The following is a 56,260-nucleotide window of genomic DNA, read 5'->3' on the forward strand; positions in this document are numbered from 1 at the left end:
TACGGCATTGCGAACGGCGCTCCCGCCGGTGCGCACAACCGCCTGAGCAACTACTACACCGCGCGCGCTCGTGAAGATCTCAACATCGACACGCGCACCGCCACCGAATACGGCGTCGTCCGCACCTTCTTCGATGCGACGTTCTCCTGGACCACCGCCGGCTACGTCGGCACCGGCTCGGCCACGGGCACGACCGCCGCTACCTTCACGACGGCTGGTAACACCACCATCAATCCGACGGACGGCGGCACCTCGGGCGGTTCGCTCGGCGTGTACTACGCCTTCATCCAGTTCGCTGGCTTCACGATGGGTAAGGCCGTGTCGCAGTTCGACGCGCCCTGGACCAACTATCCCGGCAACAACATCGACAGCCTCGTCGGCGGCAGCGGCACGGTCACTGGCGTCAACCAGTTCACCTACACCGCTGACTTCGGTCAGGGCGTGACGGCGGCGTTCTCGGCGGAAGACGCGACGGCCTACTATCAGGCCGGCAACCTCAACCTGTTTGGCATCACTGCTGCCGGCGTCGTTGGGGGTTCCTACGGCTCGAACGCCATCGGCGGTTCGCGTTCGCCGAACCTCGTCGGTATGGTCCGTGTCGACCAGGCCTGGGGTCTGTTCCAGGCATCGGTTGCTGCGCATGACAACCACGTTGCCTACTACGGCGCGACCGAGACCACTGGCCACCCCGACGACAAGTGGGGCTGGGCGGTTCAGCTCGCTCTGTCGATCAAGAACATCCCGACCGGTGCGGGTGACACGATCAACATCCAGGGCGTCTACACGGATGGCGCGACCCGCTACAACTTCCAGAACCTCGCGGGTAGCTCGTACGCGATGTACGGCGGTTCGGGCATTGCGTATCAGAGCATCGGCTTCGCCAATGCGCCTGATACGGTGTTCGTCCCCGGTTCCAACCAGGAATCTGTGAAGACCTGGGGCTTCCGTGGTGCGTACACCCATAACTGGGATCCGTACTGGAACACCGCTATCTATGGTGCCTATGCGCATGCATCGTTCGGATCGCTTGCCAAGAACTTCCTTTGCGGTGGCGGCGGCTTCGCCGGCTTCCTCGCAGTGCCAGGCGTTACCTCGTGTAACCCTGATTTCAACATCGGCCAGGTGGGTGTGATCACTCGCTGGACCCCGGTGAAGAACCTGACGTTCTCGGCCGACTTCAACTGGACGCGTCTGGATCAGAAGTATGCCGGCGTAATCGGTGTTACACCGGCTGCTACCGTTGCCAAGCCGACGGCGGTCTATGAGCTGAAGGACCAGGACAGCTTCACGCTGCTGCTCCGCGCTCAGCGCAACTGGTAAGTTCGGTCTAACGACCTGACAGAGAGCCCCGGCGGGAAACCGCCGGGGCTTTTCTTTTGCCGGCTTGTTCTCGCCTCGTCATGACGGCCGAGTGGACGCCTCGCGCTCCGTTGATCGATCGTTCGCCGAGACCTGATTGAAGCCGCTGCGAGAGAGGGATTTGCGCGCAGCTCGCATCTCCGTCCGAAGCGCGCATGGGCAGACTGTCGCTGACCGATCCGCCTTGCAAAGCGACCCGCCGATCTGGGCCTTGCAGCTGGGCGCGACCGCTGCGTTCAGTCTTCAGACAGCGGACAACGGTGAGCTTGTCGATGTGGCAAGCGATCTTGCAGACCTCGATCGAGGCTCGTCTTGGGAAGGGCGCCCGAAGGTCGCGTGACTGCGCAGTCCGTCGGAGACTTAATGCCTGACGGCATCGCTTGCCACCGATGCTCCCGGCAGCAAATCGGGCGAGGGTGTTGCTATTCCACGCTGCCAGTGCCGCGGCGCAAATCGGCTTCGATCTGCAACCGCGTGCCTCCGCCGAAGCGGGCGCGGTAGACCTGAAGGTTCTCCATGATCCGCTGCACGTAGTTGCGCGTCTCGGAGAAGGGGATCAGCTCGACCCAATCGACTGCGTCGACCTTCGGGTCGCGCGGATCGCCGTAGCGCTCGACCCACTTCCTCACGCTGCCGCGGCCGGCATTGTAGGCGGCAAACGTCATGATGTAGGAGCCGCGATAATCCTCTAGCAGTCCGCCGAGCTCGGCCGAGCCGAGCGTGGCGTTGTAGACCGAATCGTTCTTCAGCCGGGACAGGTCGTAGGTCGCGCCGTGGCGTTTGCAGACGTAACGCGCGGCGTCCGGCGTCACCTGCATCAGCCCATAGGCCTGCGCCGGCGAGACCACCGACGGATTGAATGCGCTCTCCTGCCGCGCGATCGCATAGACGATGCTGCGCTCGACCTGGGGGCCGATCGGCGTGAACTGCGGAATGCCGTTGACGGGGTAGGCGTAGAAGTCGAACGGCAGGCCGCGATTGAGCGCGGCCTTGCCCAGCAGCAGCATGCCGCGCGCGTCGGTGTAGCGCTGGGTGAGCTCGCCGAGGCCGGCAAGCGCTTCGGGATCGCCGTTTTCGCCCATGTCGGCGAGCATGGGCACCGCGAGCTCGCGCTCGTCGAGCTCGTAGAGCAGTTGCGCGGCGCGCACGATCTCCAGCCGTTCGGCGCCGCGTCCGCGCGGCGGGTTGTTGAGCTCGATCTGCGGCAGGCCGAGTTTCGCGCGCGCGAGCTGGCCGTAATAGCTGGTCGACTGCTCGGCGGCGCGGGCATAGGCGTTGCGCGCTTCCTGCTGGCGCCCCATCGCTTCCGCAGCGCGGCCCTGCCAATAGCCGGCGCGCGCCAGCGTGGTCGGGTTGACGCTGCCCACGCCGATACGGGCGAAGTGCTGGGCGGCGGTCGCGGGATCGTTGAGGAAGCGCAGCGCGATCCAGCCCGCGGTGAACTCCTGCTCGGTCTTGTAGATGTCGCGCGAGGGCAGGGCGGCATCGCGCGCGATCAGATAGGCGCTGCGGAATTCCTCGGTGTCGATCATCTTGCGTGCCAGGAGGCGCCGCTCGATCCACCATTCGTCGAGATTGTGGAGCCGGTTCGGATCCTTCGGCGCCGAGAGCATGAGCTGCGCTGCTTCGGCAAACTTCTCCTCACGGCGCAGGAGCTGGATCTTGCTGAAGATGAAGCCGGGATCGCTGTGCAGCTCGCGCGGCACGGCATCGAGCAGCGCGCGCGCATTCGGCGCCTTCTTGACGGCAGCGATGCGAGCCTTGGCGAGCGCGACATAGCCGCCGCCGAGGCGTTTGGCGGCGCGCAACGCGGCTTCGCTCTCGCTGCCGTAGAGCAGGGTGTCCATCCGCGCTTTCTGATCGCCCGCCGTCAGCAGGGCGCCAAACTGGTCGAGCGCGTTGTTCTCGGTGTCCTCCGACATCGGATCGCTGCGCCAGGCCTCGCGCACCAGCCGCTCGGCGTTGGCGCGGTCGCCGCGCGCCAGCATCGCCTTGGCAAGCGTGAAGCGACCCTTGGCGGAGATCGGGGACTCATTCTCGAACCACGACCACGCAACTGAATCGTCACGCCTGTCGTCCCACATCGCAGCCTCGAGCCGGCGGCGCAGGAAGGTCTGCGACGGCCAGCTCGGATTGGCGGACAGGAAGGCGCGGTAGCGCTCCACGGTCGCGCCATTGTCCTCGCTGCGCAGGATGATCCATTCCGCCAGCTTTCGCGCAACGGGATCCGAGATCGAAGCAGCATAATTGGTGGCGTCGCCCGCCTTGCGCTTGCGCACGAGCTCGATGACGTTTTCCAGCGTGTCCTTGTCGGCCTGCGACGTCGACGACGTTGCGGCGACCGCGGCCGGTATGAGCGGCTTGCGCGGCGCTGCATGCTGGCGGGTCGCAGGAGCCAGCACGGGAGCTGCGGACGGTCTGGCGGCGGCCGGGGCGGTGGGTCTGACGGTGGCCGTCGAAGCCGGGGCGGGTGCGGGCTTGGACGGCGCGCCGTTGGCGGTCGGTTTTGAAGTTGGCGCGGCGGCCGCTGCCGCAGGCTTGGATGCTGCCGCGGGCTTGGATGCTGCCGCCGGCTTGGGCTTGTCCTTGGTGGGTTCCTTGCCGGCGTTCTTCCCAGCGTCCTTGGCCGATTTGTTCGCGGCATCCTTGGTCGGGGCGCTGGCCGCGCTCTTGCTGGCGCCCTTGTTGGCGCCCTTGGCCGTATCCTTTGAAGTTTCCTTGCCGGTTCCCTTGGACGAGTCCTTGGCGGCTGGCTTCGCGGAGTTCTTGGCCTCGTCCGCGGTCGTCTCGTTGGACTTGTCGGACCTGTCACTGGACTTGGCCAAGGCGGCACAACCGACGGACAACCCTGCCATCAGGCATACGACCAGACCGGTGGATCGCCATGCGGCACGAGGAAAGGAGGTCACGGCGTTTCGTCGCCCCGAATCAGTCAAGTGGCCCAAAATCTAGCTGTATTGATTGAATATGCGGACAAAATACCAACAGCCGCTTACCTCGGGCCGATTTGCACCATCACCGCGGCAAAATCGCGGCCTAAACGGTGCGTCACACGGCGGCGGGCCTTTTACCGGCGGGATAGACCCGATATGTATGGGGCTTGCTCAAGAGATCGCCGCGTACGGAGGAAGTCCATGGCAGCCAAGACGAAATTCCGGGGGTCGTTCACCGCCTTGGTCACGCCGTTCAAGAACGGCTCGCTGGACGAGGCGGCGTTCCGCTCGCTGGTCAATTGGCAGATCTCAGAAGGCACCAACGGCCTGGTGCCGGTCGGCACCACCGGCGAGAGCCCGACGCTGAGCCATGACGAACACAAGAAGGTCGTCGAATGGTGCATCGCTGAAGCCAAGGGCCGCGTGCCTGTCATCGCGGGTGCCGGCTCCAACTCGACCAAGGAGGCGATCGAGCTCTCTCAGCACGCCGAGAAGGCGGGCGCGGACGCCGTGCTGATCGTGACGCCTTACTACAACAAGCCGACCCAGGAAGGCATGTATCAGCACTTCAAGGCGATCAACGATGCGATCGGCATCCCGATCATCATCTACAACATCCCGCCGCGCTCGGTGATCGACATGTCGGTCGACACCATGAAGCGGCTGTGGGAGCTGAAGAACATCGCCGGCGTCAAGGACGCCACCGCCAGCATGGTCCGCGTGTCGCAACAGCGCGCGGCGATGGGTGAGGACTTCAACCAGCTCTCCGGCGAGGACGCGACCATCCTCGGCTACATGGCCCATGGCGGCCATGGCTGCATCTCGGTGACCTCGAACGTCGCGCCGCGCCTATGCGCGGAGTTCCACGTGGCCTGGCAGAAGGGCGACCATGCTACTGCCCTGAAGCTTCACGACAAGCTGATGCCGCTGCACAACAACCTCTTCATCGAGAGCAATCCGGCGCCGATCAAGTACGCGATGTCGCTGCTCGGCAAGCTGGACGAGACGCTGCGGCTGCCGATGGTGCCGGTCTCCGAGCCGACCCGCGTCGCCGTGCGCAGCGCAATGGTGCACGCCGGCCTCATCAACTGACGCATTGGCGTTTGGGGAGCGTTTCATGAGCGTCGAGGAGAAGGGCATGCAAATGCTCAAGGAGTTCCGCGAATTCGCCATGAAGGGCAACGTCGTCGACCTCGCGGTCGCCGTCATCATCGGTGCGGCCTTCGGTGCCATCGTCAATTCGCTGGTCGGCGACGTGATCATGCCGATCATCGGCGCCGCTACCGGCGGGCTCGACTTCTCAAACTACTTCACCCCCTTGTCGAAGGCGGTCACCGCCACCAATTTGGTTGAAGCGAAAAAGCAAGGCGCCGTACTTGCTTGGGGCAACTTCCTCACGCTGACGATCAACTTCATCATCATCGCCTTTGTGCTGTTCCTGGCGATCCGGGTGATGAGCCGACTGAAGAAGGAGCAGGCCGCGCCTGCGGCGCCGCCTAAGCCGTCGGCCGAGGTCGAGCTGCTGACTGAGATCCGTGATCTCCTCAAGAAGTCTTGACGCGCGCGCTTCATCCGAACTGTTAGAATCCGTGCGCATCTTGATCAGGTTTGTCTGCGATGGCCGATAAGAACGAACGTCCGATCAAGGTGATGGCGGAGAATCGCAAGGCCCGCTTCAACTACGCCATCGAGGATACGATCGAGGCGGGCATTGCGCTGACCGGCACCGAGGTCAAGTCGATCCGCAACGGCAAGAGCACGATCGCGGAATCCTACGCCGACTCGAAGAACGGTGAGATCTGGCTGATCAACGCCACCATTCCTGAATATCTCCAGGGCAATCGCTTCAATCACGAGCCCAAACGGCCGCGAAAACTGCTGCTTCACCGCCGGCAGATCAACAAGCTGATGGGCGCGGTCGACCGCGAGGGCATGACGCTGATCCCGCTCAAGCTCTACTTCAACGAACGCGGTCGCGCCAAATTGCAGCTGGCGGTTGCCAAAGGCAAGAAGCTGCACGACAAGCGCGAATCCGAGAAGAAGCGCGACTGGAGCCGCGAGAAGGGCCGCCTGATGCGGGCGAGGGGATAGCAGGATGACCCAGAGGAACCTGCTCGAGGTCGATTGGAGCCGGATTCCCGCGCCTGCCGACGACGGTGGCGCCGCCCATCTGAGGGGCATGACGTTGCCGCCGATCGGCCTGCTCGCGACGGACGATAGGTCAATCACGCTGTCGGCGCTGCGCGGCCGTACCGTCGTGTTTGCCTATCCCCGCACCGGCGAACCCGGCAAGATCGCGCTGGTCGACGATTGGGACATGATCCCGGGCGCGCGCGGCTGCACCCCACAGACTTGCGCGTTCCGAGATCTGTTTGCCGATTTGAAGGCGGCTGGCGCCTCGCACGTGTTCGGTCTCTCGACCCAGAGCAACGACTACCAGATCGAGATGGCCTCGCGGCTACATCTGCCGTTCCCAGTGCTCTCGGACGAGAAGCTGGCGCTGACGCGCGCCCTGAATTTGCCGACGATGGAGGTGGCAGGCCTGACGCTGATCAAGCGGCTCGCGCTGATCATCGACGACGCCAGGATCACGCACGTGTTCTATCCGGTGTTTCCGCCCGACCGGAATGCCGGCGATGTGCTCGACTGGCTGAAGGCCAATCCCGCCAAGGGCTAGATCGCTAGCTAAGGTGGGATGAGTTTTGGTTGAATCGATGCGAGCCGAGGGTTCACCTCTCCCCGTCGGGGAGAGGTGAACCCGGACAACCGACCGGCCCAACTGCACCAAGCTCTAATCGAGATCGGCCTTCACCTTCGCGAACACGGACCGGAACATGTCGGGCGTCAGCACGCCGGTATTCGTGTTGTAGCGCGAGCAATGGTAGCTGTCGTAGAGCTTGAACGCGCCGGCCTGGTGGACGACGCCATGGCCGAAGGGGGCTTGCGAGCCCTTCAGATTCAGCGGCTTGAGCACGCTGTCGTGCGCAATCCGCCCGAGCGCGACGATCACGCGCAGGTTCGGCATGGTCGCGAGATTCGCCGCAAGGAATTGGCGGCAGGTGGTGATCTCGATCGGGAGCGGCTTGTTCTGCGGCGGCAGGCAATGCACTGCGTTGGCGATCCGGCAATCGATCAGCTTCAGGCCGTCATCGGGGCGCGCCTGATAGGTGCCCTTGGCAAATCCATATTCGACCAGCGTCGCGTAGAGGAGATCACCGGCATAGTCGCCGGTAAAGGGACGGCCGGTGCGGTTGGCTCCCTGCATCCCCGGCGCAAGGCCGACGATCAAGAGGCGCGCCTTGATGTCACCGAAGGGCGCAACCGGCGCATTGTGCCACGATGGCTCGCGCGCGCGGTTGGCCTCGCGAAAGGCGACCAGGCGCGGACAGAGCGGGCAGTCACGGTCGGGAACGACGGTGGAAGGCTGGCGGCTTGACCGGGCCGCCTCACTCCTCGAAGTCGTCATCGCCCCTCGGCGCCATCGTGGTTGCGCGCTGGAGGAATTGCGGAGCGTGGTGGCGTCCCTCGCGCTCGCCGCGGTCGCGCGGGGCGGGGCGTTCGGACGGGTCGCGGCCGAGCTTGGATTGCAGCTCGACGAGGTCAGTGAAGACGTCGGCCTGGCGGCGCAGCTCGTCGGCGATCATCGGCGGCTGGCTGGCGATGGTGGAGACCACGGTGACCCGCACGCCGCGGCGCTGGACGGCCTCGACCAGGGAGCGGAAGTCGCCGTCACCCGAGAACAGCACCATCTGGTCGATATGCTCGGCGAGCTCCATGGCGTCGACGGCAAGCTCGATGTCCATGTTGCCCTTGACCTTGCGGCGGCCGGAGGCGTCGATGAATTCCTTGGTCGCCTTGGTGACGACGGTGTAGCCGTTGTAGTCCAGCCAGTCGATCAGCGGGCGAATCGAGGAGTATTCCTGATCCTCGATGATGGCGGTGTAGTAGAACGCCCGAAGCAGCGTCCCGCGGCTCTGAAACTCCTTCAGCAGGCGCTTGTAATCGATGTCGAAGCCCAGAGTTTTCGCCGTCGCGTAGAGATTGGCCCCGTCGATGAAGAGCGCGATCTTGTTGGTAGGAGAAAGTGACATTCAGTTTGCTCGCGTAGTGCTCGTGATTGATCGTTTATTGTTGGCGCGGCGGCAGCGAGCCGCGCAGGTCTTAAGGCGCCGTCGAAACCCGTCGAAACCGCAAATCCGGAGAAGTCGGGGCAATCAAGGTATAGTTATGGCGGTCCACACGCCCGGCGCTAACTTCGATGGCAGCCCGGCAAATCACCCATTCCGACCCCAATGTGGGGGTACCAGAGCCGTTTGGCGAGGCCAAATCACAAATTGGCCTTGCGAAATCGGCCCGCTCCCTATAACTAGCCCCGATCATCCACATATTTCGTCCCACCCACAACGGAGCGACAGGCCATGGCTCGCGTCACCGTAGAAGATTGTATCGACAAGGTCGACAACCGCTTTGACCTGGTCCTGCTGGCCGCCCACCGTGCCCGCATGATTTCGTCCGGTTCACAACTAACGGTTGACCGCGATAACGACAAGAACCCCGTTGTGTCTTTGCGCGAAATTGCCGAGACGACCATTTCGCCGGAGGACCTCCGCGAGGAGCTGGTGCACTCGCTCCAGAAGTTCGTCGAGGTCGACGAGCCCGAGCCCGATACGGTGCCGCTGATCGGTTCCGCGGGTGCGAGCGTCGATGCGGATGATACTGAGGTCGCCGTCGAACGCATGACCGAAGAGGAGCTCCTGAAGGGCCTCGAAGGCCTCGCGCCGCCCGAGGAGCAGCCGGAGGAGGACGAGTAGATCGTCCCGTCGCAATCATCGACCTCTTGTGATCTTATCAAGGCCCGAACCGTTGTTCGGGCCTTTGCTTTTGTTGGTGTTTTCGTGGTTACCATAGCGTTGTCGGTCCGCGCCGCGCCCTGTCACCGAATTGATCGGACGCGCCCGGGATCAGCGTTAAGATGTATACAACGGGCCGCCTCCGGGTCCGTTTGAAGGCAGGACGGCATGGTGTATCGGCGCTGGAAACCAATGCAGATGCAGGCCGCAACCGAATCGGTTGCCGTGGCCCCGACTGCGCCGGTGCCGCGCCCGGCGAAGCCACGCGCACGCATGATGCGTCAATATGACCTCGTCGAGCGCGTCAGGTCCTACAACCCCAACACCAACGAAGATCTACTCAACCGCGCCTATGTCTATGCGATGAAGGCGCACGGCTCGCAGACCCGCGCCTCGGGCGACCCCTATTTCTCGCACCCACTCGAAGTGGCAGCGATTCTCACCGATCTCAAGCTCGACGACGCCACCATCGTGGCTGCGCTGCTGCACGACACGATCGAGGACACCGAAGCGACGCGGGCCGAGATCGACCAGATCTTCGGGCCCGAGATCGGCGCGCTGGTCGAGGGCCTGACCAAGCTGAAGCGGCTGGAGCTGGTGTCGCGGGAGGCCAAGCAGGCCGAGAACCTGCGCAAATTGTTGCTGGCCATTGCCGACGATGTCCGTGTGCTTCTGGTCAAGCTCGCCGACCGCCTGCACAACATGCGCACGCTGGACTTCGTGCCGACGGAATCGCGCAGGCGCATTGCCGAGGAGACGCTCGACATCTATGCGCCGCTGGCCGGCCGCATGGGCATGCAGGAAATGCGCGAAGAACTGGAGGATTTGTCCTTCCGCACCCTCGATCCTGAGGCCCATTCGGTGGTGATGCAGCGGCTCGACGCGCTCGCCGAGCGCAACCGCAATCTGATCGGCGAGATCGAGGACCAGCTCTCCAACAATCTGCGCCACCGCGGGCTGGGCGCGCGGGTCTATGGCCGCCGCAAGAAACCGTTCTCGATCTGGACCAAGATGGAGCGCAAGTCGGTCGGCTTCGAGCAATTGTCCGACATCTTCGGCTTTCGCCTCGTCGTGAGTGACATCGAAGCCTGCTATCGCGCGCTCGGCATCGTCCACACCACCTGGCCGGTCGTGCCGGGGCGTTTCAAGGACTACATCTCGACGCCGAAGCAGAACGACTACCGCTCGATCCACACCACCGTGATCGGCCCCGGGAACCAGCGCGTCGAGCTCCAGATCCGTACCGAGGCGATGGACCAGATCGCCGAGCGCGGCATCGCCGCGCACGTCTTCTACAAGGAAGGCGTCGGCTCGCCGACTGAGTTCCTCAAGCGCGAGTCCAACGCGTTCGCCTGGCTGCGCCACACCATCGGCATCCTCTCGGAGAGTGCCAATCCCGAGGAATTCCTCGAGCACACCAAGCTCGAGCTGTTCCACGACCAGGTGTTCTGCTTCACCCCGAAGGGCAAGCTGATCGCGCTGCCGCGCCATGCCAACGTGATCGACTTCGCCTATGCGGTGCATACCGACGTCGGCAACAGCGCGGTCGGCTGCAAGATCAACGGCAAGTTTGCGCCGCTGTCTTCGGAGCTCCAGAACGGCGACGAGGTCGAGGTGCTGACCTCGGAGGCGCAGTCGGCGCCGCCATCGGCCTGGGAGACGCTCGCGGTCACCGGCAAGGCGCGCGCCGCGATCCGCCGCGCCACGCGCACCGCCGTGCGTGATCAATATGTCGGCCTCGGCCGGCGCATCGTCGAGCGCCTGTTCGAGCGGGCCAAGATCGAATACGCCGACGACAAGCTCAAGGGCGCGCTGCCGCGGCTGGCGCGGACCTCGATCGAGGACGTCATGGCGGCGGTCGGCCGCGGCGAGATCAAGGCCTCCCACGTCGCGCGCGCGATGTATCCCGACTACAAGGAGGAGCGCATCGCGCGCTATGGCGCCAAGAAGGGGCTCGCTGCCAAGCTCAAGGAGAAGTCGTCGGAGTCGCCGCGCAGCCCGGTCGCGATCCCGATCCGCGGCATCAATTCCGACCTGCCGGTGAAGTTCGCGCCGAATGGCGGCGCCGTGCCCGGCGACCGCATCGTCGGTATCGTCACGCCGGGCGAGGGCATCACGATCTACCCGATCCAGGCGCCGGCCCTGAAGGATTTCGAGGAGGAGCCGGAGCGCTGGCTCGACGTGCGCTGGGACATCGAGGATTCCGCGCCGCAGCGCTTCCCGGCCCGCATCAAGGTCGAGAACGTCAATGAGCCCGGCGCGCTGGCACAGATCGCGACGGTGATCGCCGAGCACGACGGCAATATCGACAACATCAGCATGCAGCGCCGCTCACCTGATTTCACGGAGACGACGATCGACCTCGAAGTCTACGATCTGAAGCATTTGAGCGCGATCCTCGCCCAGTTGCGCGCGAAGGCGGTCGTCGCCCGCGTCGAACGTGTTAATGGATAGACGCTTAGCGTCTGCGTCTATCGCCCTGATTTCGTGAGTCCTGCAAATGCCCGCACTTCCGCTCCGCCTCGGCGTCAATGTCGACCATGTCGCAACCCTGCGCAACGCGCGCGGCGGGCGTAATCCCGATCCGGTGCGCGCCGCGCTGCTCGCGATCGAGGCCGGCGCCGATGGCATCACGGCGCATTTGCGCGAGGATCGCCGGCACATCCGCGACGAGGACATGGCGCGGCTGAAGGCCGAGATCTCCAAGCCGCTCAATTTCGAGATGGCGGCGACCGACGACATGATGCGCATCTCGCTCGCCACCAAGCCGCATGCGGTGTGCCTCGTGCCGGAGCGCCGGCAAGAGGTGACGACCGAGGGCGGGTTAGATGTCGTCGGCCAGCACAATGCGCTCGCGCCCTATATCGCGCGGCTCAACGATGCCGGCATCCGGGTGTCGCTGTTCATCGCCGCCGACCCCGCGCAGATCGAGATGGCGGCACAGCTGCGCGCGCCTGTCATTGAGATCCACACCGGCGCCTGGTGCGACGCCGTCGCCGATGGCCACACCGACAAGGCCGAAGCCGAATGGCAGCGGATCGTGGCGGGGGCGAAGCTGGCCAAGGCTGCCGGGCTGGAGGTCCATGCCGGACACGGGCTCGACTATGCGACGGCGGAGACGATCGCGGCCTTGCCGGAGGTCATGGAGCTCAATATCGGCTACTACATGATCGGAGAGGCGCTGTTCGTGGGTCTGGCCGAGACCGTGCGCAGCATGCGCGCGGCGATGGACCGGGGCCGGAGCCGGGCATGATCATCGGCATCGGTTCGGACCTGATCGACATCACCCGCGTCGCCAAGGTGATCGAGCGCCACGGCGAGCGCTTCCTCGACCGCATCTTCACCGTGGCCGAGCGGGCCAAGGCGGAGCGGCGCGCCAAGAACGAGAAGATGGTGGTGGCGACCTACGCCAAGCGCTTTGCCGCCAAAGAGGCCTGCTCCAAGGCGCTCGGCACCGGCATCAGGCGCGGCGTCTGGTGGCGCGACATGGGGGTGGTCAACCTGCCGGGGGGACGGCCGACCATGCAACTGACCGGCGGCGCCTTGGCCCGGCTTCAGGCCCTGACGCCGGAGGGTTTCGAGGCGCGGATCGATGTGTCGATCACCGACGACTGGCCGCTCGCACAGGCCTTCGTCATCATTTCCGCCGTTCCGCCGGCCAAGCCCTGACAGGGATCCAGGAAATCTCATAATTCGTTTGAAATACCAAGGTCTTATGCAGTTTTGATGCGATCCTTGATTGCGTGGTCTTCGACAACGGTCTAAAAGTCCGCCGACGCAAATCAGGCTGGGTGAATTCGGCTTTACGCCGGAATTGGCCCTCACTATCAGAATCAGGACAATCTCCTTGGGCCGCGAACCGATGGGCTGTTCGCGGGAGGAGGGCGCTCTGTGACCGCCGGCCGGAATTGAGAGAGCAATGAGCGTGACTTCGGGAACGAAAACTGAGAGCGGCGTCGGCGAAACGATCCGGGTCGTGATTCACGCTCTGCTGATCGCGCTGGTGATCCGCACGTTCCTGTTCCAGCCGTTCAACATCCCGTCTGGCTCGATGAAGGCGACGCTGCTGGTCGGCGACTATCTGTTCGTCTCGAAATATTCCTACGGCTATAGCCACTATTCGATCCCGTTCTCCCCGCCGCTGTTCTCCGGGCGGATCTGGAGCTCGGACCCGAACCGCGGCGACATCGTCGTGTTTCGCTTGCCCAAGGACGATTCCACCGACTACATCAAGCGCGTGATCGGTCTTCCCGGCGACCGCATCCAGATGCGGGACGGTCTGCTCTACATCAACGACACCCCGGTCGAGCGGCAGCGCATGAGCGAGTTTGTTGGGGAGGATCCGTGCGGCTCCGAAGGCGGCGGCATCTCCCGGGTGAAGCGCTGGAAGGAGACGCTGCCGAACGGCGTGTCCTACGAGACGCTGGACTGCGCCGACAACGGCTACATGGACAACACCAACGTCTACACGGTGCCGCAGGGCCACTTCTTCATGATGGGCGACAACCGCGACAACTCGACCGACAGCCGCTTCCTCGGCCAAGTCGGTTATGTGCCGCAGGAGAATTTGATCGGCCGCGCCCAGATGATCTTCTTCTCCATCGCCGAAGGCGAGCATGCCTGGATGTTCTGGCGCTGGCCGTGGGCGGTGCGCTGGAATCGTTTCTTCAAAATCGTTCGATGAAAGACGAAGCCAAGGACATCGCGACCCCACCGACGGAGGCGCAAGGCGCCCCTGATGGCGAAGCTGCGACCAAAACGCCGGCGAAGAAGAAGCGGACGCGAAGCAGCAAGGCCAAAGGCACTGATGCGAACGCGGCGCTCGAGGCGCGCATCGGCCACAGCTTCACTGATCCGAACCTCCTGATGCAGGCGATCACGCATGTCTCGGCGCTGAAGTCCGGGCGCAAGCGCGGCGACAGCTATCAGCGACTGGAATTCCTCGGCGACCACGTGCTCGGGCTGGTCGTCTCCGACATGCTCTACCACGCCTTCCCGAACGCCGACGAAGGCGAGCTGTCGAAGCGGCTTGCCGAGCTCGTGCGCAAGGAGAGCTGCGCCGACGTCGCAAAATCGCTCGACCTCGTCGACGACATCAAGCTCGGCTCGGTCGGCCCCAGCGCCGACGCCCGTCTGCGCAAGAGCGTGCTCGGGGACATCTGCGAGGCCGTGATCGGCGCGATCTTCCTCGACGGCGGCCATGCGGCGGCAGCCGAGTTCGTCAGGCGCAACTGGACCGAGCGCATGCACAAGCCGCGCCGTCCCTTGCGCGACCCCAAGACCGTGCTCCAGGAATGGGCGCAGGGGAAGGGGCTGCCGACCCCGGTCTACCGCGAGGTCGAGCGCACCGGCCCGCACCACGATCCGCAGTTCCGCGTCGCGGTGGACCTGCCGGGATTGGCCCCGGCCGAAGGCATCGGCGGCAGCAAGCGCGCGGCAGAGAAGGTGGCAGCTTCAGTGATGATCGAACGCGAAGGCGTTGGCGGCGGCAATGACGGCTGAAGCAAGCGGCGAGGCGCCCACCGCGACGCGCTGCGGCTTCGTTGCGCTGATCGGTGCGCCGAATGTCGGCAAGTCCACCCTGGTCAACGCGCTGGTCGGGGCCAAGGTCACGATCGTCTCGCGCAAGGTGCAGACCACGCGCGCGCTGATCCGCGGCATCGTGATCGAGAACAACGCGCAAATCATCCTGGTCGACACGCCCGGCATCTTCCTGCCCAAGCGCCGGCTCGACCGCGCCATGGTCTCGACCGCCTGGAGTGGGGCGCACGACGCCGATCTCGTCTGCGTGCTGCTCGATGCCAAGACGGGTATTGACGAGGAGGCCGAGGCGATCCTCGCCAAGGCGGCCAGCGTCAACCACGAGAAGATTTTGGTGATCAACAAGGTCGATCTGGTCCAGCGAGAGAAGCTACTGGCGCTGGCGCAGGCCGCCAACGAGCGCATGAAGTTCGCGAAGACCTTCATGATTGCGGCAATCTCAGGCGACGGCGTCGACGACATCCGCACGACGTTGGCCGAGATGGTGCCGCCAGGCCCGTTCCTCTATCCCGAGGACCAGATGTCGGACGCGCCGATGCGGCAGCTGGCTGCCGAAATCACGCGCGAAAAAATCTATCAGAAGCTGCACCAGGAATTGCCCTACCAGTCCACGGTCGAGACCGACAAGTGGGAGGAGCGCAAGGACAAGTCGGTGCGCATCGAGCAGACGATCTTCGTCGAGCGTGAAAGCCAGCGCAAGATCGTGCTCGGCAAGGGCGGCGCCACCATCAAGTCGATCGGCGCGGACTCGCGCAAAGAGCTGATGCAGATCTTGGACGTGCCGGTGCATCTGTTCCTGTTCGTCAAGGTGCGCGAGAACTGGGGCGATGATCCCGATCGCTATCGCGAGATGGGGCTGGACTTCCCCAAGGAATAGCCAAGCAAAGATCGGTATCCGATGAGCGTGCCCAGCAACGTCCGGCGCTTCGAAGCGCTGCTCTATGCATCGTTGATGTTGGATGCCCTGTCAGTCGCGGTGCAGGATCGCACGCCCAATGCCGAGATGACCGAGCAGATGATCACGACGGCGACGCTGATCGCCGGCGGCATGATCCTGCTACTGTTCTATTTCGTTTGGCTCGCTGCGCATTGGCGCAAGAACTGGCCGCGCTGGGTGCTCGCGGCAGCCCTCGTGCTGTCGGTGATCTCGCTCGGCCAGATCATCGGCGAGAAGGGCATGCAGCTCGACAGCGCCATCGAGGTCGTCTCCTGCGTGCTGACCACGATGGGACTGTATTTCTCCTTCACCGGGGATGCGCAGGGCTGGTTCAACGCGTGAAGTTTCACGCGGTGCCGTAGAATGGGCGCACGCACCCTTGCGCGCCGTGCCCACCAAGTTTGGCCATGGATCAAAATCGGTGGGCACGCTTCGCTTTGCCCACCCTACGGCCCCTCGAATGGGCTACACTTCCTCCCATGGAATGGACCGACGAAGGCATCGTGCTGGGTGTGCGGCGGCATGGCGAGTCGAGCGCCATCGTCGAGCTGCTGACGCGCGCGCATGGCCGCCATCTCGGTCTCGTCCGCGGCGGCGCCGGCTCGCGGATGCGGCCGCTTTTGCAGCCGGGGAACAGCGTCAGTGCGGTGTGGCGGGCGCGGCTCGACGAGCATCTCGGTACCTATGCGATCGAGGGATTGAAGCTGCGCGCAGCGACGCTGCTGGCATCGTCCTACGGGGTCTACGGCGTCACCCATCTGGCCTCGATTGCGCGGCTGCTGCCCGAGCGCGATCCGCATGAGGCGATCTTTGCGCTGCTCGAACATTCGCTCGACGATTTCGACGATATCGGCGGCGCCGCCGTGCACGTCATTCATTTCGAGCTGGCGATGCTCGCCGAGCTCGGCTTTGGGCTCGCGCTGGAAAATTGTGCGGTGACCGGGGAGACCACGGACCTGATCTATGTCTCGCCCAAATCCGGCGGCGCGGTGTCGCGCGGCGCGGGCGAGCCGTGGCGCGACCGGTTGCTACGCCTGCCGCCATTCCTGCGCCAGGGCGAGGTGCAGACCGATCTCACGGAGCAGGATCTCCTGGACGGTTTTCGGCTCACCGGTCTGTTCCTGCTGCGCCACGTGCTGGAGCCGCGCGGTCAGGGCCATTCCGACGCGCGCGCCGGCTTCATCAACGCCTTGATGCGGCAGCAGGCGAGGGCGGCAATCCCGGCGCCATGATGAAATCGCGTTTCTGCCTTGCCAGCCAGCATAGATTTTCCGGGAACCAAATCAGGCCGGCCGGAATTGGCTCGCGGGTTCCACAATGGGGGACAGCCTAAATGTTGATCAGGGGATTCGCCTTATCCGCGGCGCTGCTCGCGTTTGCGCCTGATGCAATGGCCGGCGAGCCGCAACCTGGCGTATTTCGCCGGGCGTCCTGCACGGTTGTCCGGTACTATGTGGCCAAATATTCTGCTGCGGCCGCAGAGGCATGGGCGCGGTCCCACGGCGCGACCGAGGCCGAAATCGACGCCGCCCGCCGCTGTGTGACCAATGCGCCGCCGGCTCAATCCCCTGGCCAATCCAAGACCCAGCCTGTGACAGCCGGCTGGGCCGGCCAGTAGGCCGCCCCCAGGGAACCAATCGATCCTTGCCCGATTCGCTTCCACGGTTTAACCGGGCGGCATGGGAAAACGAATCGTTCCGCCGGAAGAACCGGCCGAAATTCACGAGGTGCCGCTGCGTGACGCGCTGGAAGAGCGCTATCTCGCCTATGCGCTCTCCACCATCATGCACCGTGCGCTGCCGGACGCACGCGACGGCCTGAAGCCGGTGCACCGGCGCATCCTCTACGGCATGCGCCTGCTCCGCCTCGACCCCGGCACGGCCTTCAAGAAATCCGCAAAAATCGTCGGCGACGTGATGGGCTCGTTCCATCCGCATGGCGACCAGGCGATCTACGACGCCATGGTGCGCCTTGCGCAGGATTTCTCCTCGCGCTACCCGCTGGTCGACGGCCAGGGCAACTTTGGCAATATCGACGGCGATAATCCCGCCGCCTACCGCTACACCGAAGCGCGCATGACCGACGTCGCGCGGCTTCTGCTCGAGGGCATCGACGAGGACGGCGTCGAATTCCGCGCCAATTACGACGGCCAGTCGAAAGAGCCGATCGTGCTGCCGGGCGGCTTCCCGAATCTGCTCGCCAATGGCGCGCAAGGAATCGCGGTCGGCATGGCGACCTCGATCCCGCCGCACAACGCCGCCGAGCTGTGCGATGCCGCGCTGCATCTGATCGAGAAGCCCGACGCGAAATCCAAGGCGCTGCTGAAATGGGTCAAGGGCCCGGATTTCCCGACTGGCGGCATCTGCGTCGATTCCAAGCAGGCGATTGCGGAAGCTTACACCACGGGCCGCGGCTCGTTTCGCGTCCGCGCCAAGTGGCAGCAGGAGGAGGGTGCGCGCGGTACCTGGGTGGTTGTCGTCACCGAGATTCCGTATCTGGTGCAGAAGTCGCGGATGGTCGAGAAGATCGCTGAGCTGCTCGACCAGAAGAAGCTGCCGCTGGTCGGCGACATCAGGGACGAGTCGGCCGAAGACGTCCGCCTCGTCATCGAGCCGAAGTCGAAGAACGTCGATCCCGCCCTGATGATGGAATCGCTGTTCCGGCTGACCGAGCTCGAAAGCAAGATTCCGCTGAACCTCAACGTGCTGATCAAGGGCCGCATTCCCAAGGTCGTGGGGCTCGCGGAGTGCTTGCGCGAATGGCTCGATCATCTGCGCGACGTGCTGATCCGCCGCAGCAACTACCGCAAGGCGCAGATCGAGCACCGCCTGGAAGTGCTTGGCGGTCATCTCGTCGCCTATCTGAACCTCGACAAGGTGATCAAGATCATCCGCACCGAGGACGAGCCGAAGCCGGCCCTGATCAAGGCGTTCAAGCTCACCGAGATCCAGGCGGAGGCCATCCTCAATATGCGTTTGCGCAATCTGCGCAGGCTCGAGGAAATGGAGATCCGCAACGAGGACAGGGATCTCCGCAAGGAGCTAAAGGGCATTGAAGGCGTGCTTGCTTCCGAAGCCGAGCAGTGGAAGAAGGTCGGCGAGCAGGTCGGCAAGGTCCGCGACATGTTCGGACCCAAGACGCCGCTCGGCAAGCGCCGCACCACCTTTGCGGATGCACCCGAGCACGATCTCGCCGCGATCGAGGAAGCCTTCGTCGAGCGCGAGCCGGTGACGGTCGTGGTCTCCGACAAGGGCTGGATCCGCACCATGAAGGGGCATGTCGAGGATCTCTCGGGCCTTGCCTTCAAGCAGGACGACAAGCTCGGCTTCGCCTTCTTCGCCGAGACGACGTCGAAGCTGCTGCTGTTCGCCACCAACGGAAAATTCTACTCGCTCGACGTGGCCAAACTTCCGGGCGGCCGCGGCCATGGCGAGCCGATCCGCCTGTTCATCGACCTCGAGCAGGAGGCGGCGCCAGTTGCGCTGTTCGTCAACAAGGGCGGACGCAAATTCCTGGTCGCGAGCCAAGAGGGCCAAGGTTTTGTCGTCAACGAGGACGATTGCGTCGGCACCACCAAGAAGGGCAAGCAGGTCCTCAACGTCGACATGCCGAACGAGGCGCGTGCGATCACCGAGGTGCTTGGCGACACCGTCGCGGTCATCGGCGACAACCGCAAGATGCTGATCTTCCCGCTCGACCAGGTGCCGGAGATGGCCCGCGGCCGCGGCGTGCGCCTGCAGAAATACAAGGACGGCGGCCTCTCCGACGTTGCGGTGTTCGACGCCAAGGCGGGCCTGACCTGGAAGGACTCCGCGGGTCGCGAATTCTCGGCGACCATGAAGGAGCTCGCCGAGTGGCAAGGCACCCGCGCCGATGCCGGCCGCCTGCCGCCAAAGGGTTTTCCGAAGTCGAACAAGTTCGGCCGGGTGATCGGGTAGGGCGGTCCCGTGTCCCGGACGCGCTGCAACGCTTTTCGCGTTGCTGCGCAGAGCCGGGACCCACGCTGCACGGATTGCTCGGAGACATGGGCCCCGGCTCTGCAGCGCACCGCTGAAGTAGCGCTGCACTGCGTCCGGGGCACGAGAGAGCGTGAAGCGAGCACCTGTCTTTCCACCGTCATTGCGAGCGCAGCGAAGCAATCCAGAATCCCGCCGCGGAAAGACTCTGGATTGCTTCGCTGCGCTCGCAATGACGGAGCAAGCCGGGCGGCCATCGCTCTGCAATTCACATTTCAAATAGCGCGCGAGCGTTCGCATTCCCGCGGCGCATTCGCCCGAGTTTTGCTCCAGGTGCACCCTCGAAAAAGACAAGGGCGCAGGGAAGGCCGGGCGCCGGCTGGCACCCGCAGGTCCGTGCGCTGTAGAAATGCACACGGGGGTGGACCACAGGTGATGCCGGTCGCCCGGCCTTCCCTGCGCGAATGGTTTTAACGGTGTCCTTCGTGCTCTCCCCGGGGAGCGATGCACTATTGCCCCCATCGCCCTGCAGATGGCTGATGTGCGGACCCGGTTGGGTCGCAGGCATCACCGCAGGACTTGACGCGCAGACCCCGGGCGTCAGGACCACACGACTTCTCCGTCCGCGCACGTCTCCGTTGGGACTTCGAGGGCTGGCGTGTGCTCGCCCCCGAAACCATGCGAAGACGCTGTCCGCGTCGTGTCGTGCACTTAGTTCGTCAATATTTCTTACAGTAATTCCCCGGAGTTGCTGTTTCGTCAAACACGGTCTGGGGTGCGGCATTGCATGCTCTGTGGAGCAACAGCCGCGCTGCATTCGAATCGTACATTGAGTTGGAGACGATCATGCGCAACATCGTATTGGTGATGGCATTCGTGAACTCGCTGTCGACTCCGGCTTTGGCTCAGAAGCCCGAGATTGAAGCGATCAACAACAAATTTGTCGAATTTTTCAACAAGGGTGATTTCCCTGGCATTGCGTCGCTCTATAGCGCTGATGCGATCGCTTTGCCGCCCGGTTCTTCGATGGCGCGGGGCCGAGCAGCCATCGAAGTCATGTGGAAAAGCATGGCGGAACAAGTCGGCGACCCGAAGCTCACGACTGTTGATGTGAAGGCGCTCGGCCCTTTGGCGGCACGCGAGATCGGCACGTTTGCTCTGAAGACCAAAGGGCCGACACCGCAGGAAGTGACTGGGAAGTACGTCGTTGTTTGGGAAAAGGTCGGAAATGACTGGAAGCTCGCCACCGACATATGGAACGAGGGCAAGTAGGCCAGTCGGCGTACGTGTCTGTTGTTGACCCATCAGCGAAGTGGCGGCGGTTCTCATTGAGGTCCGTTTGGTGGGGCATAACAGACGTGATTTGCTCACGCTGACATCACCGATCAATGGGCTCACCTGTGACATCCGGCTCCGAAGGCAGGCTGAGAGCTTTGAACCTCCCGTTCGCCACGTCGACCTATATCTTGAAGAACCATGCGCGCATGAGGATCGTCGTCGTTTCGCCGGGAGGAGATGATGACGATTCCGCGCGACTTCCGCGGTCGGCCGAACTCTAGGGGGAGAACGGATGAGCAAAATCCTAATTTGCGGCGGAGGCGTGATTGGATTGTGCACAGCGACGATGCTTGGTCGCGATGGCCACCGAGTCACAGTCCTAGAGGCTGACCCGGCCGATCAACCTGCCGCGCCGGCCGAGGGATGGAATTCGTGGGAACGTCCGGGAGTTGCCCAATTCAGGCAACCTCATAACCTCAGTTCGCGATTTCGGATGATCAGCGATCAGGAATTGCCGGGGTTGACTGATGGTCTGCTTCGAGCCGGTTGCGTTTGGGTGGACTATCTGGACAGTCGATCTCTTCCCCCAACCATAACGGATCGGACGCCGCGTCCGGGCGACGAGGCCATACGCTTCGTCACCGGTCGGAGGCCCATTATTGAATGCGCCGTAGCTGCAATGGCGCAAGTGGCACCTAACGTGACCATTCGTCGGGGCACCAAGGTTCGCGAACTGATCACGGGCGCTTCGGCGATCCGAGGTGTGCCGCACGTTGCAGGGGTACGCACGACATCTGGCGAAGAGATTCGCGCTGATCTGGTAATCGACGCCATGGGACGACGAAGCGCGGCCTGCGATTGGATCGTCAGCGCGGGTGCCCGTAGCCCGATCGAGGAATGCGAGGATAGCAACTTCGCTTATTTTACGCGGTATTTCTCAGGGCAACGGCGGCCTCGCAGGACGGGACGTGCACTCACGCCGATGGGCTTGTTTTCGATCCTTACGCTGGACGGGGACAATGACACCTGGTCGATCACTTTGTATACCTCGTCGAAGAACAAGGCGATGCGAGCCTTGCGCGATACGGCGACATTCCATCGCGTCGTCTCCGCATGTCCGCGGCAAGCCCATTGGCTCGACGGCGAGCCAGTAACGCCCGTCCTTCTGATGACGGGAGTTGTCGACCGATACCGGCGGTTTGTCGTCGATGGTCGGCCGGTCGTCACGGGATTCGCCGCTGTAGGTGATGCATGGGCGTGCACCAATCCGTCCGCCGGACGCGGCTTGAGCGTCGGCCTTCTGCACGCGCAGGTGCTCCGTAATGTTGCCCGCCGACACATCGACGATCCCGGAGCTTTCTCCCGGGAATACGACGCTGACACCGAAAGCCAAGTCGGTCCGTTTTATCGAAATCAGATCGCCGCGGACCGCGTTCGGATCGCCGAAATGACAGCTCTGGAAGAGGGCATGCCGATGCCCGCGCCCAACCCAGTCATGGCCAAGCTTCTGGTGGCATCATCCCAAGACGCAGACGTGCTCCGTGGCCTGATCGAAATCGCAATGTGCCTTGCGCTGCCTCAGGACGTCATCGCTAGACCGCATGTAGCCGCAAAACTGGCCGAGTTGGACGGCTGTCAATTGCCGCAAGACCCCAGCATCGTCGATCGACAACGGATGGCAGCGCTACTGGATGGCTGATCCTAGCGAAGCCAGCCACACTTCCGCGCGTGGTTATGGGGAGCATCGCTCGGCGCGAAACATTCGTTTCTCTTGCTAACCACGCCCTAGATCACCCCCGCCAGCCGTAGCGCCACGCCGGCGGCGCTGCTGCCCGCAAGCACCGTGAGCATGCCGAGCTTGAAGCGGAAGATCGCGGTGGCGGCCGCGATCGACAGCACCAGCGCCGGAACATCGACGCTCGTCAGCACCGGCCTGTCGAAGTCGAATGGAAACGCGTGCACCGGCACGGTCTCGCGGAACAGCGTGTGTAGCGCGAACCAGATCGAGAGGTTCAGGATCACGCCGACCACCGCGGCGGTGATCGCGCTGAGTGCGCCGGCCAATCCCGTATTGCCGCGCAGGCGCTCGATATAGGGCGCGCCGACGAAGATCCAGAGGAAGCAGGGCGTGAAGGTGACCCAGGTCGCGAGCAGTCCGCCGAACGTTGCCGCGAGCATCGGCGACAGGCCGCTTGCGTCGCGATAGGCCGCCATGAAGCCGACGAACTGGAGCACCATGATCAGCGGGCCGGGCGTGGTCTCGGCCATGCCGAGGCCGTCCAGCATCTCGTGCGGCTTCAGCCAATGATAATGCTCGACCGCCTGCTGCGCGACATAGGCCAGCACGGCATACGCGCCGCCGAAGGTGACCAGCGACATTTTTGAGAAGAACAGCGCGATCTGGCTGAAGACGTTGTCCTGACCGAAGGCCGCGAGCAGCGCCACGACTGGCACGAGCCAAAGCGCAAGCCACAACGCACCGACACGGATCGCGCGCCCGGTGTTGGCACGCACATGCTCGGGCACGGCTTCGCCGAGCATGCTGTCGATTGCAGCATTGTTGCCGCCATGGCCGTGACCGGCCGGCGCGAATTCCGGACGGCCACTTCTGGCGCCGGCATAGCCGATGATGCCGGCAGCGATGATGATGATCGGGAAGGGCACCGCGAGGAAGAAGATCGCGACGAAGGCCGCGGCCGCGAGCGCGATCATGATGCGGTTCTTGAGCGCGCGCTTGCCGACGCGCACCACAGCCTCGACGACGATGGCGAGCACAGCGGCTTTCAGCCCGAAGAACAGCGCCTCGACGAAGCTGACATTGCCGTAGGCGGCGTAGACGTAGCTGAGGCCCATGATGGCGATGATGCCGGGCAGGATGAACAGCCCGCCCGCCATCAGCCCGCCGGCGGTGCGATGCATCAGCCAGCCCACATAGGTCGCCAGCTGCTGCGCCTCCGGTCCCGGCAGCAGCATGCAGTAGTTCAGCGCATGCAGGAAACGGCCTTCGGAGATCCACTTCTTCTCCTCGACCAGGATGCGATGCATCACGGCGATCTGGCCGGCGGGCCCACCGAAGCTCAAGGACGCGACGCGCAGCCAGACGCGAAATGCCTCATTGAAGCTGACGCCGTGACCGGCGTCAGCTCCTGCTTGAAGGTTACGGGTATCCATTACGCCTTCACCTTGTTGGTCGGCCAGTTGTGGGTCTCGGCCGTGGCATCGCGGCACCAGCGGTAGAAGGCGTCGTAGAGCAGCATGCCGGCCTCGAGCTGTTCGAGGTCATCGTCATACATGCGCGACAGTCCGAGCGAGGCCGCGAGCAGGCCCGGCGCCTCTGGCGCGAGATCGGGCCGCGCGGTGTCGGCGCCGCGCACCAGCGTCGCGAGCCGGAGCAGGGCAGGCGAGGCGATCCCGAATTCCTCGATCATGACGTCGAAGGTACAGAGCTCGCCGCGGTGGCTCCAGAACACGTTCTCGATGTCGAAGGGAGCTGCATTGAACCGCTCACCGACGCCGACCACCTCGGACGGTGTCACATACAGGAACACCGCGTTGGGGTCGACAAAGCGACGGATCAGCCAGGGGCAGGCAATGCGGTCGATCTTCGGCCGCGCCCGCGTGACCCAGACGGTGCGCCCCCTCGCATCGCGCGGCGGCAGCTTGCGCGTGTCGAGCAGCGGCAGCTTGGCTGTCTTCCAGCCCTCGAAGCCGCCTTCCAGCGTCTCGGCCTGGACGCCGAGCTGGCGCAGCCAGGCCGCCGTGCCCTGTGCGAGCTTTTCGCCGCGCAGGCACGCGACGATCGCCCGGCGGCCGGCGAAGTCGCGGCCCCAGTCCTGGACCTTGTCGTGGCTGAGCTTGATCGAGCCGGGGATCAGCCGCTGATCAGCGGCAAAATCCTCCTCGGTCCGAACATCGATAAGTGCAGGGGCATTGGCCGTGCCGATCAGGCGCGCCAATTTGTCGGATGATATGGTCGTGAAAGTAGACATGATGCGTCCTCGCAAAAACCGAACGGGACGCGATACTTGGGCATGTCGCCTCGTGGGGAGATCGCTCAAATCCCCATGGCGCAGATTACAGCGAAACTAAGCTGGACTGTCAATCCACTGGACGATTGGGCCTTAGAAAATCGGCCCCCGGCGGTCTATACTGCGCGCCGACAGACCTGAATTTTCTGGAGAATTCGATGCACTCGCACTCCATCGAGCAATGGACCCACGACCACGCCTTCCTCGGCGACAAGCACGAGGAGAACGAGCGGCGCACCTGGCTCGTGGTCGTCCTGACGCTGGTCATGATGGTCGGTGAGATCGTCGCCGGCTCGCTGTTCGGTTCCATGGCGCTGCTCGCCGACGGCTGGCACATGGGAACGCATGCGGCCGCGCTCGGCATTGCGGCGTTCGCGTATCGTTTCGCGCGCCGGCACCTCGGAAATGCGCATTTCACCTTCGGCACCGGCAAGTTCGGCGATCTCGCCGCCTTCTCCAGCGCGATCATCCTGGGCCTGATCGCGGTCGAGATCGCCTATGAGAGCGTGCTACGGCTGATCGCCCCGGTGCCGATCGTCTATGGCGAGGCGATCGCGGTTGCCGCGCTCGGCCTGTGCGTCAACCTCGCCAGCGCGTGGCTTTTGCGCGGCAGCCACGATCACCACCATCACGGCCATGATCACGGCCATAGCCACGCGCATGATCATCGCGATGATCATGACAACGACCATGATCATCATGGCCATCACTACCATCATCATCACGACAACAATCTTCGCGCTGCCTATGTGCACGTCATGGCTGATGCGGCGACCTCGGTGCTGGCGATCGCGGCACTCGTCGTCGCGATGTATTCAGGCTGGATCTGGGCCGATCCAGCCGTCGGCCTGATCGGCAGCGTCGTGATCGCGAGCTGGGCGTTCGGCCTGATCAAGTCATCAGGTGCGGTGCTGCTCGACGTGCGCGCCGACGAGAAGCTGGAGCGGGTGATCCGGGCGCGCATGGAGATCGGTGACGACCGCGTCACCGATTTGCACCTGTGGCAGGTTGGCCCCGGCCATTGTGCCGTGCTGCTCTCGGTGGTGTCGGACCAGCCGAAGCAGCCGGCCGTCTACAAACGGCGACTTGCCGGGCTGAAGGGCCTCAGCCACGTCACGGTCGAGGTCGAGACCTGCCCGCATTGACGGGCTTTACGGGAATTCCGCGAACGGGCCGGGGTTGATCCTCGGTCGTGGCCTGCATGGCTGTACGGGAGGAACAACAATGATGCCCAGGATGAAGTTCGCGCTCGCCATTGCTGCACTCGCTCTGTCCAGCCCTTCAGCGCTGGCACAATCGGAAAAGACCGGCGTCGAAAGGCTCTACGTGCTCAATTGTGGCGAGGGCACCGCGGGCGACATCTCGCGCTGGACGCCCGGCCTGAACGAAGGCAAGACGATGGACTTCGTCGACACCTGCTATCTCATCAAGCACAGCAAGGGCTGGTTCCTGTGGGACACCGGCATTGCCGATTCCGTCGCCGCGATGCCGAATGGGCTCGTGCCCGCCGATCCCAAAGCCGTCACCTGGCGCCGGCCGAAGACGCTTGCTGCCCAGCTCGAGCAGCTCGGCGTCAAGCCCGCCGACATCAAGGCGATGGCGGTTTCGCACACGCATCCCGATCACACCGGCAATGTCGAACTGTTCCCGCAGGCCACGCTCTATGTGCAGAAGGCCGAATATGATTGGCCCGCCGCCAACAACGAGCCGCGCTTCAAGCCGTCACATCCGGTCGAACTGCTGGCGGGCGATAAGGACGTGTTCGGCGACGGCAGCATGACGATCCTGTCGACGCCCGGCCACACGCCGGGGCACCAGTCGCTGCTGGTGAAATTGCCGAAGACCGGCGCGGTGATCCTGTCGGGCGATGCCGTGCACTTCAAAGACAATTGGGACAATCGCCGCGTGCCCAGCATGAACGTGAGCAAGGACCAGACCGCGGCCTCGATGCAGAAGATCGCCGACACGCTCGCCAAGGAAAAAGCCCAGCTCTGGATCAACCACGACAAGGCCCAGCGCGACAGCCAGAAGATGGCGCCGGAGTTTTACGAGTAGAGCGTTTTCCAGCGAAGTGGACACCGGTTCGCGCCAAGAAAACGCGTCAAAATAAGAACTGGGTGCGTGACGACGTTGCTGCCATGATGCTGGCAGCAGCTGCGTGCTAGGGCCCGCGAAAGCTCCGCAACAGGAGATGATCGTGGGCGAATGGGCCGGGGTTGCGATCGCGCTGGCGTCGAGCAGCCTCGGTGGCACGGCGGCGGCCATTACTCGCTATCTCGTCGGCGGCGCCGATCCCATCCTGCTCGCGATCCTGCGCTGGGGGATCGGCTTTTTCTGCCTCCTGCCATGCGCGCTGATGCTCGGCGTGCGCTGGCCGCAGCGGCCCGATTGGCCGGCCGTGGCGCTGCTTGGCGTCTGCTTCTTCGGCCTGTTCTTCATCCTCTACAACATCGCGGTGTCCTACACGACCGCCGCGCGCGCCAGTCTTGCGCTCGCGACGTTGCCGCTCCACACCATGGTGGTCGGAGCGCTGCTTGGCGTCGAGCGGCTGACGGCGCGCAAGATCACCGGCGTCGGCATCGCCGTGCTCGGCGTGGCCGCGGCGCTGGCCGCGGGCCTGGCGCAGAGTCCGCCAGGAGCCTGGCGTGGCGAATTGATCATGACAGCGGCCGTATTCTGCATGGCTTTCTACAACGTATTGTCGCGTCCGCTCATGCAGCGATCGAGCGCGCTCGGCTTTCTCACCGTCGGCATGGGTGCGGGCGCCGTCGTGCTGGTGCTGGCGGGTCTGGTGAAGGGCAGCTTCGCGGCGCTCGATCACTTCGCGACGGCGCAGTGGATCGCCGGCATTTATCTGGGCATTGGCGGCGGTGCGCTCGCCTTCATCCTCTGGGTCATGGCGCTGCGGCGGGCAACGCCGACCCGCGTCGCCAACACCATGACGGTCAATCCGATCGCTGCCGCTCTGCTGGCGGCGCTGCTCATCGGCGAGCCGATTACGCCCAATCTGCTTGTCGGCCTGCTTGCGGTGTTCGCCGGGATCTGGATCGCGACCAGCGAGACGAAGCCGGCCTAAAGCGCGCGATGAGCCTAGGATGAATCGTCACCGCGCTTTAGGTTTTTGTTTTGAGCATGATCTTTTCGGAAAACCGCTGCACACTTTTCCGGATCATGCTCTAGCTCCGCGGGACGGTTGCCGCGGGCGGACTCGTTTCGGGCGTCTTCTTCGGCTTCAGCGTGCCGGCATAGAACGAGAGCAGCCATACCAGCAGGATGGCGAGGAGATAGACGCCCCAGGCCTGCGGCGGCGTGGTCGCCCAGCGCAGGAGGCCTTTGAATGTGCGGGGCGGGCCGGCGTCTTCGCTCATGGCCCGCTTGTGCGTGAAAGTGGCTGGGCGGTCAATCCGGGCGTCGCTCCGGGCGGATCAGGAACAGGGCCGCCAACGCCGAGAGGCTGAGCGCGGAGGAGACGATCAGCACCTTGGCGCCCATGACGTCGATCAGCAGGCCGAAGGCGAGCGGCGCCACCGCCTGCGCCATCCGCGCCGGCGCGCCGATGATGCCGAGACGATAGCCGAAGTCCTTCGGCCCGAAGATCGCGAGCGGAAGCGTGCCGCGCGCGATCGTCAGGATGCCATTGCCGGAGCCGTGGAACAGCGCAAACGCGCTCGCCGCAGCGCCGCCGAAGATCGCCACGACCACCGCGCCGATCGGATGGGTGAGGCAGGCGAGCCGCGTCGACCACAGCGGATGGAAACGGCTGAGGACGCCGGCTTCGAGGATGCGTGCGCCGACCTGGGCCGGCCCGATCAGCGCGCCGGCTGCGATGGCCTCGACCGGCGTTGCGCCCGTCGTCTCCAGGATGCGCGGGAAATGCGCGGCCATCGCCCCGGTGACGGTCCAGACCGCGGCGAAGATGAAGGCGAGCAGGATCATGGTGCGGTCGAGCGGCAGGTGCGGCTTCTCGGCGGTCGCTGCGGCCTGCCTGGCGCCCTTGATCGCCGGGAGCATGAAGAAGTTGAGAGGCAGGCCGACCAGGATGTTGGCGGCGGCCCAGGCAAAGCACGTCTCGCGCCAGCCGATATGCGACAGCCCCCAGGCGGTGAGCGGCCAGCCGACCGTGGAGGCGAAGCCCGCCATCAGCGTGATGCCGGTGATGGGCCTGCGCGCCTCGGTGCCATAGATGCGGCCGAGCGCGGCGAAGGCGGCGTCATAGAGGCCCATCGCCATGCCGATGCCGAGCACGAGCCAGGCGATCGCCATCACCGCCACCGACTGCGAGAGCCCGAGCAGGACGAGGCCGGCGGCGATGGTCAGGTTTGAGGCCGACAGCACCTGCCGTCCGCCGACAAGATCGATCTGTCGCCCGATGCGCGGGCCGAGCATCGCCGCGATCACGAGCGAAGCCGAGAACGCGCCGAAAATCCAGTTGGAGGAGACGCCGAGGTCGTGCGCCATGGGATCGGCAAGCAGCGCCGGCAGATAATAGCTGGAAGCCCAGGCCAGGGTCTGCGTGGTGCCGAGCGCCAGGATGATCGGAAGCTGGCGCTGGGTCATTTGCGCGTGCTTCCGATTCTGGCCGACAAAGTCATCATCGCCGGCATTTGCAGCCCGCGCGGCGGACGCGTCAACCGCGGCGGCGGCATATTCGACCTGCAAGGGACGGGAGCCTGGCGTCACGTCGGCCCTCGCGCCTTTCGCTCGTCACGAATGCGCGTCATAATGGCATATGCAAGTAACTTCGCGCCTTTCACTGATGAACTGGGTCGCCGGCCAGGGGCTTACGGGCCTCGCTGAACCCGAGCTGCTCCGCGGTTTCTGCGAGCGCTGCTGCGCCGAAGGGCTCGACCTGTCGCGCGGGCTCGTGGTCATCGACACGCTGCATCCGATCTACGAGGGCCGCGCGTTTCGCTGGAGCGATACGCCAACCAACGAGAGCGACGTCATCGAATACGGTTCGACCGCGGAGGGCGACGCCGCCAAGAACTGGCGCCGGTCGGTGTTCTATCATCTGCTCGAGCACGGGCACGACGAGATGGTGATCGATCTTGCTGATGCGCCGTCGCTCGATTTCTCGCAGATCGGCGACCTCGCCGAAAAGGGCCATCGGCATTTTCTTGCTTTCGTGCATCGATTCGGCGAGACCGGCGCGCTCGGGCAGATGGACTGTCTCTACTCCTACTGGACGACGCGGCGCGAGGACGGCTTTACGGAATCCGAGCTGGTCGCGCTGCGCGACCTCGTCCCCGTTCTTGGTCTCGCGATCAAGTCGGCGCAGCAGGTCGACATCGTGCGCACGCTCGGCCGCGTCTATCTCGGCCGCGACGCTTCCGAGCAAGTGCTCCGCGGGCGCATCTCGCGCGGCGTTACCGAGCGCATCAACGCCGTGCTTTGGTATTCGGACCTGCGCGGCTCGACCGGTATCAGCGAGAGCATCGGTCCCGACGAGATCATTCCGTTCCTCAACGACTATGCGCAGGCCGTGATCGACGCCATCCACGATGCCGGCGGTGACGTCCTCAAGCTGATCGGCGACGGTGTGCTCGCGATGTTCTGGGGCGAGGATATGGCGGATGCGCGTCGGGCCGCGCTGCGCGCCGAGCATCTGTTTCGCAAGAACATCACTGCATTGAACAAGCGCCGGGCGGCCGACGGCCGTCCCACCACGTCGGCCTATATCGGCCTGCATGTTGGGGAGGTCTTCTACGGCAACATCGGCAGCGAGGACCGACTCGACTTCACCGTGGTCGGGCCGACCGTCAACGAAGTCAGCCGCATCGCCTCGATGAGCCGCTCGGTCGATCGCGAACTGCTGGCGTCGTCGGAGTTTTACAAGGGTCTCGACGCCACTGGGCGCCGCTATCTCGTCTCCACCGGCCGCTACGCACTGCGCGGCATCGGCCGCGCGCAGGATCTCTACACGCTCGATCCCGACGTCGATGCCAGCGAGCCCGTGACGGGAAGCTATGAGCGGTATCTGGCGGGTTAGCGCAGGCTGCTTCCCCAACGTCGTCCTGGCGAAAGCCAGGACCATAACCACCGTCCATAGTTTTGCGAAGATTGGTGATGACCACCGCGCAACACGTCTACTCCCTGGGGTAATGGGTCCTGGCTTTCGCCAGGACGACGCCAGGAAATGGTTCAACACCGCGCCGGCGCCTCATCGCCCACCATGTCCGGCTGCCGGTCCAGTGCCACCGCCGGTGACAGCAGGATCACCAGCGCCTGTACGCCGAACACGGCCGCGGCGAGATAGAGGCAGGCTTCCGCGCTCCAGATGCCGCCGACGATTGCGCCCAGCGCCGAGCCGAGCGGGCGGGCGCCGTAGCTCATGATGTTGATGGCGGAGACGCGCCCCAAGAGGCGCGGCGGTGTCACTGACTGGCGCAGTGTCGTTGTCGAGATCACCCACAGGATTGGCCCGACGCCGAGCAGGAAGAAGCTCAAGGCCGCAAGCCAGGGCGAGGGGACCAGCACCGTCAGTGCCATCACGAGCGCGGCGACGAAGCCGGTGACGGGCCCGAGCCCGACCACGGTGCCGAACGCGACGCGCTGCATTACGCGCGTGGCGACCAGCGCGCCGATCACCATGCCGACGCCGTACATCGTCAGCACGGTGCCGACGCCGGCGGCGCTCAGGCCGAGATGGCGCACGGCATAGGGCACGAACACCGCGATCTGCACGAACCATCCGGTGTTGAAGATGAACTGGGTGATGAACACCGGCCGCAGCAGCGGGTGGTGAAACACGAAGGCTGCGCCTTCGCGGATGTCCTGGAACGGGTGGCGCTGCGGCGCCGGCGCGCGAGCAGGCTCGTAGATGCCGCCGAGCAGTACCACTGCGACGGCCGAGAGCGCCGCGGCAAAGCCGAAAGCAGGGCTCGCGCCCCACCATCCCACCAGCGCGCCGCCGAGAGCAGGGCCGCTCGCAAAGGCGATGGTGCGCGCGAGCTCGATCCGCGCATTCGCCGCCGGCAACAGGTCCGAGCTCACCAGCGACGGCACCAGCGCCGGTGCGGCCACGCTGTAGACGACAGTGCCGCACACCGCAGCGAAGCCGAGCAACGCCAGCAGCGGCAAATTGAGCGCGCCCAGCGCCAGCAACAGCACGATGGCTGCGAGTGCGGCGGCCCGCAACGCCTCGGCTCCCGCCATCAGCCAGCGGCGGGAGATGTGGTCGGCGAGCACGCCGGCGGGAATGGCGAACAGGACGAAGGGCAGGGTGAGGGCGGTCTGTAGCAGGCCGGTCCGGCCTTCGGCGACCCCCAACGTCAGCACGGCGACGATGGGCGCTGCGGCCAGTGCGATCTGCTCGGCCGATTGCGCCGCAAGGTTCGACCAGGCGAGGCGGTTGAAGGTGTCAGGGAGGCGAGGAGGCGTTGACATGGCTCATATCCTGCAGAGGCGAATTTGCGCCAATGTTCGCCCGTGAGGACCACCGAACCCACCCGCTTCCCGACAAGAGGCGAGATTGCCACGGCCACGCCAGGAACCGGTGTGGCTAGATGCAGTTGCAAATGAGTTGCAATAAGAACCAAGTCGAGTATTCTGCCAGCATGGATGCCCGATCACCCCACCTGACCCCCGACGCAGCCGGCTGGCGTGCCGACGCGCCGACCACCAAGAGCCTCGCCGAGGTCAATTCCACCGTCGCCATTCCGGCCGCCGGCCGCTGGTGGCGGCGGCTGCTGGCCTTCGTCGGTCCGGGCTACCTCGTCTCGGTCGGCTACATGGATCCTGGCAATTGGGCGACCGACCTCGCCGGCGGATCGAAATTCGGCTACACGCTGCTCTCGGTCATCCTGCTCTCCAACCTGATGGCGATCCTGCTGCAGTCGCTGGCGGCGCGGCTCGGCATCGTCACCGACCGCGACCTCGCGCAGGCCTGCCGCGCCACCTATTCGCCGGCGGTCAACTTCCTGCTCTGGCTCGCCTGCGAGGCGGCGATCATCGCCTGCGATCTCGCCGAGGTCATCGGCACCGCGATCGCGCTGAAGCTTCTGTTCGGCATTCCCCTGATCGGCGGCGCGCTGCTCGCAGCCCTCGATGCCTTCCTGCTGCTGCTCCTGATGAACCGCGGCTTCCGCTTCCTCGAAGCCTTCGTCATCGCGCTGCTGGCGGTGATCGCGGTCTGCTTCGTGGTCCAGATCGCGGCTGCGGCGCCGCCGGTCGCGGAGGTGCTGCACGGCTTCGTGCCGAAGACCGAGATCTTCACCAATTCCGACATGCTCTACATCGCGATCGGCATCATCGGCGCGACCGTGATGCCGCATAATCTCTACCTGCACTCCTCGATCGTGCAGACGCGCGCCTATGAGCGCAACGACACTGGCCGGCGCGAGGCGATCAAATGGGCAACGACGGACTCGACCATCGCCCTGATGCTGGCGCTGTTCATCAACGCCGCGATCCTCGTGGTGGCAGCTGCGACATTCCACAAGAGCGGCCATTCCGACGTCGCCGAGATCGGTCAGGCCTTCGAGCTACTGTCGCCGCTGCTCGGCCTCGGCATCGCCTCGACGCTCTTTGCGGTCGCGCTGCTCGCTTCCGGCCTCAATTCAACGGTCACGGCGACGCTCGCCGGCCAGATCGTGATGGAGGGCTTTCTCGACCTGCATCTGCCGAGCTGGGCGCGCCGCCTGCTCACGCGCGGCATCGCCATCATTCCGGTGATCATCGTCACCGCGATCTATGGCGAGCGCGGCACGGCGGATCTGTTGGTGTTCAGCCAGGTGGTGCTGTCGATGCAGCTGCCCTTCGCCGTGATTCCGCTGGTGCGATTCGTCTCCGACCGCCGCAAGATGGGGCAGTTCGCGATCCCGGTCTCGGTCGCCGCCGTCGCATGGATCGTCGCGGGGGTGATCGTGATTTTGAACGTGAAGCTGCTGGCGGATACGCTGTTCGGGTAATGTCGCCGCAATGCTTTCTGTCATCGCCCGGTTTAATGTTCAGCCCGGGGACATGACCGACGGGTGTTCGGGGACATAGCCGACACTTTCTCCGCTCGCCAAGTCGATGATAGCGATTTGGTGGGCGGCAAAGAAGATCCCGTATTGCGCATCGTTTGCCGAGGGGCGGATGGCGAGGCGCTCGCCACGGAAGGCCTGTGGCACTTTCCACAGACGTCCCTTGAAGCTGACATAGGCCTTGGTCGTGGAGACGCGGCGCACGATCTCATGGCTGTCGTATTCGACCTGTGGCAATCGATCGGGCATTGGTCGCTGGCTGGGCCGATATCGACTGGCCGGGACCTGTTGTCCGAGCGCCTCGTGTGGCCGTTCGAAGTTGTAGACTTCCCGCCAGGCGTCGAAGGCACGCTGCGTCTCTGCGAGATCGCGGAACTGTCGCAGTGCGAACACCTCAGCCGCGAGGGTGCGGTGGAATCGTTCATTCTTGCCGCGGCTTTGCGGGTGATATGGGCGGCTGCGGATGACGGCGACGCCAAGCTTGAGCAGCCACACCGAGAACCGTGTCCATCGCTCGCCGGAAGGATCACCCCAGGGCGAACCATTGTCGACGAAGAAGGCCTCCGGGAGCCCGTAGTGGCGAAAGGTCTTCTCCAGGCGGCTGCGCACGGTATCTGTGCGTTGATCGGCACAGGCCTGCAGACACAGATCATAGCGGGAGTGGTCATCCACCACCGTCAGAGGATGGCACTGGGTATCATTGCCGAGCCGAACCCAGCCTTTGAAGTCCATCTGCCACAACAGATTGGGGGCCGGCATCTCGAAACGCTGGCTTGCCATCGGGCCGCCGATCGGAGGCTTGATGCGGCCAGACCGACGCAAGATCTGATGAACTGTTGAGACTGCTGGCGAACGCAAACCATTGCGCTCCAGGCAGTGAGCTATCTTGCGAGCTCCCCATGCCGGATGGGCATCGCGCACCGCGAGAATACGTGCCTCGAGCTCGCAATCGGTCTGTCCCGGGCTCGCATGCGGTCGGCGCGAGCGGTCGTTGACATTCTGATCCGCTTGCCATCGTGCAAGCCACTTGTAGCCCGTGTCGGGATGGATATTGAACCGCCGGCAGAGCTCCCGCCGGTTCGCTCCCTCCTGCATCGCAAGCCGCACGAACTCCCGCCGCTGATCCATCACCGACACCTCTCGCCAGGGCATGGACTTGGCCTCCTTTACCGCCAAATCCCTGCACTATGATGTGTCGGCTATGTCCCCGAACACCCGTCGGTCATGTCCCCGGGCTGAACATTTAACCGGGCGATCCAGTATTCCAGAGAGCGTTGTGATTGAGTCGAGAAGCCGCGGCGTACTGGATGTCTCGGTCCCGGCTCCGCCAAGGCTCGCTGGGGCCACAAGGGTGCTCGGCCGCCGAAGCTTTAGCGAACGCGGCAAGCCGGGGCATGACAGTGACCTAATCCTGAGGCTCGGACGTCGTGTCCCCCTGCGCGTCGATGCGCAGCCAGCCTGAGGGCGCGAGGCGCTGCTGCGGCAGGAAGCGGGCCTTGTAGTCCATCTTCTTGGAGCCCTCGATCCAGTAGCCGAGATAGACGTAAGGCAGGCCCTGCCGGCGGGCGCGAGCGATGTGGTCGAGGATCATGAAAGTGCCCATCGAGCGGCTGACCTGGCTCGGCTCGAAGAAGGAATAGACCATCGATAGGCCGTCGCTGAGCACGTCGGTCAGCGCCACGGCGATCAGCTCTTCGCCGCGGCCGGTGAGGCCGCTGTCCGGGCCGCGCTTGCGGTACTCGATGATACGGGTCTCGACATGGCTGTCCTCGACCATCATGGCGTAGTCGAGCACGGTCATGTCGGCCATGCCGCCGTGGCGGTGGCGGGCATCGAGATAGGCGCGGAACACCGAATATTGCTCGGAGGTGGGCACCGCGCTGCGCTGCTCGCCGATGATGTCGGCGTTGCGCGCCAGCACTTTTCGGAAGTTGCGGGAGGGCCGAAACTCGTTGGCGATCACCCGGACAGAGACGCAGGCGCGGCACTGGTCGCAGGCGGGGCGGTAGGCGATCGACTGGCTGCGGCGGAAGCCGCCATGGGTCAGGAGGTCGTTGAGGTCACCGGCGCGCTCACCGACGAGGTGCGTAAACACCTTGCGCTCCTGCCGGCCCGGCAGATAGGGGCACGGGGAAGGCGCCGTGAGGTAAAATTGAGGGGTATCGCGCGAGTGCTGGGTCAAGGGACGTCGTAGGCCTCCGAACTGTATCTCAGCATCGCGCTACGGACGCTCCCGGTCAATTGGCCTGCTCGGCAGATCAGTCAGTCTAGAAGGCCCGGGTTGATAGGTCGTTGATCAGTACGTCCTTGCGGCCTGGGGCGCGGGTACGCGAACCGAGTTGTTAATCACGACCGTTCCCAGCACGAAATCATGCAGCAGGCGACGGCGGCCGTTGAACAGGCCGACCAGCACCACGAAGGGCGACAGGAACGAGATCGTCACCCAGAACAACACGGCATGGGTGGCGCCGAGGACGAAGTAACCGGGCGCGCCGTACCAGGTGCGCAGTTCCAGATCCATCACGCGCATGCCCACTGTTGCGGAGGAAGGGCCGCCGATGCTGGCGCCGTAATAGACGATGGCCCAGACCACCGAGGCCGGCCAGGCGATCCAGAACAACGCCCAGCCGATGCCGAGCGTCACCACGCCGAACAGGGCGATGAAGATGTAGCCGAGGATCACCGGCACCGAGATCACGACCATGTCGATCAGGAAGGCGAACACCCGCCGCGTTGCAACCCCGCGGAACAGTTCCGGATGCAGATAGGGGTCGTAGGCGTGCGGCTGCATCCCGCCGTCGTTGCGCCAGGCGCCTGAATTGCCCGAGTCCGACATGTCCGTTTCTCCCAGCGAACCCCCGTGGCAGGACATGGGAACAGGGCGTCCGCATGCCAAGGGCGCGTTGGGATCAACAAGCGAAAATATTCCGGCGATTCGGCGGCTGTCGGAGGCAGCGAGCTATCGATCCCGGTGTCGTCCTGGTCCCATTACCGCAGGCAGGAGGGATTGCGGCGAAATGCCCACTACGAGTCCTCGTCAAACAGAAGCTGGTGAGTATGGGTCCTGGCTTTCGCCAGGACGACGATGAGGAGGCAGGTGCGCCCGGTCTTCGCCGAAACGACGATGGGGAGGCAGCGGTAGGACGGGCAAAGGCGCGTTAGCGCAGTGCCCACCATCGTTCCGCGATCACAAGCCGGAATGGTGGGCACGTCGCTACGCGACTTTGCCCACCCTACAGCACCTTATCCTTGGCTCCGCAGCTTCTCCGCGGCCTTCGGCGCGAAATAGCTCAGCACACCGTCGGCGCCGGCGCGCTTGAAGGCGAGCAGGCTCTCCATCATAGCACGGTCGCCGTCGAGCCAGCCGTTATTGGCGGCGGCTGCGATCATCGCGTATTCGCCGGAGACCTGGTAGGCGAAGGTCGGCATCGCGAAGGTATCCTTCACGCGGCGAACCACGTCGAGATAGGGCATGCCCGGCTTCACCATCACCATGTCGGCGCCTTCGGCGATGTCGAGCTCGACCTCGCGCAGTGCTTCATCGGTATTGGCGCTGTCCATCTGGTAGGTGCGCTTGTCGCCGGTGAGCGTCTTGGCCGAGCCGATGGCGTCGCGGAACGGGCCGTAGAAGGCCGAGGCATATTTGGCCGCATAGGCCATGATCTGCACGTCGATCAGGCCTGAGCGGTCCAGCCCCTCGCGGATCGCGGCGACGCGGCCGTCCATCATGTCGGAGGGTGCGATGATGTCGCAGCCGGCCTCCGCCTGCACCAGCGCCTGACGCACCAGCACTGCGACCGTCTCGTCGTTCAAGATCTTGCCGTCGGAGATCAGGCCGTCATGGCCGTGACTGGTGAACGGATCGAGCGCGACGTCGCAGAGAATGCCGATCTCCGGAAACTCCTTCTTGATCGCGCGCACAGCCTGGCAGACCAGATTGTTCGGATTGGTCGCTTCCGATCCTTCCTCGTCGCGCAGGGACGGGTCGGTATAGGGAAACAGCGCGATGCAGGGGATGGTGAGCTTCATCGCACGCTCAACTTCGCGCACCGCCTGATCGACACTGAGGCGGTCGACGCCGGGCATCGAGGCGACCTGCTCGCGCTTATTGCTGCCGTCGATCAGGAACAGCGGCCAGATCAGATCATCCGTGGTGAGGACGTTCTCGCGCACCATGCGCCGCGCCCACTCGGCCTTGCGGTTGCGGCGCGGACGGACGGTCAGATCGAGGGCAGGGGAGGCGCCGGCATCATCCCGGCGCGAAACCTCGCGCAGTTCGATCGGACGTCCGTATTTGATCGCCATTACTCTTCCTCCGGCTGGAATTATTCTTATACCAGCTCGCATGGTTCCCGTCACCGCGGCTTGACCTGCCGCAAGGGATAGCAGCCGATTGATTTTGCGGGGCGAAACAGCCAGAAGGGGCCATGTCCGAGATCTCCACCCGCGATGCGGCCCGCGACAGCGCCAGGGACAATGCCAGAGACACGGCCAGGGATGGCGCGATGTCGGTGGCGGCGATCTCGTCGGAGCGCTCCCAGTCCGATGACAATGTGTGGACGCGCCGGCTCGTGTTGTTCCTGCGGGTGATGGCGCTGCTCTCGATCCTGAAGGGTCTCTATCACTGGGCGCAAGTGACGGGTTTCGTCGGTGGCGAGGACGAGGCGTTCGAGAACCAGTCGATGGCCTGGCAGGCCGCGACCGTCTACTTCGCCGTGATCGAGCTCGTCGCGGCGGTTGGTCTGTGGCTGGCGACGCCCTGGGGCGCGGTGGTGTGGTTGACGACCGTGGTGTCGATGGCGGTGATCGAGCTGATGTTCCCGGGCATCTACGGCGGCAGCCTCGTCGTGGTCGGCGTCGAAGCGTTCATGCTCGCCGCATATCTCGCGCTCGCTTGGATGGCCGCGCGGGAACGACCGCCGTAGCAGATAGTTCGACACCTCGGTGCTCTCGTGCCCCGGACGCAATGCAGCGCCCTCGGCGATGCGAAGCGTCGTCCAGTGCGGTGATGCGTTGCAGAGCCGGGCTCATCTCACTGCAATCTCGTTTGTGGCTTTCTGGGTCCCGGCTCTGCGCTTCGCTTGTCCGGGACACGAGACTGGCGTTAGCGGAGTTGTGCGCGATTGGTTGACCGTTGGTTGCCTAAAATTTGCGGTAAGTTTTCGTTGACCAGCCTGTTCCGCCACAGCTGTTACGCGCCCGTTTCGAAACGGGGCGGGGCTGTACTGGAATGCGACAATAGGGGCGGACGGAGGGTGAACAGGACCTTGCGAGGGTCAACAGAGGGTTGCGAAAAGTCCTTTTGCGACAGGCTTAATCCGCAATTCACTGTCTTAAATTCATGATCTCTTTATTCTCTTATTTAAGCCGATCTTCAAACGAGCCCCTTAAGTTGCACCTATCAGACGGGACACAAGTTTCGTCGAATAAGTGTCGATAAAAACGACAACAGGGGAAGTGTCATGATGAAAGCCGTCGCAACTGCGGCAGATACCGCAGAGCGCGTCTCCGGCCAGCAGGGTTCGGTGCAGTCGCTCTATCTGGAAGCTTTGACTCTGGTGGAGCGGCTGCATCGCCGGCTCCTCGACGTGATCAAGGATGAATTCGATCGCCGCGGCCGTGCGGACATCAACTCGGTCCAGGCGCTCCTGCTCTACAACATCGGCGACAAGGAGCTGACCGCGGGCGAGCTGCGCACGCGCGGTTACTATCTCGGCTCCAACGTCTCCTACAATCTGAAGAAGCTCGTTGAACTCGGCTTCCTCGATCATCAGCGCTCGCGCGTTGATCGCCGCTCGGTGCGCATCCGCCTGACCCCGCAGGGCCACGAAGTCCGCCGCATCGTCGATGCGCTCTACCAGAAGCACGTCAAGACGGTGGAGCAGGTCGGCGGCATCTCCGGCGAGGAGTTCTCGACCCTCAACAAGTCGCTGCACCGTCTCGAGCGGTTCTGGACCGACCAGATCCTGTACCGGCTCTGAGTTCCAAGGGACAAGGCCAAGCCGCCCCCCTAACAAGACCGGCAAGCCTTTCCGAACGTGCCTTAGACTTCCCCAAGCGCGCCGGCCCGGATTCCGTCCGGACCGGGGCGTTTTGTATTTTTTGCACCTGCGAAAAAAGTCTCGCAGGTGAGGAACCAGTTCCGGGCTCGGCGCTTATCTCCGTCGGATCGGAGAATGTCGATGCTGGTCGAGCGCGGGCCTCAGGCGATGAACGTGGAACTCGTGAGCGAGGCCTACGCCATTGCCGCGAACTACCTTCGCCGCTCCGGCGCGATTCCCGATTCCCTCGTCACCGACGAGCGCCTGCTCAGGATCATCGTCAAGCTGCTCCAGCAGGGCGAATTCAACAAGATCAGGCTCGCCAACAAGGCGATCGCCCGGTTCGAGACGCAGTCCGAGGCCCGCGCGGTTGCCTGATCAAAACTCCCAAGATTCAAGAGAACCAGAGGGTGCCATGGAAGCCGCCATCGACCGCATCATGCAGACCTATGACCTGCTCGCCAACCGCACCGCAGCGGCGAGCGAGGAGGCTCGGGCCAAGGTCACCAACTATCTCAATACGTTGATGGAGGCCGGCGAGAGGGACACCCACCGGTTGACGGTTTGCGGCCTGACCTATCTCCGGCAGCTCGACGGCAGCGTGGACCCGGTGAAGGCGGGCTATACCGGGCTGTGAAATGACGCCGGCTGGGGCCGGCGGCCGTTGGCGCGAGGTGAGGCCCAGAGCGGTCCTAGTCCGGACAGTCGCAGAGGAGCGGTTCTATGAAACCGCTCCAGCGCCGAAAACCTCAAATCTCCACCATATCTTGCATAAATCTCTGGTCCGACCCGCAAATGCTTGGCCGGGGGCGGGCAATGTGGTAGATCGCGCGTGCTTCCGACCGCCACACCAGACCCGCCCGTAGCCCGCCAAAAGGCTGCGGCGGTGGAGATATTCGCAAGATGACCTCAGCTAAAACCGCCTCCGCGCCCGATTCGTTTTTCACCGCCTCGCTCGAGCAGGCCGACCCGGACATTGCCGCCGCCATCAGGGGCGAACTCGGCCGGCAGCGCCATGAGGTCGAGCTGATCGCCTCCGAGAACATTGTCAGCCGGGCCGTGCTGGAAGCGCAGGGTTCGGTGATGACCAACAAATATGCGGAAGGTTATCCGGGCGCGCGTTACTACGGCGGTTGTGAGTGGGTCGACGTCGCCGAGAACCTTGCGATCGATCGCGCCAAGAAGCTGTTCGGCGCTGGCTTCGCCAACGTGCAGCCGAACTCGGGCAGCCAGATGAACCAGGCGGTGTTCCTGGCGCTGCTGCAGCCCGGCGACACCTTCATGGGTCTTGATCTTGCGGCCGGCGGCCATCTCACCCACGGCTCGCCCGTCAACATGAGCGGCAAGTGGTTCAAGGCCGCGCACTACACCGTGCGCCGCGAGGACCAGATCATCGACATGGATGCGGTCGCCAAGCAGGCCGAAGAGGTCAAGCCGAAGCTGATCGTCGCGGGCGGCTCCGCCTATTCGCGCGCCTGGGACTTCAAGCGTTTCCGCGAGATCGCGGACAGCGTCGGCGCCTATCTCTTGGTCGACATGGCGCACTTCGCCGGCCTCGTCGCCGGCGGCGTGCACGCTTCGCCGGTGCCGTATGCCCACGTCACCACCACCACGACGCACAAGTCGCTGCGCGGTCCGCGCGGCGGCCTGATGCTATGGAATGACGAGACGCTGACCAAGAAGCTCAACGGGGCGATTTTCCCGGGCCTCCAGGGTGGCCCCCTGATGCATGTGATCGCGGCGAAGGCGGTTGCCTTCGGCGAGGCGCTGCGTCCGGACTTCAAGGTCTATGCCAAGAACGTCGTCGAGAACGCCAAGGCGTTGGCCGAGGCGATGAAGAGCCACGGCTTCGATATTGTCTCTGGCGGTACTGATAACCATCTGATGCTCGTCGACCTCAGGCCGAAGGGCCTGAAGGGCAACGTCTCGGAGAAAGCGCTGGTCCGCGCCGCCATCACTTGCAACAAGAACGGCATTCCGTTCGACCCCGAAAAGCCCTTCGTCACCTCGGGTCTCCGTCTCGGCACTCCGGCCGCGACCACCCGCGGTTTCGGTGTCGCCGAATTCCAGCAGGTCGGCGGCATGATTGCCGAGGTCCTCAACGCGATCGCGCAATCCGACGACGGCAAGGCGCCGCTCGTGGAAGCTGCGATCAAGGAACGGGTCAAGGCGCTCACCGACCGGTTCCCGATCTACCAGTAAGGCTTGGGTAAACGGATGCGCTGCCCGAACTGCAACAGTCTCGATACGCAGGTAAAGGACTCGCGTCCGACCGAGGACTCTTCTGTCATCCGCAGGCGGCGCGTATGCGTTGCCTGCAATTTCCGCTTCACCACCTTTGAGCGCGTGCAGCTGCGCGAGCTCACGGTGATCAAGCGCAACGGCCGCCGCGTGCCGTTCGACCGCGACAAGCTGATGCGCTCGGTGCAGATCTCACTCCGCAAGCGGCAGGTCGAGCCGGAGCGGGTGGAGAAGATGGTCTCCACCATCGTGCGCGAGCTCGAGACCGGCGGCGAGGCCGAGATCTCCTCCGAGGTGATCGGCGAGACCGTGATGGAGCATCTGCGCACGCTCGACGACGTCGCCTATGTGCGCTTCGCCTCCGTCTACCGCAATTTCCGCGAGGCCAAGGATTTCGCCGACGTGCTCGGCGAGCTCTCCGGTGAGGAGGAAGCGCGGCTCGCCGCGATCCGCAAATGATCTTCCGCATATTGGAGGATCAGTTCGCGCAGAAGGCCCGTGAGGCCAAGGATGCCGATCTCCGCTTCATGCAGCTGGCGCTTTCGCTTGGGCGCCGCGGGCAGGGTCGCACCTGGCCGAACCCGGCCGTCGGTGCGGTCATCGTCAAGGATGGGGTCATCGTCGGCCGCGGCTGGACGCAGCCCGGAGGGCGGCCGCATGGCGAGCCCGAGGCCCTGCTGCGGGCCGGCGAGGCGGCGCGCGGCGCCACGCTCTACGTCACGCTGGAGCCATGCTCGCATTTCGGCAAGTCGCCGCCTTGCGCCGATGCGGTGATCGCCGCCGGCATCAAGCGGGTGGTCGCCGCGATCGAGGATCCCAATCCGGAAGTTGCCGGCCAGGGCCATGCGCGTTTGCGGGCAGCCGGCATCGTCGTGGATGTGGGTCCATGCGCTGCGGAAGCCGCGTTCGATCACGCCGGCCATTTCCGCCGCATCCGGGACAAGCGTCCGCACGTGATCCTGAAGCTCGCGGTCTCGCCCGACGGCAAGATCGGCGCGGCCGGCGGCAAGCCGGTTGCGATCACCGGCGAGGCGGTGCGCAATCGCGTGCATCTCTTGCGCGCGCAGAGCGATGCCATCCTGGTCGGCATCGGCACGGTGTTGGCAGATGATCCGCTTCTGACCTGCCGCCTGCCGGGCATGGCGGCGCGCTCGCCGGTGCGGGTCGTGCTCGATCAGAGCCTACGGATACCCGGCGCAAGCAAGCTCGTTCGCACCGCGCGCGAGACGCCGCTCTGGGTGGTGAGCTCTGAACTCGCCGAAGCCGCGGCCGCCACGCGGCTTGGCGCGGCCGGTGCGCAAATGTTGCGCGTGCCGCCGGTCGGTGCATCAGGGCTCGATCTTGCGGCCGTGTTGTATGCGCTGGCCGAGAAAGGCATCACGCGCCTGATGGTCGAGGGCGGCAGCCGCGTTGCCGCGTCCTTTGTGGCGGCCGACCTCGTCGACGAAATCTGGCTGTTCCGCGGCACGGAAGAGGTGGGCGCCGGCGGCGTCGATGCGCTCGATGCATTGCCCCTGTCGAAAATCACGCAGTCGCAGGCCTACAAGGTTCATGCTAGCGAGACATTCGACAGGGATACTCTCACCGTTTACGAGCGCTCGTAATGTTCACTGGCATTGTCACCGATATCGGCGAGATCGTCAGCTTCACGCCAACGGCGCAGGGGCAGCTGCACCGCCTGCGCATCGCCTGCCGTTATGATCAGACCACCATCGCAGATGGCGCCTCGATCGCCTGCAACGGCGTCTGCCTCACCGTGGTCGCCTCCGGCATTGAGGGGAATAAGACCTGGTTCGACGTCGATGCCGCCGCCGAGACGCTGGCGCTGACGACCGCAAAACACTGGAAGATCGGAACAAAGCTCAACCTCGAGCGGGCGCTCAAGATCGGTGACGAGCTCGGCGGCCACATCGTCGCCGGCCATGCCGACGGCATCGCGACGCTTCTCAGCCGCGAGGACCTGCCCGACATGGCGCGGTTCGAGCTCTCGACGACGCGCGAGCTGGCGCGCTTCATCGCCACCAAGGGCTCCGTCACGCTCGACGGCGTGTCGCTGACCGTCAATACGGTGAAAGACACGACCTTTTCGGTGCTGATCATCCCGCACACGCTGACGGTGACGACGATCGGCGGCTGGAAGGCGGGGCACGAGGTCAATATCGAGGTCGATCTGATGGCCCGCTACGCGGCGCGGCTGACGGAAATGAAGTGACCGGCGCAGCCGGAACGACGGTTTAAAACTTGGCTTACCCGCCTGCGGCGACTACATAACGCGCCGACCACTGTAGAACGGATTGAACGATGGCAGACGCGCGGCGCGCACCCCTGAAGGACCAGACCGACATCTCCGGCGCACGCGCGCTGATTGTCGAGGCGCGGTTCTATGACGATCTCCAGGACGCGCTCCTGGACGGCGCAGTCGCCGAGCTGAAGGCGGCCGGCCTGACCCATGACGTCATCACGGTTCCCGGCGCGCTGGAGATTCCGGCAGCAGTTGCCATCGCGATCGACGCGGCTGCGGCGAACGGCAGGCCCTATGACGCGGTGATTGCGCTCGGCTGCGTGATCCGCGGCGACACCATCCATTTCGAGATCGTCTCGCAGGAATCCTCGCGCGCGCTGATGGATCTTGCGGTGGCGCGAAAGCTACCGCTCGGCAACGGCATCCTCACCGTCAACACCGAGGCGCAGGCCTGGGCGCGGGCACGCGCCAGCGAGCTCAACAAGGGCGGCGATGCCGCACGTGCCGCGCTTGCGATGCTGCGCATCAATCGCCGCCTGGCGCAGGCCTGAGCCATGGCCGACAACAACAAAAAGCCGGCGGGCGCTCCGGAGAAGAAGGCGAACCGCCGCGGCGCGGCGCGGCTTGCCGCCGTGCAGGCGCTGTACCAGATGGACATCGCGGGAGCCGGCATCAACGACATTTTTGCGGAGTTCGAGAGCCATTGGCTCGGCAACGAGGTCGAGGGCGACACATACCTGCCGGCAGAGGCCGCCTTCTTCCGCGATGTCGTCTCCGGCGTCGTTCGCGACCAGAAGAAGCTCGATCCGCTGATCGACGAGGCGCTGTCGAAGGGCTGGCCCTTGAAGCGGATCGAGGCGATCCTGCGGGCGGTGCTGCGCGCAGGAGCCTACGAATTGGAGCACCGCAAGGATGTGCCGGGTCGCGTGGTGATCTCCGAATATGTCGACGTCGCCAACGCTTTCGTCGATCGCGAGGAGACTGGTATGGTCAACGCGGTGCTCGACCAGATTGGCCGCCAGTTTCGCGGTGACGAGTTCGGGCGGGGGTAATTGAGACGACGACTTCCGCCGTAGCCGTCACCCTGAGGTGCCGGAGCGAAGCGGAGGCCTCGAAGGGCGGCGGCGTGCCGCTGAGGTCGCACCTCGGCCGTGCATCCTTCGAGGCTCGCAAGGGCTCGCACCTCAGAATGACGGGTCTGTTATCGTGACGCAGGACAAATACCAAATTTCCGGCGAAGACTCCCTCATCGCGCGCTATTTCAAGCCGCTGGCGACCGATCCCGGCGCGTTCGGACTGGTCGATGATGCCGCTATCCTGAGATCTGCGGGCGAGGACATCGTCGTCACCACCGACGCGGTGGTGGAGGGCGTGCATTATCTTGTCACCGATCCGCCTGACGCCATCGCGCGCAAGGCGCTGCGGGTGAACCTGTCCGACCTCGCGGCCAAAGGAGCGGTGCCGGCCGGCTTCGTGCTGACGCTGGCATTGCGCAGCAAGGAGGATGCCTGGCTCAGGCCGTTTGCGGATGCGCTCGGCGAGGACGCCAAGAGCTTCGCGTGCCCGCTGCTCGGCGGCGATACGGTGTCGACCCCAGGATCGCAGATGGTCTCGATCACTGCCTTCGGCCGCGTGCCGCAGGGACGGATGGTCGGCCGCACCGGCGCACGGCCGGGTGATCGCATCCTGGTGACGGGCACGATCGGCGATGCTGCGCTCGGCCTCGACGTGCTCACGGGCGGCGCTGCGGCCGGCGCGCTGACATCCGATCCCGCTGCACGGGATTTTCTGGTCTCGCGCTATCGCGTGCCGCAGCCGCGCAACGTGCTGGCGCAGGCCGTGCGCGATCATGCGACCGCTGCGATGGACGTCTCCGACGGGCTCGCCGGCGATCTGACAAAGCTCTGTGCGGCATCGGGCGTCTCGGCCACTGTCGAGGTGGCGAACGTGCCGCTCTCGGCTGCGGCCGCAAGCCTGATCGCGCGCAACGCTGTTTGCGTCGAGACGCTGCTGGCGGGCGGCGACGATTACGAGGTGCTGTGCACCGTTCCGCCGGCACTAAGCGATGCGTTGATCGCAGCCGGGCGGACGGCAGGCCTCGCCGTCACCGCCATTGGCACGATCATCGAGGGCGGGGCGCCACCGCGCTTCCTGGATGGGCAGGGCCAGGAACTGATCTTGAAGCGGCTGTCGTACAGCCACTTCTAGAAATTGCTCCAAACCGGCATCTTAGTTCTCCGGACTGGCCTAAATACCTGCCGAGATCGGCCGTTTCGGCCTTATCCGGCGTTGCACCCTTAATTTGATTTTGGCAAGCTTGCGACCGACTGGGGCCGCCCCTTCGGGCAAGGGGCGGCTTTGTTCAAAATCAAGGCGCCGCACCGCACGACGGACAACAAAAGGCGCCGGGGGTACATCAAGGATCTGAGGCAAAAAATCACATGACAGCATTATGGTTGATAGTGCTCTGCGGAGTGCTTTCCGTCGTCTACGCGATTTGGGCGACGTCTTCGGTGTTGGGCGCGGATGCGGGGACGCCGCGCATGCAGGAGATCGCAGGAGCGGTGCGCGAAGGCGCACAGGCGTATCTGCGGCGCCAGTACACCACGATCGGTCTCGTCGGCATCGTCATCTTCTTGCTGCTTGCCTATTTCCTCGGGGTCTATGTCGCGATCGGTTTTGCCATCGGCGCCGTCCTATCAGGGGCGGCCGGCTTCATCGGCATGAACGTCTCGGTCCGCGCCAATGTGCGCACCGCGCAGGCCGCGACGACCTCGCTCGCCGGCGGCCTCGAGCTCGCTTTCAAGGCGGGCGCCATCACCGGCCTTCTGGTCGCCGGTCTCGCGCTGCTCGGCGTCACCCTCTATTTCGGCTTCCTGGTCCATTCGCTGAAGCTCGCGCCCGACAGCCGCACCGTGGTCGACGCCATGGTGGCGCTCGGCTTCGGCGCCTCGCTGATCTCGATCTTCGCCCGTCTTGGCGGCGGTATCTTCACCAAGGGTGCGGACGTCGGCGGCGACCTCGTCGGCAAGGTCGAGGCCGGCATCCCCGAGGACGATCCGCGCAATCCCGCCACCATCGCCGACAACGTCGGCGACAATGTCGGTGACTGCGCTGGCATGGCCGCCGACCTGTTCGAGACCTATGCGGTGACCGCGGTCGCCACCATGGTGCTCGCGGCGATCTTCTTCGCCAAGACGCCGATCCTCGCCAACATGATGACGCTGCCGCTCGCGATCGGCGGCATCTGCATCATCACCTCGATCATCGGCACCTTCTTCGTCAAGCTCGGGCCGAGCCAGTCGATCATGGGCGCGCTCTACAAGGGCCTGATCGCGACCGGCATCCTGTCGCTGATCGGCATCGCGCTGGTGATCTACTACCTGATCGGCTTCGGCAAGCTCGAGGGCGTCGACTTCACCGGCATGGCGCTGTTCGAATGCGGCGTGGTCGGTCTCGTCGTCACGGCGCTGATCATCTGGATCACCGAATACTACACCGGCACCGACTACCGTCCGGTGAAGTCGATTGCGCAGGCCTCGGTTACCGGCCACGGCACCAACGTGATCCAGGGCCTCGCCGTCTCGATGGAAGCGACCGCGCTGCCCGCGCTCGTCATCATCGCCGGCATCCTGGTCACTTACAGCCTCGCCGGGCTGTTCGGCATCGCGATCGCGACCGCCACCATGCTGGCACTGGCCGGCATGATCGTCGCGCTCGACGCCTTCGGCCCCGTCACCGACAACGCCGGCGGCATTGCCGAGATGGCGGGCCTGCCCAAGGAGGTGCGCAAGTCGACCGACGCGCTCGACGCGGTCGGCAACACCACCAAGGCGGTGACCAAGGGCTACGCGATCGGCTCGGCCGGTCTCGGTGCCCTGGTGCTGTTCGCGGCCTACAACCAGGACCTCAAGTTCTTCGTTGCGGACTCCGCGAAACACGCCTACTTCGCCGGCGTCAATCCGGACTTCTCGCTCAACAACCCCTATGTGGTGGTGGGCCTACTGTTCGGCGGCCTCTTGCCGTATCTGTTCGGCGCGCTGGGCATGACCGCGGTCGGCCGTGCGGCCGGCGCGATCGTCGAGGAGGTCCGCCGTCAGTTCCGCGAGAAGCCGGGCATCATGCAGGGCACCGACAAGCCCGACTACGGCAAGGCGGTCGACCTGCTCACCCGCGCGGCGATCAAAGAGATGATCATCCCCTCGCTGCTGCCGGTGTTGTCGCCGATCGTCGTCTACTTCCTGATCTACGCGATCGCGGGCGGCGGGGTGGCCGGCAAGTCGGCGGCATTCTCGGCGGTCGGCGCGATGCTGCTCGGCGTGATCGTGACCGGCCTGTTCGTCGCGATCTCCATGACCTCAGGCGGCGGCGCCTGGGACAACGCCAAGAAGTACATCGAGGATGGCCATTTCGGCGGCAAGGGCTCTGATGCCCACAAGTCGGCCGTCACCGGCGACACCGTCGGCGATCCCTACAAGGACACGGCCGGCCCCGCAGTGAACCCGATGATCAAGATCACGAACATCGTGGCCTTGCTGCTGCTGGCGATTTTGGCGCACTGAGCGGCGGCGGCGACACAAGACAAAACCCCGCGGCGCGAGCCGCGGGGTTTTTGCTTGGCAGGCCGAGCCCTCTCACCACGTCATTGCGAGCGCAGCGAAGCAATCCAGAATTTTTCGGCAGAGGCAGTCTGGATTGCTTCGTCGCAAGAGCTCCTCGCAATGACGAAGGTGGCGATCACTGCACGTCCATCTGCAACCCTTCCTTCTGGATGATGCCGGCGAACTTCTTCGTCTCGGCGTCCACGAAGGCGGCGAATTGCTCTGGCGTGCCGTAGTCGGCGCGGGCGCCCATGGCGGCGATCTGCTTCTTGATGTCGTCGCGCTCCAGCATCGCCTTGACCTGAAGATTGAGCGCGTTGAGCACCTCGGGTGAGACCCCCTTCGGCAGGAAGACGGAGAACCACGAGGATACGTCGAAGTTCGTCAGCTCCGGCGCGCTCTCGCGCATGGTCGGCAGGTTCGGCGCGAGCTCGCTGCGCTCGGTCGTGGTGACGCAGAGGCCGTTGAGCGTGCCGTTCTGCACCTGCGGCAGGCTCGGATAGAGATTGTCGAACAGGATCTGGATGTCGCCGGCGAGCGCGGCCTGGAGCGCGGGGCCGGCGCCGCGGAACGGGATGTGGGTCATCTTCAACCCGGTGAGCTGGAGAAACCAGGCGCCGGTGAGATGCGGGCTCTGGCCGACGCCGGAGGAGGCGTAGCTGAGCTTGTCCGGATTGGCCTTCAGGTACGCGATCAGCTCGGCGATCGATTTGATGCCGGTCTTCGGATGCGCCGAGACGATGTTCGGGATCCGGATCATGTTGGAGACCGGCTGAAGCTGGTCCGGCTTGTAGGTGAGATTCTTGAAGATGCTGTAGGCGATCGCGTTCGGTCCGGGGTTGCCGACCAGGATGGTGTGACCATCAGGCTTGGCCCGGACCACCTCGGCCGTTCCGATCGTGCCGCCGCCGCCGGAGCGGTTTTCCACGACCGCCGACTGGCCCCAGGCGGTCTGCAGCTGCGCGGCGAGCAGCCGGCCCATGACGTCGGTGGAGCCGCCGGCCGCCGCCGGCACGACGAGGCGAACGTTCTCGGTCGGCTTCCAGTCGGCCAGGCTCGATCGCGGCAGGATGGCTGCGGCCGACAGACCGGCAACGCCGGTGAGCACGCGACGGCGGGACAACGAAATGTTCTGAAGTTTCTTGGGCACGAATCCTCTCCCTGCTTCTTGTTTTGCCGGGAGCGTAGGGAACCCGGCGCGCGGCGGCAAGCCGCGCGCGAGGGCAAGTGCCGCGCGGAGGGCGGCACGACGCCGCAGGTTCAGTTAAAGCTGAGCAGCTTGAACAGCGGCGCGAGGTAGCTCATCTCCTGGCCCGACGTCGCCGTGGTGCGGCTGATGAAGTCGAAGATCTTGCCGTCCTGGAGGCCATAATTCGCCAGCCGGCGCACGCGGCGGTTCTTGTCGAAATAGATCGCGATGACGCGCTGATCGACCACCTTCTGGTTCATGAAGGCGACCATGCGCTCGGAGCGCTGCGAGATGTAGTAGAACACTTCACCGTCGAGGGTCGCGACCGTGGAGGGCGTGCCCATCACGATCAGCACCTGGTCCTGGCTCGCGCCGATCGGAATCTGCTCCAGCGCGCCGGGCGGCAGGATGTAGCCCTTCTGGAACTGCTCACCGGTGCACCCGGCGAGGGCGGCGCCGACCAGAGCCACGGCCGTGAACATGCGCAGGCCGCGCCAGCGTGCATGAAGGCCGCGCTTGTCCGCGCGCAGGCCAGTCTGGTTCGTCATCGTCATTGCGGAATTGATTCCGTCCCCTTGCGTCGCGCGAGGCGCTGAAGTACCGGGCGGAGGCTCTGAATGCAACACGCGCGCGCCCGCTTGCGGAAACCACAATGCTTTGGCCGTTCAATCACTTCAGGAAACCCCGGCTAACCCCGCCGGGCACCATTGAAGCCATCTATGGCATGATCGTGACGCAGGCGCGAGAACCCATATTTTACCGTGACTTGGACGTACCAGATACGGTTAACGGGCGTTTCGACCTGTTGCTGCTGCATCTCTGGCTGCTGCTGCGCCGCCTGCGCACCGTCCAGGGCGCCACCGGGCTGTCGCAGGCGCTGTTCGACCGCTTCTGCGAGGACATGGACGACAATCTGCGCGAGATGGGGGTGGGCGACCAGACCGTGCCGAAGCGGATGCGGGCTTTTGGCGAGGCGTTCTATGGCCGCGTCCAGGCCTATGACCAAGCCATGGAGGGCGGGCGCGAGGCGCTGGCATCGGCGATCTGCAAGAATATCTTGAATGGGACCGGCATGGATCAGGCGCAGAGGCTCGCGGCCTATGCCCGGGCCACGGAAGCCGATCTCGGCCGGACCGACGAGGCCGCGCTTCTGCGCGCGTCCTTCAAGTTTCCCTCGGCACTCCCAAAGGATGTCACGCCATGAGCCGACCGACGACCGGATCCCAGCCCGATCCCTGGCGGGCGCCCGTGATCGTGGCACAGGTCCCCGACACCGGCCTGCATCGCGAACTCGAGGCCTCGGCGGCCGAGCGGCAGGCTATGGCCGAGATCGCGGGCCTGCGGGAGATCCTGTCCGCTCATGCCAGCTTCGATGTCGTGCCGAAAAGCGGCGGGCGGGTCGAGGTCACCGGGCTGGTCCGCGGCCGGATCGGCCAGACCTGCGTCGTCACGCTCGATCCGATCGAGAGTGAGATCGAGGAGGAGGTGGACCTGATTTTCGCTCCCGAGGCCGAGGCGCGCCGGCTCGCCGACCTCATCGAGGAGGGGCAGGACGATCAGGAGCCGCCTGATGTCGCCGACCCTCCGGAGGCGATCGTCAATGGCATCATCGATCTCGGCCGTCTCGCCACTGACGCGCTGTTCCTGGCGATCGATCCCTATCCGCGCAAGGAGGGGGCCGTGTTCGAGGCGGAGGTCACGGCCCCCGATCCGGAGGACCATCCATTCGCAGCCCTGAAGGCACTTCAGGACAGGAAAAAGGGCAAATAGCTCGGCATTTCCGGCGGGACCGCTTGGGGCGGGACACGAGCCGTTTGCTGCGATGGTTTGAAGAACGGTTATATCCGTTTGATTTCAAGGCGTTCCCTGCCGATCCATGGGTTCGCTCGCGGATCGTCCTGAATGCAAAAGGCTGGGGGCAAGAGGTTGTTTCGGGGTAACAAAACGCTATTGTCGCGCCCCGGTTCGGGTGCGGCGTGGCGCTTGGCCAGTCGCCATGTCCGTGGCGAACCCATTTTGCGGCCCCGCTAGCTCAAGACCGCACGAGACCAGGTTTCCAGGACTTTCATGCCAAGCAAGGTTCGCATCGCGCTGGACGCCATGGGAGGCGATGTCGGCCCCGCCGTGGTGATTCCCGGTGCTGCCATCTCGCTGGGCAGGCACCGCGATAGCGAATTCCTGCTGGTCGGGGACCGTGCCAAAATCGAGCCCGAGCTCGAAAAGCACCCCGCGCTCAAGGCCGCCTCGAAGATCATTCATACCGACGTTGCCGTCAGCGGCTCGGACAAGCCGAGCCAGGCGCTACGGCGCGGCCGCAAGACCTCCTCGATGTGGCTCGCGATCGATGCCGTGAAGAAGGGCGAGGCGGATGTCGCGATCTCCGCCGGCAACACCGGCGCGCTGATGGCGATGGCTCGCTTCCACTTGCGCACGCTGCCGGGCATCGACCGTCCGGCTATCTCCGCGATATGGCCGACCAGGCGCGGCGAGTCGGTCGTGCTCGATCTCGGCGCCACCCTTGGCGGCGATGCGCACCACCTGGTGTCGATGGCGGTCATGGGCGCGGCCAAGGCGAGCGTGCTGTTCAACAAGACGCGGCCCACGGTCGGGCTGCTCAACATCGGCGCCGAGGAGATCAAGGGCCACGAGGAGATCCGCGAGGCCAGCGAGATCCTGCGCGCGAGGAACCTGCCCGAGCTCGACTACATCGGCTTCGTCGAGGGCGACGGTATCGGCAAGGGGCTGGCCGACGTCATCGTGACCGAGGGTTTTAGCGGCAACATCGCGCTGAAGGCCGCCGAGGGAACCGCGCGCCAAATGGCGGAATTACTCCGCAACGAGATGCAGCGGAGCTGGCTGTCCAAGCTCGGCTATCTCTTTGCGCGCAGCGCCTTCCAGGCCCTGCGCGACAAGATGGACCCCAACAAGTCCAATGGCGGCGTGCTGCTGGGGCTGAACGGGGTGGTGGTCAAGAGCCACGGTGGAACCAACGCCGAAGGCTTTGCCTATGCGATCGATGTTGGCTATGAGATGGCTCACTACGATCTCCTGAACAAGATCAATCAGATGCTCAACCGCGAGGGCGGTGCACTCAGTTCCGTGCAGGCCGCGCAGGAGGCTGTTTCGTGACGAAAATCCGTTCGGTCGTGCTCGGCTGCGGCTCTTATCTGCCGGAGCAGGTGGTGACCAACGCCCAATTGGCGGCGCGCATCGACACCTCCGACGAGTGGATCGTACAGCGGACCGGCATCCGTGAACGGCACATCGCGGCCGAGGGCGAGTTCACCTCGCACCTGGCGCTGAGGGCAGCGCAGGCTGCGCTCACCGATGCGGGCGTTGACGCGCAATCGATCGAGCTGATCGTGCTGGCGACCTCGACGCCGGACAATACGTTCCCAGCAACCGCGGTCGCCGTGCAGCACGGGCTCGGCATCAACCATGGCGCGGCGTTCGACCTCCAGGCGGTGTGCTCGGGCTTTGTGTTCGCGCTCGCCACCGCCGACAATTTCCTGCGCACAGGCGCCTATAAGCGCGCGCTGGTGATCGGCGCCGAGACCTTCTCGCGCATCCTCGACTGGAACGACCGCGGCACCTGCGTGCTGTTCGGCGACGGCGCCGGCGCGGTCGTGCTGGAGGCGCAGGAGCAGCCCGGCAATGCCGCGACCGACCGCGGCATTGTGACCACGCATTTGCGCTCCGACGGCCGCCACAAGGCAAAGCTGTTCGTCGACGGCGGACCGTCCTCGACCCAGACCGTCGGCCATCTGCGCATGGAGGGCCGGGAGGTCTTCAAGCACGCGGTCGGCATGATCACCGACGTGATCGTCGACGCCTTCCAGGCGACCGGGCTCAACGCCGACAGCATCGACTGGTTCGTGCCGCACCAGGCCAACAAGCGAATCATCGACGCCTCCGCCCACAAGCTGCATATCGCGCCGGAGAAGGTGGTGCTGACGGTGGACCGGCACGGCAACACCTCGGCGGCCTCGATTCCCCTGGCGCTCGCGGTGGCGCGCAAGGACGGCCGCATCAAGAAGGGCGACCTGGTCCTGCTGGAAGCCATGGGCGGCGGCTTCACCTGGGGCTCTGCCCTCGTGCGCTGGTAGCAACAGTCGATAAAATTTTGCCGGAATCAGCGCGATTATCGATGCCTCTGCATTGATGAGCGCTGTTGACCGCCGTATCGTAACCTCCTAATTTCAGACAACAATTGTTCGCCGTGATGTGGGGCAGGGCGATGACCGAGACCAGCAAAACCGTAACGCGTGTTGATCTGTGCGAAGCCGTCTACCAGAAGGTGGGACTGTCGCGCACGGAGTCGTCCGCCTTCGTGGAACTCGTGCTGAAGGAGATCACCGACTGCCTCGAGAAGGGCGAAACGGTGAAATTGTCCTCGTTCGGCTCGTTCATGGTGCGCAAAAAGGGTCAGCGCATCGGCCGTAACCCGAAGACCGGCACCGAGGTGCCGATCTCGCCGCGCCGGGTGATGGTGTTCAAGCCGTCGGCGATCCTGAAGCAGCGGATCAACGCCCAGCACCGCACCAACGGCGATGGCAGCAAGGTTCAACCCGAGGCGTAACCGCCTATCGGAAAGGATTGGCATTTGGACAAGGCGCCGGATGCGTTCCGAACCATCAGCGAAGTAGCGCAGGAGCTCGACATTCCGCAGCACGTGCTGCGGTTCTGGGAGACCCGTTTCTCCCAGATCAAGCCGATGAAGCGCAGCGGCGGCCGCCGCTATTACCGCCCCGACGACGTCGACCTGCTCAAGGGCATCCGCCGCCTGCTCTACGGGGAGGGCTACACCATCCGCGGGGTGCAGCGGATCCTGAAGGAGCACGGCGTCAAATCGGTGCAGGGCCTCGCCGACAGCGCCGCCGCGGTCTCGTTCGGCGCCATCGAGGACGCCATCGGCGCGAGCCTGATGGAGCCCGAGGACGAGGCGCCGATCAAGGGCGTCACCGACACCGACGATGACGACTATCAGGGCAACGAGGAGGAAGGCATCGACTTCCGCTTCGCCGAGATCGACGACGAGGACATCCTCACCACCTTTCGCAAGGGCGGCGCCGCTGCCGCACCCGCCGGCCCCAGCGCGCTCGACCGGGAACGGCTCGGCCGTGCGCTCGCCGACCTCGTCGCAGCCAAGGAAATGCTGGATCAGGCTCTGAAGGACGGGTGAGGGGCCGCTTTCCGCCGGCTTTGCGGGGAGTTCCGGGGGCGGTGGGCGGATAAGCCAAAATGCTGCAGCCTCGCCTTGCGCAAAGCGGCGATCCTAGCTAATGGAACGGCATTCGGAGCGTGGCGCAGCCCGGTTAGCGCACTAGTCTGGGAGACTAGGGGTCGGAGGTTCAAATCCTCTCGCTCCGACCATTTTTCTCAAACGACCTGTCGGGTGGATTAACCGTCGGCGTGGGGGCCTGCTCCCAGCCGCGACGGATACGTGTGCGCCAGAGGCGCTGGCCGCTTCGGTGGCCGGTGCATCAAAAAGTCGAAAAACAACCCCATGCACAGTAGCGATGTCATTGGAGAATAACGTTTTTCCGAATCGATTTGACGCGTCGGGCAAAACAGGGGCGTAATGTCAGCATGCCAGCGGTGTCGTGATGGGAAAGTATCTCCGACAGCCGGCTCCGTATCCCGTGTTGGTGATGCGCGCGGAATTCGGAGTGCGCCATTTGCGAAGCGTCGGCGCGCTCGCCAAGTTCGGATGGCGCGAAATGCAAACAGCGTCAAAATAACGATCATATTGCGATCGTTGCGCGCCTCAACGTTGTGAATGGGCGATCGCTTGCGACCCAGGATCGGAGGACCAAACGGTTGCCTTGACCCGCAACTTGGGCAGGCAGCAGCGTTCCCAAAGACCGAGTGTCCGCAGTCGTAGCAATCGATCGGTTTCTTGAACTGTCCCATGCCGGGGGCGGTGTTACTCTGCCGCCCCTCTTTTAAAGCGATTGCGGATGGCGATCATAAAATTGACTATATATAATTTATTTAATGTGATTTAATATTGGAGCGTTAATTGTGCAGTGCCCGTGCCTGAGCTTGGCCTAGAACGCTGGGCATCTCCTCAGCCACGCATCTTGGGGTAATCTGCA

General features: G+C 64.5%; 55 protein-coding genes and 1 tRNA gene (1 of these 56 only partly in view). 42 read left to right on the forward strand and 14 right to left on the reverse strand.

What is annotated here, in order from left to right; translation table 11 throughout:
• Positions 1 to 1,320: the 3' portion of a porin gene (locus tag XH85_RS21245; protein WP_128933333.1), read on the forward strand. Its footprint begins 219 nt before the window's first position; the window shows 1,320 of its 1,539 coding nt (coding positions 220–1,539); the start codon falls outside the window, past its left edge; its stop codon occupies positions 1,318 to 1,320.
• A gap of 461 nt (positions 1,321 to 1,781) precedes the next feature.
• Here the strand turns inward: XH85_RS21245 and XH85_RS21250 are convergent, their stop codons facing one another.
• A complete protein-coding gene (locus XH85_RS21250; protein WP_164940804.1) occupies positions 1,782 to 4,214 on the reverse strand; it encodes a transglycosylase SLT domain-containing protein in 2,433 nt (810 codons plus the stop codon).
• Positions 4,215 to 4,493: 279 nt separating this feature from the next.
• Here XH85_RS21250 and dapA point away from each other — a divergent pair, with 279 nt between their 5' ends.
• From dapA to XH85_RS21270, 4 genes are read left to right on the forward strand one after another with little or no spacing between them, the layout of a single operon-like run.
• The gene (dapA, locus tag XH85_RS21255; RefSeq protein ID WP_128933335.1) at positions 4,494 to 5,384 is read left to right on the forward strand and encodes a 4-hydroxy-tetrahydrodipicolinate synthase; all 891 of its coding nucleotides are present in this window, start codon (positions 4,494 to 4,496) and stop codon (positions 5,382 to 5,384) included.
• 52 nt (positions 5,385 to 5,436) lie between these two features.
• Positions 5,437 to 5,850: a large conductance mechanosensitive channel protein MscL gene (gene mscL, locus XH85_RS21260; RefSeq protein ID WP_091899100.1), complete on the forward strand. Its 414-nt coding sequence runs from the start codon at positions 5,437 to 5,439 to the stop codon at positions 5,848 to 5,850.
• A 59-nt stretch (positions 5,851 to 5,909) separates the two neighbouring features.
• Positions 5,910 to 6,383 carry an SsrA-binding protein SmpB gene (gene smpB / locus XH85_RS21265; protein WP_024341117.1) on the forward strand — a complete coding sequence of 158 codons (474 nt, stop codon included), beginning with the start codon at positions 5,910 to 5,912 and terminating at the stop codon, positions 6,381 to 6,383.
• Positions 6,384 to 6,387: 4 nt separating this feature from the next.
• Complete coding sequence (locus XH85_RS21270) at positions 6,388 to 6,969, forward strand: peroxiredoxin (RefSeq protein WP_128933336.1); 582 nt, start codon at positions 6,388 to 6,390, stop codon at positions 6,967 to 6,969.
• 114 nt (positions 6,970 to 7,083) lie between these two features.
• On the opposite strand, the gene XH85_RS21275 is transcribed toward XH85_RS21270, so the two are convergent.
• Together XH85_RS21275 and XH85_RS21280 are read right to left on the reverse strand one after the other, a co-directional pair.
• Positions 7,084 to 7,758, reverse strand: a complete 675-nt coding sequence (locus tag XH85_RS21275) for a uracil-DNA glycosylase (RefSeq protein ID WP_128933337.1) — start codon at positions 7,756 to 7,758, stop codon at positions 7,084 to 7,086.
• Positions 7,739 to 8,383, reverse strand: coding sequence for a LabA-like NYN domain-containing protein (locus XH85_RS21280; RefSeq protein ID WP_128933338.1), 645 nt, complete (start codon positions 8,381 to 8,383; stop codon positions 7,739 to 7,741). The genes XH85_RS21275 and XH85_RS21280 overlap by 20 nt, the downstream gene beginning before the upstream one ends.
• 327 nt (positions 8,384 to 8,710) lie before the next feature.
• Here XH85_RS21280 and rpoZ point away from each other — a divergent pair, with 327 nt between their 5' ends.
• The 13 genes from rpoZ (at position 8,711) to XH85_RS21350 (ending at position 22,553) form a co-directional block, all read left to right on the forward strand.
• Positions 8,711 to 9,103 carry a DNA-directed RNA polymerase subunit omega gene (gene rpoZ, locus XH85_RS21285; protein ID WP_007603391.1) on the forward strand — a complete coding sequence of 131 codons (393 nt, stop codon included), beginning with the start codon at positions 8,711 to 8,713 and terminating at the stop codon, positions 9,101 to 9,103.
• Positions 9,104 to 9,310: 207 nt separating this feature from the next.
• Positions 9,311 to 11,596, forward strand: coding sequence for a RelA/SpoT family protein (locus tag XH85_RS21290; protein WP_128933339.1), 2,286 nt, complete (start codon positions 9,311 to 9,313; stop codon positions 11,594 to 11,596).
• 46 nt (positions 11,597 to 11,642) lie between these two features.
• The gene (locus tag XH85_RS21295) at positions 11,643 to 12,395 is read left to right on the forward strand and encodes a pyridoxine 5'-phosphate synthase (RefSeq protein WP_128933340.1); all 753 of its coding nucleotides are present in this window, start codon (positions 11,643 to 11,645) and stop codon (positions 12,393 to 12,395) included.
• The gene (gene acpS, locus XH85_RS21300) at positions 12,392 to 12,811 is read left to right on the forward strand and encodes a holo-ACP synthase (RefSeq protein WP_128933341.1); all 420 of its coding nucleotides are present in this window, start codon (positions 12,392 to 12,394) and stop codon (positions 12,809 to 12,811) included. Before XH85_RS21295 ends, acpS begins: the two co-directional genes overlap by 4 nt.
• Positions 12,812 to 13,061: 250 nt before the next feature.
• Positions 13,062 to 13,826 (forward strand): signal peptidase I, encoded by a 765-nt coding sequence (gene lepB / locus XH85_RS21305; RefSeq protein ID WP_091893218.1) that lies wholly within the window; start codon positions 13,062 to 13,064, stop codon positions 13,824 to 13,826.
• Complete coding sequence (gene rnc, locus XH85_RS21310; RefSeq protein ID WP_128933342.1) at positions 13,823 to 14,644, forward strand: ribonuclease III; 822 nt, start codon at positions 13,823 to 13,825, stop codon at positions 14,642 to 14,644. The genes lepB and rnc overlap by 4 nt, the downstream gene beginning before the upstream one ends.
• Positions 14,634 to 15,560 (forward strand): GTPase Era, encoded by a 927-nt coding sequence (era, locus tag XH85_RS21315; RefSeq protein ID WP_128933343.1) that lies wholly within the window; start codon positions 14,634 to 14,636, stop codon positions 15,558 to 15,560. Before rnc ends, era begins: the two co-directional genes overlap by 11 nt.
• Before the next feature lie 21 nt (positions 15,561 to 15,581).
• A complete protein-coding gene (locus XH85_RS21320; protein WP_128933344.1) occupies positions 15,582 to 15,962 on the forward strand; it encodes a hypothetical protein in 381 nt (126 codons plus the stop codon).
• Between the two features lie 137 nt (positions 15,963 to 16,099).
• Positions 16,100 to 16,852 carry a DNA repair protein RecO gene (gene recO / locus XH85_RS21325; RefSeq protein ID WP_128933345.1) on the forward strand — a complete coding sequence of 251 codons (753 nt, stop codon included), beginning with the start codon at positions 16,100 to 16,102 and terminating at the stop codon, positions 16,850 to 16,852.
• A gap of 101 nt (positions 16,853 to 16,953) precedes the next feature.
• The gene (locus tag XH85_RS46770) at positions 16,954 to 17,238 is read left to right on the forward strand and encodes a hypothetical protein (RefSeq protein WP_128933346.1); all 285 of its coding nucleotides are present in this window, start codon (positions 16,954 to 16,956) and stop codon (positions 17,236 to 17,238) included.
• Positions 17,239 to 17,299: 61 nt separating this feature from the next.
• On the forward strand, positions 17,300 to 19,558 hold the full coding sequence (gene parC, locus XH85_RS21335; RefSeq protein WP_128933347.1) for a DNA topoisomerase IV subunit A: 2,259 nt from the start codon (positions 17,300 to 17,302) through the stop codon (positions 19,556 to 19,558).
• An 864-nt stretch (positions 19,559 to 20,422) separates the two neighbouring features.
• The gene (locus XH85_RS21345) at positions 20,423 to 20,848 is read left to right on the forward strand and encodes a YybH family protein (RefSeq protein WP_128933348.1); all 426 of its coding nucleotides are present in this window, start codon (positions 20,423 to 20,425) and stop codon (positions 20,846 to 20,848) included.
• A 298-nt stretch (positions 20,849 to 21,146) separates the two neighbouring features.
• On the forward strand, positions 21,147 to 22,553 hold the full coding sequence (locus XH85_RS21350; RefSeq protein WP_128933349.1) for an FAD-dependent oxidoreductase: 1,407 nt from the start codon (positions 21,147 to 21,149) through the stop codon (positions 22,551 to 22,553).
• Between the two features lie 86 nt (positions 22,554 to 22,639).
• Here the strand turns inward: XH85_RS21350 and chrA are convergent, their stop codons facing one another.
• Both chrA and XH85_RS21360 read right to left on the reverse strand, forming a co-directional pair.
• Complete coding sequence (gene chrA, locus XH85_RS21355) at positions 22,640 to 24,025, reverse strand: chromate efflux transporter (RefSeq protein WP_128933350.1); 1,386 nt, start codon at positions 24,023 to 24,025, stop codon at positions 22,640 to 22,642.
• Positions 24,025 to 24,843, reverse strand: a complete 819-nt coding sequence (locus XH85_RS21360) for a chromate resistance protein ChrB domain-containing protein (RefSeq protein WP_164940805.1) — start codon at positions 24,841 to 24,843, stop codon at positions 24,025 to 24,027. Before XH85_RS21360 ends, chrA begins: the two co-directional genes overlap by 1 nt.
• Positions 24,844 to 25,040: 197 nt before the next feature.
• Between XH85_RS21360 and dmeF the strand changes: the two genes are divergently transcribed.
• From dmeF to XH85_RS21375, 3 genes are all read left to right on the forward strand, one after another.
• Entirely contained in the window at positions 25,041 to 26,027 is a 987-nt protein-coding gene (dmeF, locus tag XH85_RS21365; protein WP_128933352.1) for a CDF family Co(II)/Ni(II) efflux transporter DmeF, read from the forward strand.
• Between the two features lie 79 nt (positions 26,028 to 26,106).
• Positions 26,107 to 26,937 carry an N-acyl homoserine lactonase family protein gene (locus tag XH85_RS21370; protein ID WP_128933353.1) on the forward strand — a complete coding sequence of 277 codons (831 nt, stop codon included), beginning with the start codon at positions 26,107 to 26,109 and terminating at the stop codon, positions 26,935 to 26,937.
• Positions 26,938 to 27,079: 142 nt separating this feature from the next.
• Entirely contained in the window at positions 27,080 to 27,958 is an 879-nt protein-coding gene (locus tag XH85_RS21375; RefSeq protein ID WP_128933354.1) for a DMT family transporter, read from the forward strand.
• Between the two features lie 100 nt (positions 27,959 to 28,058).
• Here the strand turns inward: XH85_RS21375 and XH85_RS21380 are convergent, their stop codons facing one another.
• Both XH85_RS21380 and XH85_RS21385 read right to left on the reverse strand, forming a co-directional pair.
• Positions 28,059 to 28,250, reverse strand: a complete 192-nt coding sequence (locus tag XH85_RS21380) for a hypothetical protein (protein ID WP_128933355.1) — start codon at positions 28,248 to 28,250, stop codon at positions 28,059 to 28,061.
• A gap of 31 nt (positions 28,251 to 28,281) precedes the next feature.
• Positions 28,282 to 29,439 carry an MFS transporter gene (locus XH85_RS21385; RefSeq protein WP_128937370.1) on the reverse strand — a complete coding sequence of 386 codons (1,158 nt, stop codon included), beginning with the start codon at positions 29,437 to 29,439 and terminating at the stop codon, positions 28,282 to 28,284.
• Between the two features lie 172 nt (positions 29,440 to 29,611).
• Between XH85_RS21385 and XH85_RS21390 the strand changes: the two genes are divergently transcribed.
• Entirely contained in the window at positions 29,612 to 30,871 is a 1,260-nt protein-coding gene (locus XH85_RS21390) for an adenylate/guanylate cyclase domain-containing protein (RefSeq protein WP_128933356.1), read from the forward strand.
• A gap of 152 nt (positions 30,872 to 31,023) precedes the next feature.
• On the opposite strand, the gene XH85_RS21395 is transcribed toward XH85_RS21390, so the two are convergent.
• The gene (locus XH85_RS21395; RefSeq protein ID WP_128933357.1) at positions 31,024 to 32,268 is read right to left on the reverse strand and encodes an MFS transporter; all 1,245 of its coding nucleotides are present in this window, start codon (positions 32,266 to 32,268) and stop codon (positions 31,024 to 31,026) included.
• A 170-nt stretch (positions 32,269 to 32,438) separates the two neighbouring features.
• On the opposite strand from XH85_RS21395, the gene XH85_RS21400 reads away from it, so the two are divergent.
• Positions 32,439 to 33,791, forward strand: coding sequence for an Nramp family divalent metal transporter (locus tag XH85_RS21400; protein WP_128933358.1), 1,353 nt, complete (start codon positions 32,439 to 32,441; stop codon positions 33,789 to 33,791).
• A 39-nt stretch (positions 33,792 to 33,830) separates the two neighbouring features.
• Here XH85_RS21400 and XH85_RS21405 read toward each other — a convergent pair whose 3' ends face one another.
• The 4 genes from XH85_RS21405 to hemB form a co-directional block, all read right to left on the reverse strand.
• Positions 33,831 to 35,000: an IS481 family transposase gene (locus XH85_RS21405; RefSeq protein ID WP_128936665.1), complete on the reverse strand. Its 1,170-nt coding sequence runs from the start codon at positions 34,998 to 35,000 to the stop codon at positions 33,831 to 33,833.
• Positions 35,001 to 35,253: 253 nt separating this feature from the next.
• Positions 35,254 to 36,030, reverse strand: coding sequence for an arginyltransferase (locus XH85_RS21410; protein ID WP_128933359.1), 777 nt, complete (start codon positions 36,028 to 36,030; stop codon positions 35,254 to 35,256).
• Between the two features lie 114 nt (positions 36,031 to 36,144).
• Positions 36,145 to 36,684, reverse strand: coding sequence for an RDD family protein (locus XH85_RS21415; protein WP_164939858.1), 540 nt, complete (start codon positions 36,682 to 36,684; stop codon positions 36,145 to 36,147).
• A gap of 407 nt (positions 36,685 to 37,091) precedes the next feature.
• Positions 37,092 to 38,153 carry a porphobilinogen synthase gene (gene hemB / locus XH85_RS21420; protein ID WP_128933361.1) on the reverse strand — a complete coding sequence of 354 codons (1,062 nt, stop codon included), beginning with the start codon at positions 38,151 to 38,153 and terminating at the stop codon, positions 37,092 to 37,094.
• A 122-nt stretch (positions 38,154 to 38,275) separates the two neighbouring features.
• On the opposite strand from hemB, the gene XH85_RS21425 reads away from it, so the two are divergent.
• The 12 genes from XH85_RS21425 to XH85_RS21480 all read left to right on the forward strand — a co-directional run bounded on the left by XH85_RS21425 (position 38,276) and on the right by XH85_RS21480 (position 48,934).
• Positions 38,276 to 38,773, forward strand: coding sequence for a DUF6163 family protein (locus XH85_RS21425; RefSeq protein ID WP_128933362.1), 498 nt, complete (start codon positions 38,276 to 38,278; stop codon positions 38,771 to 38,773).
• A gap of 537 nt (positions 38,774 to 39,310) precedes the next feature.
• Positions 39,311 to 39,829 (forward strand): transcriptional regulator LdtR, encoded by a 519-nt coding sequence (gene ldtR / locus XH85_RS21430; protein WP_091893258.1) that lies wholly within the window; start codon positions 39,311 to 39,313, stop codon positions 39,827 to 39,829.
• A gap of 201 nt (positions 39,830 to 40,030) precedes the next feature.
• Entirely contained in the window at positions 40,031 to 40,267 is a 237-nt protein-coding gene (locus tag XH85_RS21435) for a hypothetical protein (RefSeq protein ID WP_091893370.1), read from the forward strand.
• A gap of 37 nt (positions 40,268 to 40,304) precedes the next feature.
• Entirely contained in the window at positions 40,305 to 40,526 is a 222-nt protein-coding gene (locus XH85_RS21440; RefSeq protein WP_128933363.1) for a hypothetical protein, read from the forward strand.
• 266 nt (positions 40,527 to 40,792) lie between these two features.
• Positions 40,793 to 42,091 carry a serine hydroxymethyltransferase gene (glyA, locus tag XH85_RS21445; protein ID WP_128933364.1) on the forward strand — a complete coding sequence of 433 codons (1,299 nt, stop codon included), beginning with the start codon at positions 40,793 to 40,795 and terminating at the stop codon, positions 42,089 to 42,091.
• A 15-nt stretch (positions 42,092 to 42,106) separates the two neighbouring features.
• A complete protein-coding gene (nrdR, locus tag XH85_RS21450) occupies positions 42,107 to 42,589 on the forward strand; it encodes a transcriptional regulator NrdR (protein WP_011087793.1) in 483 nt (160 codons plus the stop codon).
• Positions 42,586 to 43,734, forward strand: coding sequence for a bifunctional diaminohydroxyphosphoribosylaminopyrimidine deaminase/5-amino-6-(5-phosphoribosylamino)uracil reductase RibD (gene ribD / locus XH85_RS21455; protein WP_128933365.1), 1,149 nt, complete (start codon positions 42,586 to 42,588; stop codon positions 43,732 to 43,734). The genes nrdR and ribD overlap by 4 nt, the downstream gene beginning before the upstream one ends.
• Positions 43,734 to 44,342 carry a riboflavin synthase gene (locus XH85_RS21460; RefSeq protein WP_128933366.1) on the forward strand — a complete coding sequence of 203 codons (609 nt, stop codon included), beginning with the start codon at positions 43,734 to 43,736 and terminating at the stop codon, positions 44,340 to 44,342. The genes ribD and XH85_RS21460 overlap by 1 nt, the downstream gene beginning before the upstream one ends.
• An 89-nt stretch (positions 44,343 to 44,431) precedes the next feature.
• Positions 44,432 to 44,923, forward strand: a complete 492-nt coding sequence (ribH, locus tag XH85_RS21465) for a 6,7-dimethyl-8-ribityllumazine synthase (RefSeq protein ID WP_128933367.1) — start codon at positions 44,432 to 44,434, stop codon at positions 44,921 to 44,923.
• Positions 44,924 to 44,926: 3 nt separating this feature from the next.
• Positions 44,927 to 45,424 carry a transcription antitermination factor NusB gene (nusB, locus tag XH85_RS21470; protein WP_091893270.1) on the forward strand — a complete coding sequence of 166 codons (498 nt, stop codon included), beginning with the start codon at positions 44,927 to 44,929 and terminating at the stop codon, positions 45,422 to 45,424.
• 154 nt (positions 45,425 to 45,578) lie between these two features.
• Complete coding sequence (gene thiL, locus XH85_RS21475; RefSeq protein ID WP_164940806.1) at positions 45,579 to 46,580, forward strand: thiamine-phosphate kinase; 1,002 nt, start codon at positions 45,579 to 45,581, stop codon at positions 46,578 to 46,580.
• Between the two features lie 233 nt (positions 46,581 to 46,813).
• Positions 46,814 to 48,934 carry a sodium-translocating pyrophosphatase gene (locus tag XH85_RS21480; protein WP_128933368.1) on the forward strand — a complete coding sequence of 707 codons (2,121 nt, stop codon included), beginning with the start codon at positions 46,814 to 46,816 and terminating at the stop codon, positions 48,932 to 48,934.
• Between the two features lie 175 nt (positions 48,935 to 49,109).
• On the opposite strand, the gene XH85_RS21485 is transcribed toward XH85_RS21480, so the two are convergent.
• The gene (locus XH85_RS21485; RefSeq protein WP_245474190.1) at positions 49,110 to 50,123 is read right to left on the reverse strand and encodes a Bug family tripartite tricarboxylate transporter substrate binding protein; all 1,014 of its coding nucleotides are present in this window, start codon (positions 50,121 to 50,123) and stop codon (positions 49,110 to 49,112) included.
• 110 nt (positions 50,124 to 50,233) lie between these two features.
• Positions 50,234 to 50,716, reverse strand: a complete 483-nt coding sequence (locus XH85_RS21490) for an outer membrane protein assembly factor BamE (protein WP_164940807.1) — start codon at positions 50,714 to 50,716, stop codon at positions 50,234 to 50,236.
• A gap of 98 nt (positions 50,717 to 50,814) precedes the next feature.
• Between XH85_RS21490 and XH85_RS21495 the strand changes: the two genes are divergently transcribed.
• The 7 genes from XH85_RS21495 to XH85_RS21525 all read left to right on the forward strand — a co-directional run bounded on the left by XH85_RS21495 (position 50,815) and on the right by XH85_RS21525 (position 55,535).
• Positions 50,815 to 51,366 carry a ubiquinol-cytochrome C chaperone family protein gene (locus XH85_RS21495; protein WP_128933370.1) on the forward strand — a complete coding sequence of 184 codons (552 nt, stop codon included), beginning with the start codon at positions 50,815 to 50,817 and terminating at the stop codon, positions 51,364 to 51,366.
• Complete coding sequence (locus XH85_RS21500) at positions 51,363 to 51,932, forward strand: YceD family protein (protein WP_128933371.1); 570 nt, start codon at positions 51,363 to 51,365, stop codon at positions 51,930 to 51,932. The genes XH85_RS21495 and XH85_RS21500 overlap by 4 nt, the downstream gene beginning before the upstream one ends.
• 297 nt (positions 51,933 to 52,229) lie before the next feature.
• Positions 52,230 to 53,291 (forward strand): phosphate acyltransferase PlsX, encoded by a 1,062-nt coding sequence (gene plsX, locus XH85_RS21505; RefSeq protein WP_091893283.1) that lies wholly within the window; start codon positions 52,230 to 52,232, stop codon positions 53,289 to 53,291.
• Positions 53,288 to 54,268: a beta-ketoacyl-ACP synthase III gene (locus XH85_RS21510; RefSeq protein ID WP_128933372.1), complete on the forward strand. Its 981-nt coding sequence runs from the start codon at positions 53,288 to 53,290 to the stop codon at positions 54,266 to 54,268. The genes plsX and XH85_RS21510 overlap by 4 nt, the downstream gene beginning before the upstream one ends.
• Before the next feature lie 131 nt (positions 54,269 to 54,399).
• Complete coding sequence (locus XH85_RS21515) at positions 54,400 to 54,741, forward strand: integration host factor subunit alpha (protein ID WP_176945860.1); 342 nt, start codon at positions 54,400 to 54,402, stop codon at positions 54,739 to 54,741.
• Between the two features lie 24 nt (positions 54,742 to 54,765).
• Positions 54,766 to 55,344 (forward strand): MerR family transcriptional regulator, encoded by a 579-nt coding sequence (locus tag XH85_RS21520; RefSeq protein ID WP_128933373.1) that lies wholly within the window; start codon positions 54,766 to 54,768, stop codon positions 55,342 to 55,344.
• Positions 55,345 to 55,457: 113 nt separating this feature from the next.
• Positions 55,458 to 55,535 (forward strand) — tRNA-Pro (locus XH85_RS21525).
• Positions 55,536 to 56,260 lie beyond the last annotated feature (725 nt).

The sequence above is a fragment of the Bradyrhizobium zhanjiangense genome (assembly GCF_004114935.1).
GTDB classification, from domain to species: Bacteria; Pseudomonadota; Alphaproteobacteria; order Rhizobiales; family Xanthobacteraceae; genus Bradyrhizobium; species Bradyrhizobium zhanjiangense.

Coding starts and splice junctions, on each gene's coding strand:
- XH85_RS21385 (WP_128937370.1), bottom strand. CDS start 29,439: ATGACCCAGCGCCAGCTTCCGATCATCCTGGCGCTCGGCACCACGCAG.
- XH85_RS21380 (WP_128933355.1), bottom strand. CDS start 28,250: ATGAGCGAAGACGCCGGCCCGCCCCGCACATTCAAAGGCCTCCTGCGC.
- XH85_RS21345 (WP_128933348.1), top strand. CDS start 20,423: ATGCGCAACATCGTATTGGTGATGGCATTCGTGAACTCGCTGTCGACT.
- XH85_RS21400 (WP_128933358.1), top strand. CDS start 32,439: ATGGATGCCCGATCACCCCACCTGACCCCCGACGCAGCCGGCTGGCGT.
- XH85_RS21440 (WP_128933363.1), top strand. CDS start 40,305: ATGGAAGCCGCCATCGACCGCATCATGCAGACCTATGACCTGCTCGCC.
- XH85_RS21515 (WP_176945860.1), top strand. CDS start 54,400: ATGACCGAGACCAGCAAAACCGTAACGCGTGTTGATCTGTGCGAAGCC.
- XH85_RS21370 (WP_128933353.1), top strand. CDS start 26,107: ATGATGCCCAGGATGAAGTTCGCGCTCGCCATTGCTGCACTCGCTCTG.
- lepB (WP_091893218.1), top strand. CDS start 13,062: ATGAGCGTGACTTCGGGAACGAAAACTGAGAGCGGCGTCGGCGAAACG.
- XH85_RS21490 (WP_164940807.1), bottom strand. CDS start 50,716: ATGACGATGACGAACCAGACTGGCCTGCGCGCGGACAAGCGCGGCCTT.
- ldtR (WP_091893258.1), top strand. CDS start 39,311: ATGATGAAAGCCGTCGCAACTGCGGCAGATACCGCAGAGCGCGTCTCC.
- XH85_RS21275 (WP_128933337.1), bottom strand. CDS start 7,758: ATGACGACTTCGAGGAGTGAGGCGGCCCGGTCAAGCCGCCAGCCTTCC.
- plsX (WP_091893283.1), top strand. CDS start 52,230: ATGCCAAGCAAGGTTCGCATCGCGCTGGACGCCATGGGAGGCGATGTC.
- XH85_RS21295 (WP_128933340.1), top strand. CDS start 11,643: ATGCCCGCACTTCCGCTCCGCCTCGGCGTCAATGTCGACCATGTCGCA.
- XH85_RS21495 (WP_128933370.1), top strand. CDS start 50,815: ATGCTTTGGCCGTTCAATCACTTCAGGAAACCCCGGCTAACCCCGCCG.
- smpB (WP_024341117.1), top strand. CDS start 5,910: ATGGCCGATAAGAACGAACGTCCGATCAAGGTGATGGCGGAGAATCGC.
- XH85_RS21280 (WP_128933338.1), bottom strand. CDS start 8,383: ATGTCACTTTCTCCTACCAACAAGATCGCGCTCTTCATCGACGGGGCC.
- XH85_RS21395 (WP_128933357.1), bottom strand. CDS start 32,268: ATGTCAACGCCTCCTCGCCTCCCTGACACCTTCAACCGCCTCGCCTGG.
- recO (WP_128933345.1), top strand. CDS start 16,100: ATGGAATGGACCGACGAAGGCATCGTGCTGGGTGTGCGGCGGCATGGC.
- rpoZ (WP_007603391.1), top strand. CDS start 8,711: ATGGCTCGCGTCACCGTAGAAGATTGTATCGACAAGGTCGACAACCGC.
- XH85_RS21290 (WP_128933339.1), top strand. CDS start 9,311: ATGGTGTATCGGCGCTGGAAACCAATGCAGATGCAGGCCGCAACCGAA.
- glyA (WP_128933364.1), top strand. CDS start 40,793: ATGACCTCAGCTAAAACCGCCTCCGCGCCCGATTCGTTTTTCACCGCC.
- hemB (WP_128933361.1), bottom strand. CDS start 38,153: ATGGCGATCAAATACGGACGTCCGATCGAACTGCGCGAGGTTTCGCGC.
- XH85_RS21390 (WP_128933356.1), top strand. CDS start 29,612: ATGCAAGTAACTTCGCGCCTTTCACTGATGAACTGGGTCGCCGGCCAG.
- era (WP_128933343.1), top strand. CDS start 14,634: ATGACGGCTGAAGCAAGCGGCGAGGCGCCCACCGCGACGCGCTGCGGC.
- XH85_RS21350 (WP_128933349.1), top strand. CDS start 21,147: ATGAGCAAAATCCTAATTTGCGGCGGAGGCGTGATTGGATTGTGCACA.
- nusB (WP_091893270.1), top strand. CDS start 44,927: ATGGCCGACAACAACAAAAAGCCGGCGGGCGCTCCGGAGAAGAAGGCG.
- dmeF (WP_128933352.1), top strand. CDS start 25,041: ATGCACTCGCACTCCATCGAGCAATGGACCCACGACCACGCCTTCCTC.
- chrA (WP_128933350.1), bottom strand. CDS start 24,025: ATGGATACCCGTAACCTTCAAGCAGGAGCTGACGCCGGTCACGGCGTC.
- XH85_RS21360 (WP_164940805.1), bottom strand. CDS start 24,843: ATGTCTACTTTCACGACCATATCATCCGACAAATTGGCGCGCCTGATC.
- XH85_RS21425 (WP_128933362.1), top strand. CDS start 38,276: ATGTCCGAGATCTCCACCCGCGATGCGGCCCGCGACAGCGCCAGGGAC.
- nrdR (WP_011087793.1), top strand. CDS start 42,107: ATGCGCTGCCCGAACTGCAACAGTCTCGATACGCAGGTAAAGGACTCG.
- acpS (WP_128933341.1), top strand. CDS start 12,392: ATGATCATCGGCATCGGTTCGGACCTGATCGACATCACCCGCGTCGCC.
- XH85_RS46770 (WP_128933346.1), top strand. CDS start 16,954: ATGTTGATCAGGGGATTCGCCTTATCCGCGGCGCTGCTCGCGTTTGCG.
- dapA (WP_128933335.1), top strand. CDS start 4,494: ATGGCAGCCAAGACGAAATTCCGGGGGTCGTTCACCGCCTTGGTCACG.
- ribD (WP_128933365.1), top strand. CDS start 42,586: ATGATCTTCCGCATATTGGAGGATCAGTTCGCGCAGAAGGCCCGTGAG.
- XH85_RS21250 (WP_164940804.1), bottom strand. CDS start 4,214: ATGGCAGGGTTGTCCGTCGGTTGTGCCGCCTTGGCCAAGTCCAGTGAC.
- XH85_RS21415 (WP_164939858.1), bottom strand. CDS start 36,684: ATGTCGGACTCGGGCAATTCAGGCGCCTGGCGCAACGACGGCGGGATG.
- XH85_RS21460 (WP_128933366.1), top strand. CDS start 43,734: ATGTTCACTGGCATTGTCACCGATATCGGCGAGATCGTCAGCTTCACG.
- XH85_RS21435 (WP_091893370.1), top strand. CDS start 40,031: ATGCTGGTCGAGCGCGGGCCTCAGGCGATGAACGTGGAACTCGTGAGC.
- ribH (WP_128933367.1), top strand. CDS start 44,432: ATGGCAGACGCGCGGCGCGCACCCCTGAAGGACCAGACCGACATCTCC.
- XH85_RS21480 (WP_128933368.1), top strand. CDS start 46,814: ATGACAGCATTATGGTTGATAGTGCTCTGCGGAGTGCTTTCCGTCGTC.
- XH85_RS21320 (WP_128933344.1), top strand. CDS start 15,582: ATGAGCGTGCCCAGCAACGTCCGGCGCTTCGAAGCGCTGCTCTATGCA.
- XH85_RS21405 (WP_128936665.1), bottom strand. CDS start 35,000: ATGCCCTGGCGAGAGGTGTCGGTGATGGATCAGCGGCGGGAGTTCGTG.
- XH85_RS21270 (WP_128933336.1), top strand. CDS start 6,388: ATGACCCAGAGGAACCTGCTCGAGGTCGATTGGAGCCGGATTCCCGCG.
- mscL (WP_091899100.1), top strand. CDS start 5,437: ATGCTCAAGGAGTTCCGCGAATTCGCCATGAAGGGCAACGTCGTCGAC.
- rnc (WP_128933342.1), top strand. CDS start 13,823: ATGAAAGACGAAGCCAAGGACATCGCGACCCCACCGACGGAGGCGCAA.
- parC (WP_128933347.1), top strand. CDS start 17,300: ATGGGAAAACGAATCGTTCCGCCGGAAGAACCGGCCGAAATTCACGAG.
- XH85_RS21500 (WP_128933371.1), top strand. CDS start 51,363: ATGAGCCGACCGACGACCGGATCCCAGCCCGATCCCTGGCGGGCGCCC.